The following is a 57,671-nucleotide window of genomic DNA, read 5'->3' as shown; positions in this document are numbered from 1 at the left end:
TGTCGGCGTCGAACACACCTTCTTCGACTGAGCCGTCGGCGAAGTGGGCACGGCAACGCAAGCCTTCGCAACTGCCCGCATCGCTCAGGGAAAACCGAATCCAGTGCTCGGTTGCCGGCTCGTCGGCCAGGTAGTTGCCTGCGGGTCCGTAGCCCATGCTCGCCAGTTCATGGCTCTCGAAGCTCTCATACATATCGGACTGGGAGGGAAGCATTACCGGCGCCGGGCTACACTTGCATACGCAGATGTCTCCTTCCAGCGCGGGCTCCAAGCCCATAATCGACCCGGGCCAGCGCGGACCTTTCGCGACAATGTGACCGACCGATTTGCACGCAGGACAAGCGACTTGTGCCCCGATGAAAGTGAGTTCGGTGCCGTAGTGGGTGGTCTGTGGTATGCCCTCTGTTACAGTCCCGCCGGCCGATGATTTATCGCCGATTTTTAGATAGTACGTCTCATTCTGCTAACGCCCTCGGTAGTTTTTTGTATTGAGGGGCGAATAGATAGCACAAGCGTCACGCGCCTCGCAAGGAGGTGGGCCGAATCGGTTCGAATGGGAAATAGACAGGGTGGTCTGCTGGCGGCGGCCGTGCGAATGCCGAAGTACAACCTGCGGGCCAGTAGCGGGCAGTGCTGCGTGGCAATACCGAGCATCTCATAAAATGTCTGGCGACCGTGCCTTGCGGTCCCACGCAATCTGTCTCAATAAGAAGGACGAGCACCACCTCGTGCTGGTCGGGGCCGCAATAGGCAGCGACTGTAGCGGAGCATCAAATGCCCCGCACCGGGGGCATGGGCCCGGCGTCTCGCCTGTAGACGAACACATAACCCGAGAACCTGGTTATTGCTAGATAAGGCTCTTCAGTCGGTGCGGAAGCATAATGTGAGAACTTCTGACCAAAGCCTCTCGAGTCCGGCATGGTTGGGAGTTCACCAATCATTCCGCGCAATGTTTCAAGCATGCTCCCGCATGTTCGGCGCATCCGCCAGCGACGCAGCCCGGTCCCGCAGCTCATTGAGAAACTTCTCCCCCGGGGGCGTTCAGTTATTTGATGAGCCATGCCTCGACAATTTTGTCGCGTAGCAGCGAAGAAATGACTCATGCCGCAGTGGCGTGCGGGCGTTGTCGCGTTCCAGCGAAGAACGTCCCGCTGAACCCCCGCATTTGTCGCGTGGCGTCACAGAAACCGTCAATTCTGTCGCGTAGCAGCGAAGAACGCCCATTCGAAGCAGCTTCATTCCACGCGGTGATGTCGCATTTAGGCCGTCCTGAGCATGCGGTGGGAACTCGGCTTTGCCCAACACGACGAAGAACTTTGTCGGAGCGTTCAATCGTTGCTGTGAGTGCTCCATTCAGACCGAACAACGCGAACCCTCGTGCCGTCCGTCGAGAATTCGAAGCGCGCCACCCGGCTGCATGCAGGTGTTCGTGGGTCCTTAAGCTTTTCCAAGGCGCGAACGAGGCTCGCTCTGAAATTTCGCATATGGGACGTGTAACCGGAGAGGAGATATAGCCGCTCGATGGGCAGCCACATAGGCCCAGCATGCCCCGCATAGAAGCTTGCGAGCCAGCCTCTCAGCCCGTCATATCGAACGGCTTCATTGTCGACGGCTGTCCATGCGCCGGGTCCGAAGAGTTCCGCTACCGATGTTGTCACCCGCAGAAGTAGCGCATCACTGCCTTTGAAATCCTCACCCAGTCCGCCGTCCTCGAATGTTACGGACAATAGCTTGGGTACTTCGATGTTCATGCGGTTATAACGCAGACGCATCTGAGCAAAGCTCAGGCGCAGAAGACTTGCTCGAACGGCCCTGTGCGCTTTCACGCTGTATTCATTTCCCATTCGACGCGCGAACTCGTAGAACGTCGTTCGTACGTGACGGAGACTATCTTCGGGGCAAAGGGGCGCCTTGCGGTAATAGTCGAGGCACGTCGCGTAGACGAGTCGGTCGAATTGGCAAAGCTCGTATCCGCTGAAAGTCAGCGTCATGTTCCGGAGCGAGGCAATTTCCTTTCCGGCCACAAGCAAGGTCGAGTCGCCCGACAGCACGCTTGCATTGTCAGTTTGGACGCTTCGGCCCGCGGAAAACAAGGCGGAACGGAGGAACGGATTCGGCAGAGCCTGTGCCATCGCCGACCAGCTCGGCAGGTACACATCTGAGCCCCTTCGGATGGCTTGCCGACGCCTTGAGTTTTGAACCTCGTCAGTGGTGGCATTCGAGGGAAGCTCGGCGACTGCCGGCGCCGTGTGCGCACTCTTTGCGCGACGTTCGAGATTGTCGGCAAAGCGGCCGATTTGCTCGGCGGCGTCGAGCACAGCCGTTTGTCGGTCTGGAGCGGCGGTGAGAGCCGCCTTTGCTGTGCGGCTCGCGAGGTCGCGAAGCTCTGTGGCTTTACGCTCGAGCCTAGCAGGCGCTTGCTGCTTAGCCATTGTGTCGCCCCTCGCGCCGTCGGGCAAATTCAGGCGTTGTCCGCAATACCGCAGCGCCAACGAGGCGGATATTCGAACAATGTGGAGCGTGATAGGTGCGGGTGGCCTCTGAGGCGGCCCGGATTGTGACGACAGTGCGAGTCGGTGTTGGTGGCTTGCTCATGAGGAACACATGCGCGTTGAAGATACATGTGTATATGCCGAAACGATGGCCGCGAAAGCGTGCGGAATGGACGGCGGCGGCATATCGAAAAATATCTGCCGACAGCAAGTGCAAATTTCAGCGCTGGTCGTGGGTTGGCTCAGCTTGTACTCCGCATCGGCTCCACTTGTACTGTGCATCGTGCGGCCTTGTACCGCGCATCGCATCGGCTTGTACCCCACATCGCCCTTGGGGCGAGGACGGCGAAAATCAGGCTGCGGGAGAGGGAATTGTTGGCGGTGAGCGGCGTCCCATAGTATTTGTAGACTTGGTAACCCGGATAGCCAGGCCAGTTGGCCCAACGCTGGCGAACACCTACGCGGGGTAATTTCGGTTCCCGTGTGCGCGCAGACGACACTACGCCGTCAGTCTCCTTCGGGCTCGAGAGGCGCCGGCAAATCGGCGATGGAAATCGCGCCGCGATTTTGTTCTTTGGAGAAATGTAGCCCGCAACCGCCCACCCTGGTCAGCATGCCGTCAGCGGCGGGGCTGTTTTAGCTAGCGTATTGCGGAGACGGGCACCGACTTCGTCGCCGACAACAGGCTAACCAGGGCGGGTTGCGTTCTTTCTCACGGGAGGAGCGCAATCTCTCATTCCAGGAAGACATCGAGTGAATGACATGCCATACGAATATCAAGATTTCGAGCGTGAGAGTCTGTACGAGGAAGTATGGTCAGAGGCCGTTAGCAAAGTGGCGAAGAAATACCGAATCTCTGACGTTGGCCTTCGAAAGATATGTATCAACCTCAACATACCCCTCCCGCCCGCGGGCCACTGGGCAAAAGTGTCGGCGGGCAAGGCTGTTAAAAGGCCCGCCTTGGCGCCGACCAAGGGGCCAACGAGCTATCGGCGCTCGGTGTACAAAGACCCGCAAGACGAAGAGCTTTCGATGCGCACTCAGGTCAGAATCGAAGAGGACGCCGTTCGCGCGCCAGAAGTGCCTGCAGTCGCGTTGCGCACCGCCATCGACGACTGCCTGCCGCTCGTAAAACGAATGGCGAAAAAGCTTGATGGCAAGCAGCGCGATTCGCGCGCTTGGCCGTATTGTGCCGGCGCCGGGGTGATGCGCATCTATGCATCGCCGCAGAACTCGTTGCGGGCCCTACTGGTATTGAATCAGCTGCTCGAGACGCTGGCGGCGACGGGCTACTCGATTTGCGCAAAAGATGACGGCGCCGCATACGTGTCCATACTCGAAGCCAAGCTGACGTTTCGCGTCAAGGAACGCAGCCGCCAAGAGAGTGTTCCGTTGACGCGGGAGCAACAGGCCGAAAACAAGCGAGCCGGATTCGACAAGCACCGTCCGGGGTCTGTTTTTCACCCGACGGGCGAACTCGAGATATCCGCGTTCAAGGTCGGGAGCAGTTACGCTACAGCGAACACTGCGGATACGCGGAGCTTTTCGGTCGAGAAAAAGATTCAGACATTCGTCAGCCGGCTCCGGAATCTGGTTATTCGCGATGCTGTGGGTGTCGAGATGGCGGCCGAACGTCGGGCCGTAATGGCGGCAGAGCAGGCTGAGCGCGAGAGGCTTCGCGAGATTCAACGAGTCGCGCTTGACCACTTGAAGCGAGTCGAGGAGTGGGCGTCGAAACTTGAGCGAGCGAACCGCCTGCGGGCACTGGCTACCGCGTTTGAATCGAAACAGCTCGCGGCGTCGGGCGGCGGCGTCGATGCTGCATGGATACGACGAGCCGCAGATTGGTTGGACCCCACCGTCGAGCGCCGCTGGGACGATGTGGACAATGGCCCTGCGCGATAGCCGCGTGGCGGACGAAGCGTCCGATATCGCAACAATGCTGTCAAAGCTCGACGGCCAGAATCGGGATTTCGTGCGCCGGTGGGTGGCGGAGATGTGCGAGAAGCTAGCGAAGTGGAAATGACCTCAACACGCCAGCCGAGCAGTTGAAATTGACGCTGGGCCGAAGGTGCCCAAGCATCTATCAGTCAGGCGTGATGCAGACCTTGCTAACTCGAAGTTAACTGTGATTGTCTACCCAGGCCCGACACCAATTGAGGCCGGCGAGCTGTGCCTCGTCCTCGCTCTCGAAGTTGCCCAGCACACCCGATGTTTCAACTAGCTTGTTATTTCGGGTAACAGTGCCGCTGGCGGCGTATTCGTCGCCTTGCCGGATAGCATGTCCCCAAAGCGAATAGCCTTTGTAGACTTCGGCGTCCATCAGCGAACTAACTCCGGCCTGGCACTTTTCGAGTCGACGCGCAGCACATTACCCTTGGGGGCCAGGAGCGGCGGTACGTCTTGCACGCGCGGGTCGGCGTTGATGCGTACAGTGCGGCCAGCATGCCCTCGCTTTCTCGGCGTCGTCACGCAGGTGGTCACGCGAGAGGGCTTCATCTTTGCCGACCGGTTTGCCGACAGTCGACGCGCCGCTGGCTTGTGATGAGCTATATGTCGCGCATGCACCGCGTGCCTAGCCTCGGGCGGATTCCACACCTCCCGGTAGTGTTCCGCAGCATGGGCGACGGAAGCTGCTGCCAGCAACGTCAAACACGTAAGACGCAACATCTCATCTCCTACATCTGGGGCGAACCCGGTCATTTCGCGGCAGAGGTTTTCCTAACCATCACAGACCGCGCTCTGGTTCTGCTCGCGCAAGGTCTGTCGACGCGCCAACGTTTGGCTCTATCGGGCTAACAAGCCGTTTCGTGTCGTGAAAAAATCTCGTCGATGGCCCTGCCGGCAAACGCGGAGCTCGGCTACGAGCTTGCGTCTTCGCCGGCATCCAGTGACCATCGTCTTCGTAAGCCCGGCCGCTCATGGCGCGCATAGGACAAATGATACTGTATATGCATACAGGTCACTACCCTTTGCTCGCGTTCCTGGTTTCTCCCGGTCCAAGGGTCTCAGTACCCCCGAGACGGCCCGCAGGCATAGCCGACAACTAGCGCCGCAGGTGTCGGGGAAGTCTCAATTCAGCTACGTGGTTGACCTTCGGCCGATTCCCTAAAATGGCCGAAAAAAGGCGTATATTCCAGGTGCACCGGGGACCCAAATAGCCCGATTTCATGCGATTTGCATTGGCAATTCGCCGCCGCACTCCCCGCAAGGAAGAGCAGGCAACAGAGCAATCGATATGACAGCTCGACTCGAACCACGTCTTCAACAACGACGGCGATTCGGCTGCGGGCGGTAAGAATAGTGGGGAACGGGGTAATGACACACGTGCAGGCAGAAGACGCTGAAGACTCGACGACCAATATAGACGTTAATCTACCGAGCGTTCAGGTTTTCGCGGACCTTACGATAGGATACGCGGCGATACAAAATAACGTTCCGGTCGTCCGTGAAATTCTGGTCATGAACGATGGGGACGCTGCACTTTTCAATGTCGAACTGGTCGTCAAATGTGTGCCGGCGTTCGCCGAGAGCGCACGTTTTCGTTTCGAAGCATTGGCGCCCGGTGAAAGCCGGCGCCTCGCCCCCGTCGACCTGCGTCCAGACCACCAGTATTTCAGTCGGCTCGATGAAAGTGAGCGAGCCGTCATTACCGCATCGTTGCGTGTTCAAGAAACGGAACTCGTAACCGCGACCCACGATATCGACGTACTTGCCTACGACCAATGGGCCGGCGTGCGGTCGTTGCCAGAACTGCTGGCGGCGTTTTGCATGCCCAACTCGCGGGTCGTAGACAAGCTTCTCGCGCGCGCATCCGGGCTTCTGCGCCAGACGTCGTCCGACCTGTCAATGGACGGGTACCAGTCCAAGAATCGCGAGAAAGTCTGGAAGCAGGTTTCGGCAATTTACAGCACCCTCGTTGCCGAGGGCATCCAGTACTCCAACCCGCCCGCATCGTTCGGAAACGACGGCCAGAAAATCCGGACGCCCGAACGCATTCTGGATGGCAAGCTCGCGACCTGTCTTGACCTTGCCATGCTGTTCGCGTCTTGCTTGGAACAAGCCGGACTGCATCCGGTAGTGCTGTTCAAAGAAGGGCACGCTTGGGTGGGGGTTTGGCTGATAGAGACCACCTTCCCGACGGCACTGGTGGACGATGTTCAGGCGATTCGTAAGCGCGTGAAATCTGGCGAATTCATGGTCTTCGAGACGACGGGCGTCGCGAGTGGGCAGAGGCCGTCTCTCCGCTGGGCCTGCACTCGCGGCGACGAACACCTAAACGACGAAGACCAGTTTGCCTATGCGGTAGATATTCGGCGCGCGCGGGAAGTCCAGGTTCGTCCCCTGCCATCCCGTTCATCGCAGGCCGACGAAGCAACTGTGCCTATTGCCAAGGCCGAAACACCCGTCATCGAAGACGTCCCGCAACTGCCACCGCTGGACCCGGTTGTCATTCCGCTGCGCGACGACTCGACACCCGAAACACCCGAGGGTCGCCTGGCGAAATGGAAGAGCAAGTTACTCGACCTGACGCTGCGAAACAAACTCCTTAATTTCAAGCCGACCAAGTCCACGCTGCGGGTCATTTGTCCCGAACCAGGCGCGCTGGAGGACCGACTGGCAGAGGGCAACGAATTCCGCGTTCGTGCTAAGCCGAAGTTGATGTCCGGTTCTGATAGCCGCGATGCAGACGTGTACGCTGGCCGCAATGGCACGGTGGCAATGGATGACCTGGCGACTGACGCTCTCGGTCGAAACGAAATCGTCACCGACATCGACGAGGAAGCGCTGGAAGGCCGGCTTCTTGAGATATTTCGTGCGGCCACCACGGGAATGGAGGAAGGCGGGGCGAATACCCTATTTCTAGCTTTCGGAATGCTGGAGTGGCAGGAAAGCAAGGACGCCGAATCCAGTCACCTTGCTCCAATCTTGCTCATCCCGGTCACACTGTCACGCCAGTCCGTGCGCAGTGGCTTCCGACTGGCCCGTCACGATGACGACGCGCTCGTAAATCCGACCATGCTGCAGAAGTTGCAACAGGATTTCAGCCTAAAGCTGCCTTCATTCGAAGTCTTGCCGACCGATGACCGTGGCATCGACGTCGACCGAATTTTGCAAACCTTCCGGCTGCAGGTAGGTGAACTGAAGGGCTGGGAGGTCAAGGAGCAGGTCCATCTGGGTATCTTCTCGTTCACGAAGTACCTTATGTGGAAGGACCTGCAAGACCGGCAAAAGCAGCTTCAAGAGAACAGCGTTGTCGCTCACCTGATAAACAATCCGGGGAAGGCATTCGCCGACAGCGCGACAGGCTTTGAGCCCAGTACCCTGGACGAAAAGTTTCGGCCCCAAGACCTGTTTACGCCGTTGCTGTCGGACTCTTCACAATTGCGTGCTGTCTGCGTCGCTGCCGAAGGCAAGAATCTTGTCGTTGAAGGGCCGCCCGGTACAGGTAAGAGCCAGACCATCTCGAACCTAATTGCCCATCTGTTGGCCACGGGAAAGACGGTGCTGTTCGTCTCGGAGAAGATGGCTGCACTGGAGGTCGTACATCGTCGACTTAGCAGCCTTGGCCTTGGGCCATTTTGCCTGGAGTTGCATTCGTCCAAGGCAAAGAAAGCGGACGTCCTGAAACAGCTAGGCATTGCGCTGGATTCCGCTGGTGCGCGAACTGTAAAGGACTGGGAGCGAGAGTCCGAAAGACTTCTGACGCTCCGGACGGACCTCAATGGGGTCGCGCGTGCGCTCCATCGTATTCATCCCAACGACCTGACCATTTACGATGCCATTGGAATCAGCCTGCAATACGCGGAGATGCGGCCTGCTGCGATGCCGTGGGCCGATGCGGATGTGCATGACCGAGCCCAGCTAGAAGCGCTGCGTGAGACGTGTCGCCAGATGGGCGCTCTGGCCGGCCAGTTGACTGGTTTGCAAAACCATCCCCTTGCAGTCGTTAACAAAACCGAATGGATGCCGTCTTGGCAGCAAGAGTTTCTCGATGCGGCTTCGGTGCTTGAGTCCCACATCAAGAATCTCGATGACGCCGCTTCGAACTTGCTGAGTCAATTGGGCATTCTGAAGATTGCTTTCTCTCTGGACGGGCTGGGCAAATTCGATATGTTGGCCGACGTGCTCTCCGCGGCACCCACGGTTCCCGTCGGGGTGGCCCGCGTGGCACATGACGAGTCTGCCCGCAACCGGCTCGCCGCCCTTCGTCAGCATGGTCTTGCGCGCAACCAAGCATGGGAGCCGCTGAGCAAACACTACGTAGACGACGTCGCCACCCTGAATGCGACCGAACTCAAGCTGCAGTGGGCTGCAGCAACGAGTACTTGGTGGCCGAAGAGTCTCTTTGCGCAGCGCGCGGTCACCGGTCGACTGCGCTTGTATCGGCAAGACCATCGTCGTCCGCAAAACGGGGATGTTCCTGGTGTCGTCGCCGCATTGACAGCCATCAATACGGAGGACAAGGTCATCGAGTCCATGTCTCATGATGCGGCGCAACTGCTGCATGAAGCGTTCGTTGCGTCGAAGACGGACTGGAGCGCCGTCGAGTCGGCCGAACGATGGGCGTCGTCATTTGCGGATGCAGTAACGGCAATCGCGGGAAACGACATCGAATTGGCCCAGACGCTCCGTTCAAAGCTCCAGTCATTTGTATCCGACAACCGGAGCATGCTGAAAGCAGGCATGCCTCTCGGCTCCAGTTTGATGTCGTACCGCGATTGCTATCGAGACGTCGTGGCTCAGCTCCGCAAGGTCATCGAACTTGGCCATTGTCAGGCTGACCTCGGGCTTGACCCGACCGCGGCGGGCGCGGTCCCCCGGCTGCTGAGCTTGCTTCAAGGCTGGCAATCAGCTTCCCGACAACTGCAGCCGTGGTGCCTGTGGCGCAAATCGCGTGCGCACGCAATCAGCAACGGGCTGCAGGGTATTGTGGATGCATTGGAGGCCGGCCAGGCACCGTTGTCCGGTGTGGCGACATTTTTTGAATACAGTTACCAGAGTTGGTGGCTGCGGAAAGCGATTGACCGCGAGGCGGTGCTCTGCAACTTCTCGAGTGCGGAGCATGACCGCAAGATTGCCGAATTCAAAGCGGCCGACGAGCGCTTCCAGAAGCTGACCCAGCAATACATTGCAGCCAAACTCGCGGGCCAGATTCCTGCGAGCGTCGAGCTCGTGCCGGGTGCCGATTCCGAACTAGGGAAGCTGAGGCGCGAATTGCAAAAACAGCGCAAGCACATGCCGATTCGGCAACTGGTGCAAAGCCTCCCGAGCCTGATGACTCGCCTGAAGCCGTGCCTGCTGATGTCACCTTTATCGGTTGCCCAGTATCTGGACGCGTCGCATGCGCAATTCGACGTCGTCATATTCGATGAGGCTTCGCAGATTCCCGTGTGGGACGCCGTCGGCGCTATTGCTCGCGGCAAACAGCTCGTCTGCGTCGGCGACCCGAAGCAGCTACCTCCGACCAGCTTCTTCTCTCGGTCCGATGACTCGGATGATGTGGCGGATAGCGATGATGTACAAGACCTGGAAAGCATCTTGGACGAGTGCCTCAGTATCGGCCTGCCCGAGTTACGGCTGAACTGGCACTACCGGAGCAAGCATGAAGGGCTGATTACCTTCAGCAATGTCACGTACTACGACAACGAACTGGTGACGTTCCCGTCGCCGGTGACCGATGACCAAAGTGTGCGCTTTGAGCGCGTACAGGGTGTGTACGACCGCGGCGGCTCGCGAACCAATCGGGCGGAAGCTGATGCCATCGTCAAGGCGATTGAGTGGCACTATCTGGATTCGGCGAAGCGACACCTGACGCTCGGCGTAGTGACCTTCAACCAAGCGCAGCAAAGTCTAATTGAGCGCATGCTGGACGAGCGCCGCAGGGCATCCCAGCAACTCGACCAGGCTATTGCGCAGGCTGCACAGGAGCCGCTGTTCATCAAGAACCTCGAGAACGTTCAGGGCGACGAGCGCGACATCATATTCTTCTCCGTCACCTATGGCCCCGACGCATCGGGCAAGGTCAGCCTCAACTTTGGGCCGCTGAACTTGGAAGGGGGGCATCGTCGCCTGAACGTCGCTGTATCGCGCGCCCAGGTCGGCGTCGTGATTTTTAGTACGCTGCTTCCGGAGCAGATTGACCTGTCGCGTGTTCGGGCCGCCGGCGTACGAGACCTGAAGAACTACATGGAATTCGCCATTCGCGGTCCACGTGCCTTGGTTGAGCAAAGCATGCCGACTGGGCGAGAGCCCGATAGCCCGTTCGAGCGGCAGGTGATTTCCGCCCTTCGTGAGAAAGGTTGGACGGTCCACCCGCAGGTCGGCGTGTCCGGATACCGGATTGATATTGGCGTGGTCGACCCGCGTGCGCCAGGCCGCTATCTGCTGGGCGTTGAGTGCGACGGCGCCATGTATCACTCCGGCGCGACGGCGCGCGACCGTGACCGGCTCCGCCAGCATGTCCTTGAAGGGTTGGGCTGGGAGCTGTACCGCATCTGGTCGACCGACTGGTGGCTGAATCCGGAAGGGCCGATGAGAAAACTCGTGGCCCGCCTGGAGGAGCTGGTTGCGTCGGTTCCGACCGAGGACGAACCGGTTGTTGAACTGTCGGAAGAGACGGCGCATGAGGCAGAGCCGCATACTTTGTATGCTCGAGCCGAATCGGTCGCCGAGGCGATTGCACCTATCACTCAGTTGCCCGAATACGAACTGACGAGCTTGGACAAAGGCAATCCGGACCTCTTCTATGAGCGCGGCTCGATGTCGACTTTGGCGAGCCAGCTACTCCAGGTCGTCGAAACAGAAGGTCCGGTCTCGCAGGCGGTGGCATTCAAGCGCGTTACGCGAGCATGGGGGCTGTCCCGCGTTGGAAACCGCATTGAGGCTCACCTAAGCGCATTGGTACCCAGGCAGGTAACTCGAACAACGGACAACGGTGTCGCCTTCTACTGGCCAGAGCACGCCAATCCGAGCACTTGGGATGGTGTTCGAGTGCCAGGCAGCGACGCGGAAACCCGTCGCGGTATAGACGAGATTAGCCTCGAAGAATTGGGCAATGCGGCCGTGTACATCCTATCGCAGCAAGGAACCACATCGCAAGATGGACTTGCTAAGGCGGTCTGCCGGCTGCTGGGTGTCGCCCGGACGACTGCCGAGGCTGGGGCGCGGATTTCGCGGGCGTTGACGCACGGACGAGTTCAGACGGCTGTGGTTATCGAGGACGGCTCAGTCCGTTTGAGGAACTGAATTACGAAGGAACAATGCGAGCGGTCGGGGCTGGTATTTGAGTCCAGCGACCTGAACAGATGCTTGAACGGCATAGCACGGGGTTCGTCCGACTGCGCGCTACGACGAAAATGACGAGTCAAATGAGAGCGGGGGTGGCAAATGGGGTGGGGGTTTAGGAAGAGGATAAAGATAGCACCGGGCATTCACCTCAACATCAGCAAGAGCGGCATCAGCACGTCAATTGGCGGAAAAGGGTTCACATACAACACGCGCGGCCATGTCACTGCAAGCATTCCGGGAACCGGAATGCGGTTCACCCATAACATACGGCGCGCAGCGAATCCGGTTCGGTCCATTGTCGCAGGTAGCAGCCAAATCGATTCCGCGAGCACTGAGCGGCTCTCGAAAAGAGAGCAGGCTGCGCGCGACTTCGTTGCCCAGGTGCAGGCACGTACCACCGATGCACTTTTGCGATACTTCCTTTCGCACGGGGTGTACGTCCGGCGCGACGAGTTGTCTGAGGCGGTAACGTTCGACGAGCATCAGGAATTCCTCGAAACCCTGGGCCGAGAGTTCGAAGCGACCACGAGGGCCATTAAGCTTGCAGTCGACATCGGTTCGATATCGCTAGCAGAGAAAGAGAAGGCAATGCTGGCCGTCTACGAAATCGAACGCAAGTGTTCAGCCAACCTCGGGGAGCGCGGCCAACTTGCCAACGAAGCGGTCTCCCTTGGAAGTACCATTGCTTCGTGGCCCAAGGCGCCGAATTTTGTTGCGCCGTTCCTCGCCAGCCTGCTGGGCTCGTTCTTCATATTCCTGAACAACGTTCCAATTGGCCTGGTCTTCTTCGTTACGGCATTCACTTACGGCTTCTTCCGTCTTACGTCATTCAACAAGAAAAAAGCGGCCGCAGTGGAAGCGCTCGGCGCAGCCAACGCACGCTTCGATTCGTTGCTGGAGGCGGAGATTTCGCCGCGTCCAACTCCCAATGAATCCGACAGCCTCGTACGAGAGAAAGCTGCCCTCTTCGCAGTTCTGACCATCGTCGTCGCACTGTTCGCCGGCTACCATCGGACACAAGACGACAATCGGCAGGCTGCGGTGTCGTCGGGCACCGATATCCCCGTCGCCTCAGCGGCCGGCGCAGCTCCCGATGACCAACTCGGCTCACGACACTCCGACTTCCGCTGGCTCGTTGGAAGGCATCCCGTTGACGTGGTTACAGACAAGCGCTTTCGTACCGCATTCAATCATATGTCGCGTGCGGACTGGAACAAGTTCGTGGACCGCCTCACGGTTAGCAATTCCGCTGGAATTTACGTTAAAGACGGTTACATCGTCGGCGAAGGCTGCAAGGCGCATGCGTGTGCGTCGGATAACGCCGCATTCGCAATCAGCGAGGCTACGGGAAAAGGCGACATTGTGTTCAGGGAGACGGTTGATGCCGCCGCCGGAAAATCCCGCGCTAAGTACGTTACGTCGAAGGACCTTCCGTTTAACGCGACACCGCTCGCAGATTGGTTGAAGGCAAATGAAGCACAGACTGCTCCAGTTGTTGCTGCGACCGCAGAGCCGGCGTCCGCTGCAACTCTGCACACCAGCTTTGATTGCAGTAAGGCGCGGTCCGACGCTGAGCACCTCATCTGCAGCGACCATGAACTTGCGGCGAATGATGTCGAACTGGCCTCACTCTACGCCAAGGCGAAAGCGGCCGCTCACGACGAGGTTGCCTTTCGGGAGCGCACCCGTGCGGAGTGGAACTACCGTGAGCAAACCTGCCACGACCGCGAGTGTCTCGTAAGATGGTACGCTGACCAGAAGACGGCGCTGCTGCAGATTGCGGAGACCGGCACCGTTGCGGATAACAAATAGAGAAATATGTCTCTTCGTGATTGTTCTGTCCGACAAGAATCTCAAAGTTCCATTGACCCAAATACGCACGGTGATTTCTAGAGACCCTTCGTCGTGTTGTACCACACCCGTGCGGCCGTTGAGCACTCTGTCGCCTCTAATGGAACCGAGTAGAGGCCTCCCTGCGGGCGATGTCATCCGAACCGTACACCCCGCCCAGAACGCAGTCCGTCGCAACGCATTCGAACGTGCTGTCCTGAAGGGTAATAACGAAATGTCGCCGCGCATGATGCGGTGACACCACCTTCCACTGGAAGGCGACGAACGACGAATTCACTATCTCGTGTACCGAGTACCACTTCAGACCCGCGGCCGCCAGTGGATGAGCACCTAAGCCCTCGTCGTTGGGTGGTCCCAGCCGATGGAAAGCCGCCCAAGGGAACAGCAGCAAGCAGAACGGTTCGTCGTCGTCTCCGAAGGGTCCGAATCGCTCGAAGTCGATTGGAGCGATTCGATATGCCAATGCAACCTGGCGTTCGTTGGCGACGATGAATGGGTCCGTTGCACCGGAGGCCGGCCTCGGATACGAGTCCAATAGGACGACCATGTCCGTCTGTGGTGTCTTGCGGAGTAGCATATCTGACGAGAAATTTCTGCTCGAGATTCTCACGCCCCAGCTTCGATTAGGAACTTCGTGCGGTCCTTTGCATTCGCCATCCAGGCGGGCGCCGGTCCGCGCCCCGACCAAGTTGCGCCACTCTCGGGGTCTCGATACTTCGCCGGCTGCGGGCCACGCCGATAGTTGCCGGGGCGTTTCGCCTTGCTCCCAGTCGCCACCGACGCCATCGCTGCATTGCCGTCAACAAGAAATCGGTCTCGATTCTTAGCGCTCGCAATCCACGACGGCGCACGACCGCGTCCCGACCACGTAGCGCCAGTTTTTGGGTCCATGTATTTCGCCGCAACTGTGGCTTTACCTGAAGCCGCCTTCTTACTACGTCTCGCGCCGCGCTTCTTGCCACCAAGGTACGCCTCGATGTCGGCAACCGAAATTCCGCTCTGCTTCATGAGCGCGACGATGCGGTCGAGCGTAGCCGAGGCCTTCTTCGCTCTCATCGCTTCAGCTTGTTCTTGCAGGCGGCGAATCTTTGTCTCGATTGCTTCCAGGGTGGGCATGGGTTCCTCTCAAGAAAACGATTTCGACGCACTATGCCACGGAGGCTCAGAGTCTGCCACATCACCCTGGCGCCAAACCGAAATTTTCTGGAGGACTATGCGACGGCGATGGCCATGCGAGAACGCATTGAGAACGAAGCTTGAAAACGCGCGTCTTTGTGCTCTTTGCTGCGAGCCCAAGCCGCTGCGACCAAGCCGGCAAGCAAGGCCGCTGTGATAGCATAGCCGGCGCTCCATGCAGTGAAAACGAACGACCAAAAGAGAGGGCCGAAATGAGCAACGTATATCAATACAATGGGCACAACGACCTGACACCCCCGAGCTTTTCTTGTTTATTGCAATGCAGGAAACGAGCGAGCAACTCGGGATTGACGACGTAGAATACCTAATCCTCATTTTTTGTGGATTCAATTTTCTGCCGACGCGTGGGAAGCCGGCGGGCGCGACGCCGGGTACGTCAGTCGCATCCGTGATGGCTCGCTCGCTGTTCAAGTACAAATTCAGAAAGCGAGTGTTGCCGACCTTCACCATCGAAAGCATGAAGGCATTCAGATGGGTCCTAACACATAAGCTGAGTGTATTCATTGGCAGAACATTGCCGGGTGTCGGCTGGGTTTTGATGGCGAGGGACGTTGCGACGATTGGGTACCAGACGGTGCTGAAGTACAACCGGATTGCTCGACCAGAAGACCGGGTGTTCTGATGCAATACACTCGCGACGACCTGGTGGCGTTTATCCGTGAAGAAGCTTGCATGTCTTCCAAGAAGTCCATCACCGACGACATGGATGTGGTGTATTCCCCGGGGCAACACGGAGATGACGCCGATGAATTCATGGAGAAGTACTTCGACACTTTCAAAGTGGACCGGGGCGACTATGACTTTCGTCGGTACTTCTTCATGGAGGGTGAAGGTTTCATCTCGCACTTCTTTCAAAAATTCATCCTTCGAAGGCCCCATTCTCTAAAGAGAGAAATGATGACGGTCGGAATGCTCTATCAAGCAGTCCTCCGCCGCAAATGGGATTGCGAAGCTCTGTCGGAGCAGAAGTACTACTAGCGATGGCCTCTCGTGGAAGGGGCACGACCGCTTTTGGCCAGGTTGTACTTGAGGCTACGACTGGGGCCGAAAAACGCGCTCGTATGGAAACCGCTCAGCGAATGTCGTTCGCCTGGCGACAGTGGCTCGTATGGCATTCCTCGAATGCCATACGGATTACTTCTTAGTTTCGCGTTGTCGGCTCAAAACGGGATGGTGGGCGGGACCTCCGAAGGGCACCCCGCCTTAACCCATTTCGCCACCCACCTGTCGGTTGGCGTGAGCGCCGAATTCTGAAGCAGTTGATTCAGAAAATGTTCCTTCTCGTCGTCCGCCAGTATCGAAAGCGCGTAGATGTATGCACGCCGGTCCCAAGACGCGCTGGATAACACTTTTGCCTTGCCGGCCTTCGCCCACGCGACGTTGCGCATGGTGACCGTGCCAAGCGCCTGAGAAGCAACTTGTCCACGATATACAAAGTCCCGCAGCACCTTGTCCTCCAAGAACACGGCTCGCTGGCTAAACAGCCATTCCATCCAGACCCGGACGCATTGCTTATCAAACATGCCCGATACACAGGTGTTCCGCAGTACGTCCACCAGGTCTCGGTCGTCCCATGGAGGCAACGCCGCCAAGTACAGTACGACGTCGTTTGCAGCCGGAGCAAAAAAGTCGATGTTCGACAACAAGAAGAGTGCAACGTCGGAGATGCGTCCAGCCTTGGCCCGGCGAATAATTGCCCGGATGACGGCTAAATCGACCGTGCCCGAGGCGTGCGCACGTGTCAACGCATCAAGCAGCCGCTCTCCTAGGCTGCGTTCGTCTTCATCATCGTCATCGTTCCCATACTGGTCGTGGTCTTCATCATCGTCGTCGGGATGGGCTTGTGCCGCATATTGATTTCCGACCTCGATGCTGCGGAGGAAGTCGAGTTTTTCAAGCTGATATTGGTTCTGAAGTTCCTCATGCATGAAATCGGCGGTGGTCTTTACGGCGGTCTTCTCTGCCACCACGTTCAGTCTATGGGCGTCGTGCAGATAAATAACGAGGCTCTCGATACATCGCTCCAGGGCTTCTTTCGAATCGGAAAATATGCGGATATCGTCCACATAGCGTACGTGTTCGAAGCGCTCGTTGGCGATATGCTGGTCGACGTCCATCATCACCGCTTCGGCGAGAACGACCGACGGCGAGGGGCCAACGGGGATGCCCTGCGATGCCTTATTGTTGAGCTTGGTGATGAATCTCTCGATTTCCGAGCCGACGCCCTTGTTGGCGGCTACGAGGTCAAGCGCGTTGCAGACGCGATGTAGATAAATCTGGTTGTAAAAGTCGCTGATATCCGTGGTGAGCACATACTTGTATTTCTGCGACAATCTTTCGCATTGATTCCGGTATCGTGCAAACCCTGAGCCTCCGGCAAAAAAGCTGGAACGGTCGACAAGAATTCTGTACGAGCACGCCACCTCCGGTCCCATCCGAGATTTCCCAATCTGCGCTGCGACCGAATGCACCAACGCGACATAAACGATTGCGTCCAATGGCTCGAGTTGATGAACAACCCGGAATCCCCCGCGTGCTTTGGGCCACGCCACAGCACGTGGTTGCCCAACAAAGCTCTGAGCAAGTGGCGTAGCCAATAGGTACTTCTTCACATCGTCCCACTGGTACCAAAGAGCCCTGTATTCAAGCGGCTTCGGATAGAAATCGGTGTCGTAGAACGACGTGATATGTCTTCGAGCGAAGTCAAGGGAAGCTTCGGTCAGGATTTTCATGGCGTTGGATGGAAAGCCATCTTCTCAATCGACGCGAGGTGGGTTTAGCGACGAGGTAGGGCTGCAGACAACTAGTAATTGTGAGCCCCGCGTCATCGCCACATAGAGATTTCTGGCATCCAGTTCGTGGGCGTCCATCACGACGGCAACTTCCGCCTCAAGACCTTTGAATAGCAGGGTGCTCCCAACCGACCGCTTTGGGAGCGTGCGTCCCGTGAAGCGACTTTCCTCACGAACGCGTACGAACGCATCGACCAGCGGAGTATTTGCTCCTTCGGCGGCACGAAATGCGGCAAGCGCGGCCCGGAGGATGGTTGGTCGATAGACCCGGACGGCATCTCCCTCGCGCATCGAGTGTAGGAGGTCAATGGCCGACGAGTAGGTCGCGTTGCCGAGGAAGGCCAAGGCTGCCTCCTCGATGACATTGGGCGGCTTCTTCGCTGTCTGACGTCTGAGCGTGTCGAGTCGGCGATTCAACTCGGCGATGCCACAGTTCGTCATGACCGATTGTGCTAGTCCGAACAGCTGCTGCAAAGCCGTTGACGGTGAGGTCAGGGAAAATACTCGCATGAAGTTCAGCAGGTCCGTCATGTCCACGGCCTCAGCCGTCACCGCTCCTGGTGTCTGGCTCGCGAGGTCCTGCTGCCCGGTCTTGTTCATGCTGTTGCACATGATGAGGACGCGCCCACTACCGCCTGGAGTATTCACCTGAGCGGCTGCTAGCTTCCCTGGGTGGGGATTGCCTGCATCGATGCGATGCCACCGCACGTTCGAAGGTAAGCTCGTGAGGTCAACCGGAACCCCGGTGCGAAGAGCCTCGCGCATGGCCAATAGCCACTGACCGAACGGCGCTGTGCCGGCATTGCGCCAGCGCCATGGAACGTCCAAACTACCGGCATCAGCAAAATGCTCCTGGACAGTCTTCCAGCCGATGAGCGGATTCCCTCCGAAGCCAAATATTGCTTGCATTGGGTCTCCGAGAACGCACGTCGGCAGGATAAGGGACGTCTGCCAAATCAGCGAATGTTGGGGCACCAAGCAATCCTGGTATTCGTCGACAATCAAATGCGCGTAGCTCGCCTTCAATGCCGCGTCCAAACCGCCTGACGTCAAAAGTCGGATGGCGGCAAGGCGGAGGGCTGGATAGTCTTGATTAGGGTTCTGAAGCTTCAGTACGTCAGGGGCCAGCTCGCTCGTTGCCGGAAACATTGCCACTAGTCTCATGGACCAGCCATCGATTGTTGCCAGGCGATACGCCTTTGCCGGCACGCGCAGCGCCGTAAATCGTGCTCGAAGCGCCGCGACCCCAGCGTTCGTATGGGTCAGCACTAGGACTGGTTTGTTGCCCGCGTGTGCTGCCAGGGTGTCTGCGATAAGCTGCGTTTTCCCGCAACCTGCCGGAGCGGTGACGCTTCCCCTCACAACGCTCAGGAGGTTGATTGCTGGGTTAACCATTTGCCCAGCCATGAAGGTCCTCGAATTTTTTCTGAAACGCGGGGTGTAGCGAGTACCAATCGGGGAATAGCATGTTCCTCGCCACGGTTTCCATCCACGATATAGACTTGAACCAGCCGGCTTTCCGAATACGGGAAGCTCTTCCCAGCAACGTGCGCGATTCGTGACTCAAGGAGTTCGTTGCGACCTCGAGCGAGACTTTGGCATATGCCGTCGAGTCGCCCGAAATGTTCGCGAGATGGCCTTCAATTCGCTGCTGTCCGTGCAATTCTATGGCGTAGGCGAGCATCTTCTGGGCACAAGTTGACGGCACACTTGCGAAAAGTTCATCTTCGAGGGCCAGTCCGTCGCTCCAAGTCATGAACTTGCCGCCTCGCTCCACAAACATTTTCTCTACTTCCGGAGTCGGCTTCTCGTCGTCATCCCGGAGAACGAGGACTTTGTATCCGAGATTCTGAAAGACTGTCGCGCGCGCATAAGCCTTGTCCGGTGTCCCGCCGCCGCTGTCCACGAATGCGACACCCTTGGACGCGAGGGTAGCCCAACCTTTTATGACGCAGTACTGGTCGAGACCGCGGAGCAAGCCAACCTCGCTGCCTCCTTCGCAAACGACGATGCGTGGAGCGAGAAAGGCTTCTGGGAAGCTGCGCAGCGTGCTCTGAACGTCGTCATCCGTTCCGGCTGCCTGGATGTTATGCTCGGTGGAGCCTCTCCTCATCACGAATAGCTGTGCGCCGCTCAGTTCTCGAAGCACAACCGGAGAGTGGCTCGTCATAAAAGTTTGAAGCGGCGGACTGGCTTCTTTGCAGCCGAGCGAAACAAGAAAGTGCCCGATTCGATGGGGCTCCAGACCATACTCGACTTCATCCGCAAGAACTGCTGTGGTGGTAGCCGCTGCTTTGCGCTGGAGCCCGGCAACGAGAAGGCGTGTGGACCCGACTCCGAGCGCTCGCAACGGAACGCCGCCGTGGTCGTGCAGAGCAATTGTGCCGCCATTGAACGAGACCGAATGGGCGTCGAGCATCGCATGGGGATTCTCGCCGACTGGAACACCTAGCTCGTTCGCGGTAGCGCGGACCGTCTCGAGCGCGGTACCTAGCAATTTGTCGGCTTCTACGCCGAACGTTTGCCGCGCATCCCGCCCCGCCTTCACCAGAGCGCTGGATGCGTCTGCGCGTTCATCGGAAATACGATGAAGTACGCTGCCGCGCTGCCAAGCGAGATTTTGTTCGGCGAGAGCGCCGATGCGTGTAGGCGAAAGTTTTTGGCGGTCCTTCCACGAAAGATTGCGCTCTATACCTTGCGCTTGCGCTCGGTCCGACTGCAGCGTCCAGACCGGTTCCAGGTCGCTTAGTACAGTAAGATTTAGAGATAGCACTGTCTCCAATCCGCGACGAGGCTCGTCTTCGATTGCGGTCGTGTTTGGGGCCATGCCGCGGTGGAAGAGTCCATACGCATCGAGGCTCAGCAACTCCTCATCGAGTGCGCCTAGCGTCAGCGTGATGCTGATAGGCTGCTCCACGTCCAGCTTGTGGAAGTCGGAGTCGGCAATCACGATGTTCCGCCGGGCGCCGAGGCAAAGGTCGATGGCGTCCAGCACTGTCGATTTCCCGGTATCGCCGGAGCCAATCAGGCAATTGATGCCGGGCGACGGTATCCAGTCGAGCGTCCGAATACCTCGGAAGTTCCGGATTTGTATTTTTCGGATTCTCGCCATGACTACCTGCAATAAGGTTATCGTTTTCCGAATTTCTCAGCGATTGGCCGAGCGTGAGAAAGCACGGCCGACTGCATTTGCATCAACGCCTCGGCAACCACGTGCGCGACAGCGGAACTCTCGCCGACTCCTATCGCGACCGTTCGCGGATTCGTGACTGAGCAGGAACCCCGCACCCATGAGTCATCGGCCTAGTCAATTCTTGATGCCGCGTCCCAGTTGCCAGCCGTTCATATCGGTGTGGTTATTCCAGTTCTTGCCAACGACCTTGAGCACTTCATCCAGAACGTCCGGGTGGTTATCGTTCATGTCCTCAAAGTCTCGGAACAGTGCCCACACACGGGGGCGCTCGCGCATGGGATGCACGACGAAGAGGATGCCTTTAACGTACTTGTACTCATCGTCGGACAGAATGCCGCACTTCACGAGTTCGCCTTCGATGCAGCCCTTGCCAGCGAACTCCGGTTCGCGCTGAATAAGCATCCCGGGTTTGCCGAATGCCATCATCCACAGAGCACCAGTGACGCAGGTCGGGAACTCCCGATTGTCGGGATAGCTCGGTCGCAGCAAACCCGTATCGCCGTCTGGCAACGGAAGCATACTGAGGTTCAGGACGAGAAACGTGCTTTCCGTCGCGAATTGACCAGGTTTGATGTTCTGCCGAGCTTTCTCGATGAGAACGTTTGTCACGTCCAGAATCGGCGTTTCGAAGCCGACTTTCCGGCCATAGGGGGTAATCTCGCCCTCGGCCATCGCTACGCGCTCACCGGCGCGGACTATTTGTTCCAGTTTAAGATTGACATCCATCGTATCTCGAACGTGCTCGTCAATGTTGTCCTCGCCTCCTGCAACCGATAGCGTCTTTACTTCGAAGAAGAGTTTGCCCCGCGCTGCAGCCGATTCGAAGTCCGGCGTCTTCACGCCGTTGACTTCGGGAATACGATTCAGGCTGACACCAGCCTCGTGACACAACACCGCGAAGTGCGCTTCGCCCAAGGCTTGCGCAAACTTGTTGGTGAGATGCCCGTCCACTTCCATGTGCTTCACAGACAGAAGGTCATCGAGCTGCGAAATATACTGTTCCAACATCGACTGGCCGACTGCTGCCTGCTCGACCTCGGACAACGCGGACCGCATCATGGTCAAGTAATAGTTCCCTGCCGTTGCCTGTGCACTAGCGAGCGCGGTATTCAGTTTGTCAGTAAGCATATTTTTGAAGTGTTAAGGGGTAGCTCTGCGTCCGTTTCCCTGATGCCGCGAAGTCGCCATCGCCCATTGCCTTCCGGAGATGGCTCCGTTCATGGAAGGCGTTTGGTCTTGAGGATTAGACAGGGTCATCGCGGTAGTTCAACTTTCGGGCGCCAATTTTTCGTCGGCGATACATCCGGTTTTGGTGGGCGTCATTCGTACCACTTTCCGGCGTAGAGAATCATGGCACACCGCTTCCAAGGGTTTGGTTCGCCTGTCGCTCCGCCACGCAGCGAACTGGAGTGCCCCCAAGCTGCGGCGGCGCCCAATACGCTATCAACGGTGCCGTTCTCCCAACCCAGAGCGCCCGGGCCATACGGACTCGACGGATTCCGTTTCTCAAGCTCCTGCTCCATTGCGAAATCGGAAGCGAGCGCATCAACGAACGCGATGAAAGACGCTTCGTCGTTGACTCTATCGAGCAGGGCATCCAAATCCGAGGTCGGTGTCATCAGCGGCTCTTGTCAAGCAGTTCACGGCTAAGCACTCGGTCCATCGTCACTCTCTCGAGCGGGCCCGTGTATTTCGGCAGTTTGCGAACAAACTTGCTTACGACAGCTGGCGCTTCCACATATGTCGGCGTTCGCACTGGCAGCGGATAGCCCTTTTCTGAGAGCGGCTCCAAGACGTCATCAAGCTCGCTCTGCGTGACGAGGCAATGGTCCTTCGTCCTCTGACCAAACAACGGCTTCGGAGCGAGTTCGTCGCGATAGACGAATACGATGTCGACCTCTGGAAGCAAGGTCGGTATGCCGTCGCCCCACACCACGGATGACTTTGCGTGTCCGCCAACGTTCAGCATCATGATTTTGGGCACAAAGAGCGACTCCCCATGCGCCGCCTGCATTTTGGGGACTGCGCGGTTCCATTGCCATGCCCCTTCGATAGCCGCTGCTGGCAGCGAAAGGAAGGTGTTGGACTTACCGTGCGACTCGATAATGCTTCGGTACGCGACTTCGTTTCCGCAGTTCCAGCCGCGAAGAAACGCTTCCGTCGAGTAAGGGCCGTTCGCCATTCCTTGGACCTGCGGGTCTTCAATCACCGGATTGAAGCGCTCGACAAACGCCGACACTTCCGGCTCGGCTTCTAGACCGAAGATGTGCGGGCGAAAATAGTTGAGGTTGAACGCGATACGCCGCTGTGGGCCTGTACACTGCTCAACTGATGCCTCGCCTTGGTCGACTGCGAAAGAGAAGTAGACGCCCGTGTCCGGATTTTCGTATGTGGCCCCGCCGTCGACCCTGTAGTGCCTACGCTGCCGAAAGTGAGCTTCGATGTCATCCTGCGCAATGTCGGCAGGCAAGGTAAAGAAGAGGTCGTAGCTCATCGAGATTTTGTCCTTGGTTGTTGGATTATGGCTGATGACTCGGCTGCCGCGTAGCCGCAGTGCTACGCTCGTCGCTCGCCCGATAGTCTAAAGCTTTGGCCTCAGCTGCCGTTAATCCGTAAAGCCCGTTCTAGCCGCCGACGGGCGCAATGAAAACAAGGGGCCGAGGGCACGATGGCAGCAATCAACGCATATATTCCGACCGTTACGCCGCTACTGTTTGAGACCGAAGAGGGAAAGCGCACCGCGAGCGCGTGCCTGGAATTCGGCGACTGGAATCACACAGAGAAAGCGCTGACGCCGATTCGAGTCGCGGACTTGCTGGCAATGCCTCACAATCCCGCGCTCGTGTGGGTGATGGACAGCCTAGCGGCCGCCGCGGAAGCCGAACGATTGGATGCGGACCGATACGTGGACCAGCTGTTCGCAAGCCGCAGCGATGCGCGAGCGTTTCGCCTCATCCTGCGTGACGCGGGCGCCGACTGTTGGGTAAGCGACCGACACCATCACGCGCTGCGCAAGCTCGGCTGCGCGACCATGGACGCGAACGCCTATCCAGCGATTGCGTCATTCTTTGACCCGGCGGTGTAACGACCCTAGGTCCATCAAACCCTGTCTGCCATATTCCCATGGAGTTCGTCGCATTCCTGCTGATAGTCGTTGCTATCAACTGGGTTGGGCTCGAGGTTAGAAAGCGCCGGAGAGCGAAACTCGAGGCGACACGAAGCATCTGGGCATCAGAGAAGCCAGTTCGCGAGCTCTATGCGAAAAAGGCGGCACTCGCTCTTCTCGCATTCTTTGCGGCTACGCTCTTCGTCGCTGCCGCGGCCCTGGTCTATATGCTTGTGGTCCACTGGACCGTACGTCCTGTTCTTGCAACGGCGGCAATTGCCCCGTTCGCTTCCGGTGCTGCGTTGGGCGCCGTGGTGGCGGGACGCAATCTGCATCGCATCGTGCAATTCGGCAGTGGCCTTCCATGGGGTCGGCCTGCACTGCATCTGGGCGACGATTGCCTGGCGTACTTCGACCTCGTTAGCGTGCGATGGGAGGACGTCGTTGACACCAGGGACCTCGAGGTCTCCATGGGCAGAGGCGGGCATCGTAATTTTGTCCTGCTTTTCGTGCGAGGGTCGACGGCCGACTATGCGAAGGGCAGCGCGTTGAACCGGTGTGAGGTCAAATCGGCTGCGAGCATGCTTAGGTTTGCCGTTCAAAACCAATGGCCGCCATTCCCGAGGGGTGACTTCATTGTTCTCGATGTCGATTACTTAAGCGGCGTATATGCGCCGCGTCTGAAGGTCTGGATAGACCGAATTCGACGGTCTACGACAACTGTGGGGTCTGGAAACTGCGACGGAGAGCGGCAGCAGACCGTCGAGCGCCATTCACCTGGCGGACTGTCTGTGACCCACTGGGCCGGTGGCAATGCGCCCCACAGCGGAAGGTATGTTGAATGAACGGCTTGATGGCTTCCATCGCTGCAATCGGGCTCGCGCTCTCGCTCGTCGTCCATGGCGCCTCGCTGTTCGGCGTCGACGTCATGAGTCTTGTCCCGTACGTGTGGGCCTTGCATGTCGGCGTGTTCATCGTGTTCGCCCCTGCCGTCATATTCGCGCGCAAGCGATTCGGAGCTAGGCCAGCGCTGGCCGACCTGCGCCAGGCGTTTCCCGGCTGGGTCCAGGTTCTTGCAGCTGTGTTTTTCGCATATGCGCTCATCAATTTCTATGCATCTTTCGTAAGCATGGACGGGGCGCCGGCCATCAAAGCTGGGCAGTACGTACTTGAGAACCACGGAAGAATCGTTCGAGCTTTGAGTTCCGCCGAGTACACTTCACTTCGGGCTCAGGTGATTCGTGGATTTTCTGGGCATTGGATGTTTTTCTACTTCGTTGGCTTCGCCTATTTCGCCTTCTGCGGGAATGGAGAGCCGCTCAATGGGAGTGTGCGTAACAAAGCGATGTGAACGAGTTCACGCGCAACCGTTGGCCGGATACTATGTATGCCAACGACCATCACGACGCCGTCCAAAGTCCGCCATGAGGTCACGTGTTAGCGCCGATGTAAAAATGACCCAATCGGCTAGCCAATATCGAATCGGAGTTGGCCCGCGTGCTTCCAACATACGACAGCATGGTGGAGACGGCCAGGGTTGTCGGTGTAATTGAGGGCATCGAACACCTTCTCGTGGCTCTTGCTCGCACGGGGCTCGACCTTGGGCAGCCTCAGTACGCCAATGCCATCCGCGACTGCATCGCGAGCCTTCAAGAATGAGCGGAGAATGACTTGGGTTCGACATCATCATTTTGCCGCCAAGCCATTGCCTACCTGAAGCCGACGATGCGGGACGAGGAACCGGCACTGGCACTTGCCAAGGCCGATTCCCCCGTTTTGCGAAGCATCAATGAAGACTTGCTGGTGACCTACGTCGTCGACGCTGGCGACCAATTCCGGTTTGTACAGCACAGGCATCTTGAGCAGGAAGGCGTGTCGACCGACGAACTGCATGGTATCGCGGTCTCAAACCTCGAGCGCCTCGCCGAAGAAAAGCTAACTGTGCGTGAGTACGGCCCTATCTACGTCGCACTGATAGGCGGAAATTTCGAAGCCAGCCTTCTGATGATTCATGCGATGTGGACCCATTGGTATGCTCACTTGGTGCATGATACTTTCATGGTGGCCGCGCCGGCGCGGGATGTTCTCGCGTTCTGTGACGCATCATCGGCGGACGGTGTCGCGGAGCTTCGCGAGGTCATCCGAAGAGTCGAAGGTGGCGACCATCGCTTGCCGCCGGACTTATATCGGCGGGTTGGACTTGAGTGGCAAGCAATCGCGTACCCGTGACCGCCAGGGCGACCTGAGAACGAGAGTAGACCGTGTGGAGTGAACGACCAGATTCGATGATTGCGCGTTGCTTCATGGCCGCCGTCACATGCATCATCGCGGCGGGCTGGACCTATGGAGCGGTGAACTCATATCTGACATCAAAAGCGTTCAAAAATGACTCGACCGTGGTCGAGGGGCATGTCCTGCGGCTGGAGCCAGGTTCGAACGGAAATCTAAGCCCTCTCGTCGGATACTCGTATGGCGGGCGCCAGTACGAGCGACTTATTCGAGACAAGGACGGCCGCTACAATCGGGGCGCATTGTTGAAGCTCGAACTGCAAGTCCGCTTGGTGAAATCATCGCCGGCAATCGCAATCGTCACGCGTTGGGAACAACCTCCGATGGTCTGGCCGGTGGCTCTGGGAGCCTTCATTCTATTGAATGTGGCTTTAGGTCTGACCGTGAGCATCTGGCGGCCGGGACCGTTTGCTTCGACGACCGTCAAGTGACGCTCACCGGCGCGACTATGCCCATAGAACTGCTGACACCTTACGGCCTTGTGCGAGTCTTCGACGAACCGACGTACAGCGTTGGGCCCCAAGACAACGTGCGCGAGTATCCGCGGTACGTATCCTTCGCCGAGAATCTGCCGACATCGGTTCATGGCGTCGAGCTAAATGGAAGCTACATCTTCGCGATTGGCGCCGCAGCGGCTGCTCGGCCGTGCATCAGCGTTCTGTTGCCGTTGCGTCGGACCGCATCTTCGTAGCGGCCGAGGACCACGTGGTGTGCTTTTCCCTCAATGATGTGTTGTCCTTTTCTGCAGTTGCGACGAGTTGCTCCGGTTTGTCGTCGAAAGTGACTTATGACATTGTGACGTCCCCATATTTTTTGGCCGATGATAGCTCGTTGACTACAGGTGAACGACATTGATGGAATTGCCCAAGGTGTCTCGAGCGAGCGCTTCCATATGAGGGTGGTGGGTCAGGAAAATCACTTGGGTCTGTTTGGCAAGAGCGGCCAACGCCCGCAGGCCCGCAGCCGACCGCGCATCGTCATAATTGATGAACAGGTCGTCTGCAATGAAGGGCAGCTTGGATGCCTGTTCCAAACGAATCTCCAAAGCGGCCAGGCGTAGTGCGAGGAAAAGCTGGTCGCGGGTGCCGTCGCTCATGCCCGAGATGCCGACATGCTTACCGTCAGGCCGGCGCCCCTCCAGCACCATGGGTTGCTTGTCGAAGTCCACGACCAAGCGCTCGAAGGAACCTTGAGTCAGTTCCGCGAATATGGCGCTGGCCTTGACTAGCATCGGCCCCTGCTTATCCTGACGATAGCGGTCGATGGACCAGCGCAGCAAGCGGGCGGCAGTGAAGACTTTCACGTAGCGCTCGGCTGCATCGGCCATCTTCGACAAGGCCTCTTGCCGCTGGCCCTCTGCCTGCGCCGCCGCATCTGAGCCGCCAATGGCAGTTAATGTGGACTCTGCGGTCGCCAGTTCAGCGGATAGCGTTCCCTGGCGCTCGACGACAGTCATGAGGTCGCCGGACAACGCGGCAATATCCGTGGCAATCTCCGGCAAGTTGGCCGCTGCAATCTCAGCCTCGATGTCTTGTCTCGATTGACCATCTGCGCCAGCCGTCAGTTCGCGCCTTAGTCGGGCGGCGTCCTCCAGCAATCGACGCTTTTCATCGGATTGGGCGATGCATTCGGCCAAGGCCTCGCGTGTGGATACGCCGGCCCGCGCCTTCAAAGGCTCAATAACGGCTTCTGCTTCTCGCTTGGCGGTCTCCAACTCTGCGACCTGTTGCTCCGCAGCTCTTAGCGCAGCAGTTAGTCGCTCTCCTTCTTTTCGAGCTTGACTGGCCAGTTGCGCCTTAATGACAAGTTGTTGCACCGCCTCCGCAGGCTCCTGGCCGTCCAGGGGCGCGGTAATGGCATCGCACAACGCTTCGACATCCTCGGCAAACAAGGAGAGGTCAGCCTTCATCGTATCGATGCGCTCCGCTTGAATCTGGCAAACCTTGCGTGCCTTTTCCTCGATTGCGCCAATCAATTCCAGTGCACCTTCGACAGTTCCGGTGTCGTAGGCAGCGTCCAGTCCCGCATTCGACAACGTTGAGGCCCAATCGGCAGCCCACGAGGTAGCTTCCTTTCTGGCCTCGGTCAAGTCATCTTGGAGCGCAACGTAGGCTTGGCGAGCCGTGACCAACTGGCCATTCAGCGCGTCTCGACGCCCCTTGACGCCATCCGCTTCAGAAATGAGATGTTCAGCTTGAATGCACAACGCGCTCAAGTCCCCATCGCTCACTTGAGCAACCCCGTTCTCCTCGAGCAGGGTGCGCAGCTCCTGAGTCGCGTCCCCCAGAGCATTCAATCCGGACTGAGCGTCTTTTTGGACTTCAAGAAGAGTGTGGCCACGCTCGATTGCGACGTCTTTCTTGCGAACCCAGTCTGAAGCATCTTCGAGCGGCAAGCCGTCGAGCCCCGCTGCCGTGGTTAGCTCACTCCATTCTGCGGAGAATGTGCCCAGCTGCCTTTTGGCCGCATCCAGTTGCTGCTCAAGGCGAGTTTGGGCATGTTGCTGTCTTTCGAGCTCGTCTTTGCGCGATTGAAGTTCCGTCACATCTTCAACGTTACTCAAATGCGTGTCCGCCAGCGTATCCGCCTCCCGCATTGCCGATTCGAACTGCTCGGCGTTCGTCTCAAAATCGTCTGTTCGTTGTTTGACGGGCGCCCATTTCTCATCGCGTAGAACCCGCGCTTGTGCCACCATCGCGTAGGTGGTCGGATGTCTCAGTTCGGCGAATTGATTGACCCGAAGCTCGGCCTCTCCGACAGCAGAAATCTGTTCCGACAGGTCCTTGGACAGCGATTTGACCTGCGCGTCGAGATTCTGCCGCTCGCGCAGCCGGTGTGCGAGAGCTTCGCCAGAGGGGAGCTGGAGCTTTGACAGGCCCTCGAAGTCCTTGCGCCAAACGCCTAGCGCTCGCAGGGCCGCTTCAAGCTGGGTTTCAGCTTTTTCGACCAGAACACGTTGCTTTTCTTGAGCCTGTGCGGGGTCGCCCAGGGATTGGGCCTTGCGCAAAGCCGCCCGTAGCCCGGCGGTTACCTTTACCTCAGACAACCCGCCGAACTGGGCTTCAAGCGACTGAATATCGGCCTTCTTTGCCCGCTCAGAGGAGTCCGCTGCCTTGAGGGCTTGTTCAATCCCGCTGGCTTTTCTCGCAAGGTCGCCGAGCTTACGACGAATCAACAATGACGGTAGCTTGAGCAGCAAGTCTTCTTCGGCTTCATATGCCCATTTCAATTGGAGGCATGCTCGGCGAACTTCCCCCTGAAGCGCCTGAATTTCGCTTTTTCGTCGTTCGATGTCCCTGGCGTATGGCTCGTACCGGACGCGTCGTGCCTCCAGTGCGGCAATGCGCTGTTCGGCGCTGAGCAGGGATTCATCCACGGAAATCGCCGACAGCGACTCCCTGGTGGCCGTCACCTCGCTCTGGCGAATCTTGAGCACCGCTTCCGCGCGAGCGATATCGCGTTCCGCCTGGCTCAGTGCCTGAGCTGCATCTTCCGGTAGGTCGATTGCTTCTTTCAGGAATTCCAGGGCAGCATCGTTTTGACCGAGTGCGTCAACAAGTGGCGTCAGTCGACGCACGCGCTCGAGCCGCGCTCGACGCATATCAAGTTCGCGCCAACTGGCTCGCGCTGCCTCCAGAGATTCTCGTAACGTCTCGACTGCATTGTTGGCGTCGGCCCAGACCTTCGTACGGACCGAGGCTTTCTTGAGAGCGCTATTCGCCAGTTCAAGTTGGTCAGCGGCGGCATAGTAGGCGCGCTCACCCGACTTTCGAGGCGCCCAAAGCTTGTCGGCTTCTGCGGCCAACTGGTCTCGCACTGTTCCCAAGCTCGCCACCCCAGCAGCGGATTGGAACAGGATTCGGCCAATATCACTCTCTGCGTTCAGGATGTCATTGCCGCCTTCAACCAGTCGCAAGTGGTCAAGCCCGAACATGCGGTCAAAGAAGTCTCGGTCAATTCCGCCCAAAAATGGTTCAAGGGCGGAGTCTGGCAGCACGCCGCCTGCTGGGGTTCTGAGCGTCTGGCGTTGGGCCTTGATTCGGACGAAGTCCAGTGACGTCTCGCCATTACTGACGGACGCTCCCAACTTGAGTTCGTTCAATGGATGCAGAAAACCATGCGAGGAGCGCACGGGAATGCCAAAGAGTAGGTCGAGAATCGCCGCTCTCAGGGTCGATTTGCCGGCCTCGTTCGGACCGACGATAAGATGAAAATCAGTTGCCGAGCCGGGGAACTCAAGAGACCATTCAGAGAACTTGCCGAACTTGAGCAGGTCGAGTCGTTGGAAGCGCATCGCAGTTATTCCGTCTTCTCAAGATGGGCCAGCAGACCGGCACGCGCCTCGTTGACGAGTGCGCTCAGATTCCCAGATTTGATTTCGGGAAAGTAAGCAATCGCCTGTTGCAGCTCAGGCGGTGCCTTGGTCACCAGGCCAAGCAGTTCCTCCTGAAGCGCTTTCAAGAAATCTTCGTCGTCCTCGGCGGTTGCCAGCAATTCACTGAGGTCAGACAGTGCATCATGTCGCGCCTTAATGGTCTCCCCGTCATCTTTCATGGCCGTCCGAACCCGCACTTTTTCAATCCACAACCGTTCAGGTGCAAGCGCTGCAGCGACCCCTAGCACTTCCTGGCGGAGTTGTGCCTCCTCCCCAAACAGGTCTCCGTGCGCCGCCGATTCGCCAATCAACGTCACCCTCATGGCATAGGTTAGGCTGCCACCGGCGCCATTCAGAAATTGGGTCAGCACGCTTTCGACAGTTCGGACAGCCGAGACCAGCGATTCGCATGCGGATACGTCCACCTCCAAGTCGTGCCATCGCAAAACGTCAACATACACGCGCTCAAGCGTTCGCCGACCTGCGCTATCCACACTCACCAGAACAGCACCCTTGGCCCCCGTTTCCCGAATGTGTCGGCCCTGGAGATTGCCAGGAAATACGATGGTCGAAGCTCCCTCCCAGACTCGATGCTCGTGCACGTGACCCAGGGCCCAATAGTCGTAGCCCGTGGCATGCAACTCGTCCAAACTGCAGGGAGCATAGGGGGCGTGCGCCGTTTTTCCTTCAAGTGCCGTATGCAGTACACCAATGTTGAACATGCCGGGTTCGGGCGCCGGATAGGTCGTGACGAGGTTCTCATACGTCGCCGCGTCTTTGAAGCTTCGGCCGTGCAATGCCACCTTGAGATGCTCGATGCGGAAGGTTGAGCACTTCCTGGTCCCAAATCCGTAGACGTTGTCCGGTAGCTGCAGTTGCTTGGTCATCTCGCTTTCGGCGTCGTGATTTCCGTAGAGGAGATACACCGGAATATTCGCTTTTTTCAGGCGTCCCATTTCCTTGGAAAAGTAGATGCCTGTGTTGTGGTCCTTCCACGGCCCGTCGTATAAGTCCCCTGCAATAATCATAAAGTCGACTTGTAGCTCAATGGCCTCACCGACCAGATTGGTAAACGCAGCGCGCGTTGCCCCTCGCAGCAGGTCTGCAGGGGCGTCCTGATAAGAGCTCAGTCCGATGAGGGGACTGTCGAGGTGTATGTCTGCCGCATGGATGAATCTCAAGATTTTCTCCGTTTAGGCTCTTTCGATAATCGGATTCAACTCATTTGGTGCAGGAAGCGCCGACAATTGAAGACGAATTGCAGTGGGTGAAAAAACTTCTAGCTTGATGGTCGAAAGCTCGGGCAGTGTCTGAAACCGTTGGCGCAGTTCAGGCCCACCGAAAATGCGCGGCGACTTATTGGCGTTGCAGGTACGGTTGATAAGTCCGAGGATAGGCTCCACTTCGTCACCGAAGTAGATTTCCACTTTCTCGCTGTCTTCCCCGAGATGGGCAGACGACTCGACTCCGCTGTTGAAGAATCCCTTGGTCTGGTAGGTCGTCCCTAATTTGAATTCGAACTCTGCTTGCGCAATTGTTGCCGCTTTCGAGGTTACAGATACGGCGTTATCTTGCAGTGGAGGTACGGCCTCCGGTCTCGCGTCATCATTGAGTGCGTCCTCGTTCGCCTCGGTACTTGCTGCGGCCGCTTCGTCGAGTATTCGCCTGTCCTTACCGTTCCATTCAGGCGCTAACGCTGCGACCAGGCTGTCTTCGAGGCCTGCGGCCAGATTCAAGTGATACGGACCGTAGTGCATCATCCCGTTATCAGGCAACACGTAAATATCGACGGCCGCGCCCTGTGTGAGCAAGTCACGAATATTGCGATTGTTCTTAAAATTCGTCCGCTTCTGACTGGTCCCCGGAGACAGGTAGTTGCCCATGCGCTCGCGCAGTGTCCGAACCGATTTTCCGATGTACTTGACCTCGCCATCCACCACAAAGGCATAGAGTACGTTCCTGACTATTTCCAGCTTTTTCAGGTCGACGTACAGCCGGTCGTCACGCAAGACCCAATGCCCCGCGCACTCAAAACCGATGGCCAGTAATCGATTCACTTTCGGGGTCCTTCGCTCTTGGTCTAATGACGCCGGTTAGTGCTGCTCTAGTCCCTCTTGTAAAGCGGGCCAATGAGTGCCTGTACAACGCGCACTGCTCAGTATCGTAACCAGGCTTCGAAGCGGCGAGAAGCTCGGCAGCCCCTGAAACTCATGCTGAGTATTCGACCGAAACGAGAGAACGTTCACGCAATTCAGCTACCACCAACGGTGACAGTTGCTGTATCAGGGACGCTGGTTGCTGCGAGAACCAGCCTCGAACTTGGTCCGCGCTTAGCGACGAATCCGTTATCAGCGATGCCATTGCCGCGGCTGTGATGCGTGACAAGCCGAACTCGACTAGCGAACGACCGGTGCGAGTCGACACGCCCAGTTCAAGAGCCAACGAAAAGTCGTAGACCTGACTGACCATCTCATCAAGCCCCTCTTGGGCAAGAGCGTACTTCAGAAGGTCGACGTAGGCCTTCGCCCACTGGACAAGTTTGAATCGAATCGTTTGCTCAATAAGCGTGAACATGTCCCGAATTGCGCCATCGATAGCTGCCTGAGTTAGCGGCCGCTTGTTCGTTTGCTGCGCAACCTTCTTCTTGTATTTCACAGCTTCGGCGACCAACTGCGTCAACGGCTCGCCTCGCATCCACTTCAACGCCGTAACAGTCACGTGCGCGACGAACCCGCGGTTTCCTTTAGCTTCGTCGCCTTTGAGGTTCACGCCTCCCAAATACTTATAAAGCCGTCGGATAATTGAGTTGTACACCGTGTACGCGTCGCCCGAAGGATTCGAAGGCATCACTTTCGCGAAGTCGCGCTGACACACAAGTTCCCGAATCCGCTGCAGAAGGCCTGCGAGGGCTACTGGGTCGAGCATCCAGCTAGTTGTCAAAACTGAAGCCGGAAGCTCAAGGCTCGTAAGCGCCTGGTCGGCCAGCTCCGTAAGGCTGTCTTTTTGCTCAGTTGTCAGCGAGAGGCTGCGGCGTCCCAGCAACCCATCCAATGTCTTCTGGGATGAACGAAACAGGATTAGACCTGCCGCAGCGGTAATCCGGTCCCCAGCCGCGCGGTCGCGCTCAAGGATGGGAGCTTTGTCCACGGCAGCCTGCAGTAATTCAACCACTGCATCAAAATCCGCCTCTACGGTCCGCTTGAAAGCCGCCTTCATTGCGAACGGCTTGCGCTCGGTCAGTGGCTTCGACTCCCAGTGCTCGTAGTTCACGAGGAACACGTTGCCGACTACTTCCTCACCAAGACGGCCCGCGCGCCCAGCGAAGTTCCAGAGCGCAGCTTCATCGAGCGCCGCGCCCTTACCGCGAGTCGGTGTATCAATGAAGACGTTCCGCGCGGGGAGATTCACCCCTTGAAACAGGGTCGTGGTGCAACAGAGATAGTCCAATTCGCCACGCTTGAACGCAGCCTCAATCCCCTCGCGCAAGAGGCTCGGCATGTTTCCATAGTGGAAAGCGACGCCTTGCCGAACAAAATTCGCAAGGGAGTATTGCTTGTGTATATGTTGTTCGATGAATTTCGCCAAATCCGATAACCCCTTCGAGGTTCCGGGGTGGCGGTTGAGCGCGAGCAATGCCGTCAAATCTTCCGCATTCTTCGCTCCGGTGGCATAGACCAAGGACCGGCCCGAGGCGCCCAGCTCAAGCGCGACCGCCGCGAGCTTTGTGTCGTCGCCTAACGCAAACCCGCGCTGGAACTGGTACGTACCAATTGGCTCAAGCTTTTTCGGCGTGACCAAGTCGAGATGCACCAAGTGCTCGTCCAGGTCCGAAAACCCGACGCTGATACGGTTCTGCACCACAGGCGACAGGGTGGTTTCCTTCACGTTGATGTCGGGCAGTCCGATGCTGTCGCCAATGAGCTGCAGGCCGGAGGCACCGGGCGCCAAAAACAGGAAGCGAGCAGCAGGATTTGACTCGCGCAACTTCTCAAGCGTGTCCTGCAAAATCATGCCACGACTGTCATCACCGAGAGACTGCGCCTCGTCGGAAATGACAAGGTCAATGAGACCAGCAACGGCCACCGTCGACAGAAGAAACTGCGCTCGTTCCTGCGTAAGCACGTAAATCTGTTTTGGCCGGCTCTCTGGGTCGGGTACCGGGATGGTCGTGATACGGATGGACTTGGAAATGCTCGACAGGCGCTTTTCCAGCTTGCCGTGTATCTCGGTCAGTAACGCCCGTGTTGGCGCAATATAGATTGCGGCAAACCGCTCGGCGGCCATCGCGCGCTCACACATATGCTCGAGCACGACAAACGACTTTCCGGCCGAGGTCGGTGCGGAGACAGCGGTTGCCGCGGACGAGTCCAAGCTTCGCCAGAGGTCGAGCTGATACTCCGTCAGCGGGACACGCACGCCAGCCATGTCGACCGTATTGAGCTCTCGGAGCAATCCGCGCCGCATGTGCGTTTCGAAGCCCAGGTCGACAGGATGCTCGCTTTCCAGCTTACGGAGACCGGGGAAATTGCCGAGGTCAGAAAGAATGCGGATGCTTGCTTCATGAACCATGTCCTCGCTCGAGGCCAAGCTGGCGAACACTGCAATCTGCTGAGCCAGCTCCTTACTCTCTTCGTCCGATGCTGATGCGAACACGCTCGCAGTATTGAGCAGACGCGTCAGGGCCTTTTCGGCAAGAACGGGCCCGTCTACGCGGACCTGTTGATTTGCCTGCAGGACCGTCGACCGGATGCCGACCGCTCGAAGTTCGGCAAGGTCGCTCCAGAAGCCCGGCTCCCGCCGGATGTCAATCGCAACTTCGGTGGCGAATGTGCTCATGTGTTCAACTCGGCAAAGATTCGCTTGAATTCATTTACATCAGGTATAGCAACCAAAAAGACGATGCATCCGCCAAGGTCGACGCCTTTCGCGTCGGCCTGATTTTTCAAGTTCTTGCTGAAAGTCTCGTGCTTGGCTGCATACAACTTCTCCAGATGTTGCTCATGAATCTCTGGCGGCTTTTTCAGGTCGCGAGACAGTTTGTCCTGGAAGGCGCTTTCGCTGAATACGAGACTGCCGACGTGGACGTCGCGACGCCGGAGATGGCTGCCATCACCGGTGTAGGAGTTGAAGAACGACTTGGCCGCCTCTCTCGCTTCTCCCTCTAAACAGTCCAGGTTAGACAAGTCGCTAACAAGGCGAAGTTCGTTCAGCATCCGTCCGTGGTCTGCCTGGTGCTCCGCAATTGAATCGACCATTTCCCGCGACGCATCGGTTGCGCTCGGGATGAGCTTTGACTCTAAGAGGTAGAAGAAAACTGACCCGTCGTCCGCTTGACTGCCATGCAATCCGTCAACCCCATGCACCGGCATTTCGGAAGACGTCTTGAGTGCCATCTTCGCACCGAGTTGCGCCGCGCCGAGGTATCTCACCGCGACAACGTACGCAATGAGTTCGCCAACTTCGCCGTAGCGTCCGGGGTGCTTCTCGTTGTACTTAACCAGGAGCCGTTTGGCCTCGCGGCGAAGCCGTGACATCGCTGACATATCCCCGCCCGTCGCCGAGTTGCCACTCTGGGCGAAGGCGTCTCTCCGTTTGCGAAGGGGTATGACGTAGTTGACGAGCTGGTCAACCAGTAGCTCCGCAAGCGCATCGACTTGCGGAATGTGCTCCTGCATCCGAAGGAAAAGAAGCCGTGGCTGTTCAAGCGGCGGCGTCGCCGTCACTTCCTTCAGGACGTTGTCGACGCCCTGAATCGGGTCCAGCAACGCGCCAAAGCCGTCATTAGCCTTCGTCATGTGCGTTGCCCCGGTTCGCTGCCGCGACCTTCAGTCGTTCTATTCAGCACTACTCTCTCCGCCAATTACCGTAGGGCGACGGCCCCGGTTCCCGATATGTACGTGTTATTTTAATGGTTTGTTATATAAAAGAATCAACAGCCGAACGGGCTATCCGTCGTCAGGACGCACACTATCAATTGCTGTCCCGGTTGGCTTCGTCCGTTGAGTTCCGAGGTTGAAGCGCCGCAGCAGTCATATATCCGCACGTGACAACGCCTATCGATTCGATTTAACCTCTCGCCGCACGGATATCGTTGCGTCTTCCAACAACCAACAGCCTCCACGATTCGAGCTTCTCGATGTCCTCACCAAGTTCATCAGGTTGCGGAATAGGTAGCCTGCCGACCCGGACGGCGGCATCGTGCTCGAACTTCGAGCTTTTGGTCATCCCTGCTTCTATCGCACGGTAGTCGTCGTCCGAGACGGTGACTTCTTTCAACTTCTGTGTCGAGACACCCTCGCCGAAGCGTTGAATCGCTCCATTGAAAAGGACCTCTTCCACGCATCGCTCCCAGGCAAGGCGCAAATCACCGTACGCACGCGCCGTGAGGGCGCGATGCCCGTCTTCGTCTCCAACGGCATATGCCTTGCGAATCTCCACAAGCATCTGCCGGAGCTTGCCAACGCGATTTTTTGTCCCAAGCACGTCGAAGGGAAGTCCCTCGGAATGCGCGCCGAACCCATCGCCGGTACGGCGAATGTAGTTTGCCTGGAGCGTGGCTTTGAGCTCATCGGCCTTCTGCTCAAGAATGCACAGGAAATAGATGTCGTGCGTGAACACGATGACCTGCCGCCTGAGTGATTCTTCGACCAAGCGCTCTGCGACTTCCCAACGGCGGCGATGGTCGAGTGACGAGACCGGGTCGTCGAAAACGATGCCACCGAGGCCGCCGCCGAGCTTGGTTTCTGCGAGGAACGACGCGATGGCGATAGCGCGCTGCTCGCCTTCACTGAGAATTGAAGCGGGCGTGGCGTTTCCCGGCAATTGGAGCGTGAGCTTGAATTGCGTTCGGCCGCCGGGCGATTCAGGCTTCATGACGACCTGCAGCTCATGACACTTCAACCTTTTGAGCTCATCGTTCAGCGCATCAGCCAATTCCTTACTTGCAAGGGTCCGGGACAGGTCGGTGGACTTTCGGGAAATCCCACGCGTGTCCGTGCCATCGATGCACTTTTGCAACTTCGCGCAATACTCGTATTTCGAAATTGCCTCGAGCACGGCATCCTTCACCTCGCGAAGCTTGTACCTTGCGTCGAGTTCCGCTCGCTCGACGACCAGCTTTGCGCGAGCGGCCTCGTCGGCCGATGCTTCGAGGGTCTTTGCCTGAGTTTCCAGCGCGTCGGCAACCTCTCCGAGTCGGACAGCTGCGTCGTTCTGCGCTGCGGACACGCTTTCCCACGGCAGGGTACCCCCGGAAGCAAGCAACGCTTCGGATTGCCGGGTCTTCAAATTGGCTTCCGATTGCTCGCAGAGCGGCAACAGTGGTGCGTCCAGCGTGCTCAGCTCTTCTTTCAACGCCGCATCAATGGGGAATTCGAGCTTCGCATTCTTTATCGCGTTGTACGCGTCTTTCGCCAGGTTCCGCGCGTCCTTCGCAGCTTGCTCAACCCTGTCCTTGATAAACGCGTCGAAGCGACCAAGCCTGCTTGCACCTTCTGCGCCCAGCTCGTTCTGGCAGAGAGGACACTTCGCATCTTCCGGAAGAGCAGAAATCTGGCGGCCAGCGTGGGAGATGGCTGCGAAGTCACGAGCCGCTTCGAACAGTGTCTTCCACTCTTCGCCACCGGTGCCAGGCAGCTGACCCGACTCACTTCGGAACGCTTCCGCAGCGGTGTCAGCGACTTTCTTCGCGGCATTCGATTTGCCGATAAGCTCCTGAAGATTTTGGAGCTTTTCGACGGAGACAGTTTCGAGCTTTGCCTCAATCTGCGTCTTCAGCCCCTTTACGCGGAGCGCCTTGTTGCGAATCTCTCGGGCTTTCGTCTTCGGGTCCGCTTCGGAAAGCGTCTTCGTCAAGACTTCTCGGCGTTCGACTTCGTCGTCCGACAGCTCGGCTAGCTTCTCTATCTCTTCACTGGTCGTCTTCTTGGAAATGCCGCTGAGTGCGCGGCCGACTGCAGTGGCCTGGTTGATTAGCGCAGAGTACGCCGCATCGCTCGGTGACGAGTCTGTCTTCTCTTTCGTCGCGCGGGTCTTCAGTTTCGTACAGAGACTCACCAGCCCTTCGAGAATATCGAGGCCGTATGGCACGTAGGCAAAATCACCCTGGTTGTCGATATAAGCACGCGCGCAGTGGGTGTCGAAGATTGAGATGTCGGCCAACGGTAGAGGCGGTTCTGCACGATGCTTCCACACGAAGTCGACCGTCGTGCCATCGACGATGGTCTCAAATACCGCCTGTGCAGTGCCGACATCCTTCGGGTCTAGGCGCGCGTTGGGCAGGATAGGCTCTCTGCGGTCCCGCGCGCGGCACGCATGCTTGAAGATTCTGGAGTAGCCAGATTTCCCGGCTCCATTTTCGCCGTAGATAACGGTCAGCCCGGTCGGGGAAATCGGGAGTCGACCGCCTTGAACCAATGCGTTGACGTGCTGCAATTCCTTGAGGGCAACAATCTGAACAAGTCGAGTGGGATTAGTCCGAGGGGCGACCTCAGCGCTCTCCAACTTCTTGGCCACTCGACCATTCTCGTCAGGGATACCTACTTCAGCCTTGGCAAGCGCATAAATATCCTCGATGTCCTCCGGAGACAGCTCGCGATTTACGTATAGTCGGGCGATAGCGTCTTGCTGCCAGGCCGAAAGAGTCTTCGACCACTGGTAGATTTCTTGGATGATTGTCACTGGTCAAGCCCCCTCGGAATTTATCGCGGCCGAAGCAGTTACTCGTGTCGATGCTTTGCTTGAAATGTGCGCAGAGATTTTGATGTTATACGTGCGCAGACGAAGATGTATACCGGAAAATCAGTCTCCTTTTGAAAAATGTTTCTACAAACGTTTTCGGCAAGACGACGAAGCGCCAGAAAGCTATGCACGTGAGTTTTGAGCTCTTCGAGAAGTATGAATCGGCAATCCGGGGCTACCAAGCGACCCTCAATCTCCGTCTCTACGCATGCATCGAAACGGCGACCTAGTGGTGTATTACGCGACGTTCGAGTGGGTAAACCTTCGGCGAAGGTCGTGCTCGTAGACATTACTTCTTGGAAGGCGCAGACCGACATCGCATTGACCGAGGCGCAACAAGCGCTGGTTGTGAGCCTTCCGGTGCCCGAGGTGCTTCGGCGCGCCAAGCTCGCAGCTGCGTTCGCTGAGACGGCGCGTCTACGCCTCATATCGCTCCTCGACCACATCGGGCTGCACCAATGGCTGGGCCTGCGCTCAAGCGAAGACCTGTTCGGCGAGGCGAGTGACTTGCTCTAGGCGGCGCACCTGTTTCAATTCCCGTCTTCAACAAATGCGGGAATTTCCGGGGAGGGAGACATCCCGAGAGAGACCCGATGCAGCGCCAGCAGATGCGAGACCACTTCGGCAAGATGGCCAAAGCCATGCCAGATGCAGTCTTCATACCGGTGGGCGCGGCCACGTCGAGAGACTAACCAACGAAAGATTTTTGAACAAGGAACGTGTGTCCCATGGCCTCCCGCATCCGCGCCAAGAGGCCAGCGAGCACACGGCATGTTTTCTAGGCGAGAGCGAGCGCGCTAACCTGTCCGACTACACAAACGCCGACAAGATTGACACGGAGCGTGACTACCATCAGAAGGCGGTGGCGGCGCTGAGTTGAGCGCGCGCGGCTGCCAGGCGGGGAAGTGGTGCGGCGGGAGCGTACCGATGAGCGGGCGCGAAGCTGGCTGGGGCGGGGATGCGGGTGGAGAGTGGCGGAAAAAGGCGGGAGGAGCGAGGAAACCGGGGGCGGAGCCACGTGAGCCAACGGACGTGGAGGTTTCCCCGCGTTTGAGGCATTTCCGGGGTACTGCGCTTTAGTTCTATTAGTTTCCCTTAAGCCCCGTCCCGCCTGGGTTTACGGGCGGTCCGAAGGCATTAAGGAAAACTTTTGCAGCGAGCTTTAAGTAAAACTATTAGAACTTGCCACACAACCGGCCCTATAGACCTGGGCCCCAATACACCGTCACCGAATTCGCCACATTCCGCGGTATATCGACATCGATTCGCAAAATATGGCCATCGCCTCCTTCTATGGCTCAGCCCCGAGCATTACCTCGGGTTTGTGTCTCCGGGTGGTGAGGCTGAGCCCAGCCCTCCCTACGGCATCTACGCCCGGGAAAACCTTCTACTCAGCCTCTCCGCCCAAGTTGTCACCGGTATGGAGCCGCCTCGCCCGCCAGCCTCTACGCACCCTTTGGGACGCTAGCTTCGCCATCCCATTGCCGATATCTCAGACGCTATCCCCCTAGTCTCGGCTATCCCCTGCGCGCTAGTGGTGGTTTTAGCCCCCGTCCACGCAAGCGGCCACTCACCGAAGCCCGTCAGTCGGACGGGGTGGCCCTGTCGTCGGGCGGCTCGTGCTCGGCCGACGTGTGGCACAACCGTATAGCGTCTTTCGTGTGCATGAGCATGCTCGACAGCCGTCAATGCAATTGAAGCACTGCAAGTAAAGGGCGTCTTCGACGTAGGAGGCCCCGTCGTTGGCGCAGACGCCGCTCCGGCCTCGTTCCCATGCACCGCGCCACGTTGCTGTCATCGAGGACGATGTCCGAATCGTGAAGGCTTTCCTGAACTTCGTCGCCATCGACGGATGAATGCGTAAATCGTCCGCCGGCGCTCACCGGCAGGTCATCGTCACAAAACATAGCAGCATCAATGGCTTAGCGGCATCCTCAAGCACTTATCCACGGGTTTGTCGACAGTTTCTGGGGACAAGATGCGGTCGCGGTTCTGGTGGGACACGGGGCGCCTCGCCAATCCCCCCCGGTCAACGAATCTTGAACCTGACCGTCAAATTTACTAATTTGAAAGTTCGGCGCAACGCCGACCTGAGCATCACAGCCCGTACGCTATGGCCCTTTGGCCCATAGCATCGTTCCCTATTTATGAGAGGGTACGAAGTGAGAGGGCCATGCGACAGGCGGAGCAACTCCGATGGCTGAACCCGTGCGGTTTTTGCAACGACGCTCGTGTCGCGAGCGCTCGGTCACTACACAATCCGAACGGACTTGATACCCATCGCCGCCAGGCAAGCGAGCAGGAACGCGGCCGAGAACTTCTTTCGGTTGACCTTCCGGTTTATCTGGTCCGCCGACTCGTCAATTCCGAACTTCTCCAGGCGTCTAGCAAGCTGCTTGTAGCTCACGCGCTTCCGGTACATCTTCTCGACTATCAGTTCCCTTGCGGTCTCTTCCCACGAGCCATAGGGCTCCGCTTTCGACGCTGTTCTTTGGAGCGGCATGTCGTTCATCGCTGCATATTTGCCCTGAATTGGCATGTGATTTTTGACGAAGCACGAATTCTCGCACAGAACTATCGGTCGTATTCGACCGGTCGGATACCCGCAGCGCTACACGTCCTTTGTAGGCAATTTCTTTGAGGACGTAATGCTTAGCAAAGGACAACTGACCGACCTGTTCGACCATCTGGGAACGCCGCCAGCGGGCCGCAAGTTGGTCCAGGAAGCTCGAATCCATGCACCGGTTCGGGACGTAGCCTCCAACGGAGGCAACGTCATCACCTACGTGGCGAGCCGAAAGATGGCGCGCGAAATCGCGACGGAGAGCTACGGCATCGAGTTCGCCGCCGCTATCGGGTTCGAATACGACGAACATGTACTGGAGTTTTATCCGCAGCCGTGCAAGTTGCCGCTCACCCTGGTCGACGACGCCACCGGCGAAATCCGGGCGATTCATCACACCCCAGACTTCCTCTTGATTGGCCAGGATGGCATCGCGCTTGAGGAATGGAAGTCCGAGGCGAAGCTGACCCGGCTGGCAGAGAAATACCCCTATCGTTATCAACGCGACGAGGATGGGAACTGGTACTCGCGGCAAATCGAGGAGCAACTCGCCGAACGCGGCATCCGTTATCGGATTCGCAGCGATGCCGCCATTCCCCGGCGCCGCATCGAAAACCTGCAGCACCTCGCCGACTACTACCTCCCGGCGGCTGAACCGTGCCCTGCTGATGTTCTCGCTCGTCTCGATGCCGCACTGAAGGAACATGGCGCCCTGCATTTCTACGCCTTGCTCGAGCCGCCGTACGCACTGAGCGCCGACCAGTTGAACAAGGCCATCGCCGACCAGCTCGTTGTAACGGACCTTGACCGCGAGTCCCTACGCAACCCCCGACGCTTCCGAATCTATCGGGACAAAACGCTTCGCGAGTTCCTTTATGCGGAGTCGCATCGCGCAACGCCGCCCGGCTACGAACGCTTCGCGCTTCATGTCGCCGTCGGCACCCGGTTCGAATTCGAAGGTCAGGAACTGACCATCACGCTGGTCGGCGAAAAAAGCTTGGTCTGCAACAGACAGGACCATACGACCATGGAGCTTCAGCGTGACTGGCTCCTTGCGGCTCATGACGAAAATCGCATCCGGGTCCTCGAGGCGGCACCGCCTGCCGACCTCGGTCTGAGCCGATATACCGAAGAAGAGTACGCGGAAGCACTTCGGCGCCAGACGCTGCTCCAGTCGGAGTCGGCAGCGGTTTCCTCACGCACATTGCGTCGCTGGAGCAACCGTCAAGCCATCGCGCGGGCCAATGGAGACCATGAGATTCTCGCCCTTGTGCCGCACATCAGCGCACGTGGAAATCACACTGCCCGTCTGAGTGACGAACAGATTGACCTGATGGACCGCGTCATTGACGAGCACTGGCGGAACAGCAAGGCCATTAACTACAAGACCTGTCATCGGCACCTGGTGGTGATGTGCGCGCAGGAAAACGTGCTCGCGCCGTCATACCCGACTTTGATTAAGCACATCAAATCACAGGTAACCAACCGCGACGTACGGACCCGTGAAGGGAAACGCATCGCATACCAGAAGGACGCGTTCGTCGACGTCCTCCACTACCACACGCCGATACATGGCAGCCGCCCCTTTCAGTACGTGCACATCGACCATACAGAACTGGACATCGAACTCATCTCCAGTCGCACGGGCAAGAATCTCGGCAGGCCCTGGTTGTCCCTCGCCGTGGACGCATATCCGCGCCGCATTGTCGGCATGTTCCTGACGTATGACCCGCCGTCGTACCACTCAGTCATGATGGCGGTTCGCGACATGGTGCGCCGCTTTCATCGGCTACCCGAAATTGTCGTCGTCGATAACGGCAGCGACTTCCGGTCTGATGCATTTAAATCCTTTCTCAAGGCAATGGGTTGCCACCTGCGTTTTCGCCCATCCGGCAACCCGCGTCACGGTGCGGTACTCGAGCGCATGTTCGGCCGTCTGAACGTCAATTACATACACGGTCTCGCGGGCAATACGAAGGCCACAAAGCACGTCCGGATGGTCTCCGGTTCGCATCTGCCCAAGAACCTCGCCGAGTGGACGCTCGAGCCGCTCTATTACGGAGTCGAATACTGGGCCACGGAATTCTACGACCAGGAGCCGCATCCCGTTCTGGGCGAGTCCCCCCGCGAAGCATTTCTGCGCGGCTTGCGCGAAAGCGGCTCGCGCGAGCATCTGCATATCCAATTCAACCGCGACTTCCTGATTGCGACATGCCCGCCGGTTGACCGGGAAGGCCTGCGACAAATTCATCCACAGCGCGGCGTAAAGGTGAACGAGCGGCTCTACCACCACCCCGCATTCCGGTCATATCAGGTTTCCGGCCAACGACTTCCCGTCAGGTATGACCCGTGGGATGCATCGTCCGTCTATGTACGCGTCAAAGACCAATGGGTTCAGGCCGTCTGCCCAAGTTTGAGTGGTCTCGGGCAGCTAACCGAAAACGAGCGGAAAGCGCTGACGCAAGAATACGACCGACGCTTCCGCACATCCGTCAACGATGAACAGGAAGCGCAGCGGCTGAAGGAGTTCATGCGCACCTTCACGCCAGAGGGCGCGATGGCCGTTGCCTTCGAACGCCAGGCGGAAAACAAGTCGCTTTACAACAGTTTGCAGTTCGCGAGCATCGCCCCCTTCGCTCCTCTACATCGATTTAGCCTCATCGAGGAAACATCCAGTGCTGCCGAATCGCCGGCAGAGACAAGGTCATCAACGACATCAACAAACAATCCGGTCCAATCGCCGCCCGAGGCAGCGGCGTGGGACGACATTCCTGACCTTGACACGTTTTGAGGTGATTCATGCAACAAAAACATTCCGCCCCGCTCTCGCCAATTCCGAATTCGGCGAGCACTCTGCTCGGCAAGCGCATCAAACACCCTCGCATTGCGGATGTCATGTCCGAACTGGAGACCCTGATTTACCCGGGCAGCCAGGACAGCACGCTTCTCGTTTGCGGTCCAACTGGAGCCGGCAAAACCACGCTGGCCAGGTACATGGTCGAAGCGGCGGTTGAGCGGGCCGCCGTTGAAATGGAAGAGAATGCCGGAACCATTCCGGCCATCTTCGTCGAAGCCCCATCCTCTGGCGAGAACGAATTCTCGTGGCGACTGTTCTATCGCCAGATTCTCGCTGAGCTCGGCGACGACCTCGACGCACCAAAGTCGGCCTATGGCATCGACCCGCAGTCGGGACGCATGGTCCGCCCGCGCGGCGCCGGTGGCAACAGTCTCGGGGCGTTGAGGACGGCCGTCGAACGCGCACTGCGAGAGCGGAGAGTCCAATTTCTCGTCATCGACGAAGCCGCACACATCATTCACCAGACGCGGAACAGTTCCAGGCTGGAGATTCATCTCGATACACTGAAGTCGCTGGTGAACAAATGCGGCACACAGATGGTACTGGTCGGGTCCTACGACCTGTACCCGCTCATGTCGTTGTCCGGACAACTCGCGCGGCGCCATCATGTACTGCACTTCGAACGCTATCGGCAGGACCGCCCCGAAGACGTTCGTGCGTTCGTCGCCTGCATCCAGGCATTCGAAAAGATGCTGCCCGCGCTGTGGGGCGGCGAGTTGACGCGTTACGCGGAGGCACTCCATGAAAACACGCTCGGTTGCATTGGCACGTTAAGCAGCGTGCTTGTCCGAGCAGCCAGGCTGGCCAAAGCCGACGGTCGCTGGTCCACCGAGGCACTCCGGCGAGCGTTGCTCACGGAGGCGCAGCGAGACCGGATTCTCACCGAAATCCTCGAGGGCGAGGAGGCCATCAATCCCGGCCTTACCCGCATCATGCCCACACAGCGCCGTCAGGCATCGGCTGGCGGAAGGAGTGCAGCATGAGCTATTCGATTTCGAATCCACGTTCGACGCTGCATGCCCTCACGCCCATCGGCGTCGGCACGCCCGAGGTTGAGAGCCTGCTCAGCTACTTCTGCCGGCTGGCCGTATCGCATAGCGTGTCCGTCGCAGCGCTTTGTCGGCAAGTCGCTGGGACCGTTGGCTGGGAGCTTTCCGAGAAACACGAATGGCACGCGGGAAACATTGGCGGCATCGGAGACGCGGCGAGCAACTGGTCGGCCGCGCTCTCTGCCCTGACGAGCGTCGAGCGACTGGACAGGCTCACGCTGTTGCCATGGCGTGACGTCATCGCCCAGACGAGCCTCGCGGCGACGCGAGCACGCTGGTGTCCAGCGTGCTTCGCCGAAGACAAGGAAAGCGGCAAAACACCGTATTTCCGCCTCGCATGGGACGTGGGTGCAGTAACCGTATGCGCCAGACACAAGGCCGAATTGGTGCATATCTGTCCGGATTGCGGCCGCCCCGACGCGCGACACAAGTCCGCCTACGTCGTGCCTGGCTGGTGCGCACACTGCGGCGCCTTCCTCGGAGACGGCGAGCCGCCTCCCACTGCCACGCCAGAAGAGCTTTGGAAGGCCACCCAGGTCGGTGCAATGCTGAAGGCGCAAGCGTCCCTTGAGACGCCCCCAAGCCGGCAGGCAATGCTGGACGCAATACAAACGCTCGTTACCCGGCTGGACAACGGCAAGGGGGCGCTTTTCGCCCGGCGAGTAGGTCTGAGCAAGACAACGGTTCACTATTGGCTGAAGCAGGCTGGTGCACCCGCATTGCCGGCGCATCTGCGCATCGCATCACAGACAGGATTGGCACTGTCGCAGTTGCTCACGGGTGATTTAATCGGCTGGGCACCATGTTCGGCGGAAATCCATCAGCTGGCACTGCTGTTTCCGGACGAGACAAAACGTGCGGCGGCTCGCGCAATCGACTGGGAGAACGTACGGGATGAGCTGCGGGCATTCGGCAAACTACCGTCAATCATCAGCGTGTCCGAGGCCGCATGCAGGCTCGACGTCGACGCCCGACTGCTTTATCAACACGCGAACAAGGAGGCGCGCGTTTTGGCCGAGCGCTGGACGCAATACATGCAGCGCCGGAAAGAACGAAGCGTGGACAATGCTCGCACCGTCATCGAGGCCGCGTGCAGGGATATCCTCGCCGACGGCAAGGCAATCAACCTACGGGAGCTAAATGCTCGCGTACCGAAGGAGGTACTGGGCAGCATCCGAGGCGTCATCGACGTCCTACAGGAGGTTAAGGAGACGCTCGGCGTGAGCTAGGCGACCCGTCCCCCATCGACCAACGAAAACGCCGGCCTACGCGCCGGCTTTTTTACGTCTACGCCCAGCTTCACGCGGCAAAACCCATCACCCTAGCACCGTTACCCGATAAAGCAAAACGCGTCCCATCGGGAAATGAAGCATAACGTGTCCAAGTGGCCACTTTATGCTTAACGGCACAAGCGGGCTTTTGTGCGTGCAGAAAGAAAACTGGTGGGCCCGGTGGGTTTCGAACCCACGACCAATCGATTATGAGTCGACTGCTCTAACCCCTGAGCTACAGGCCCTAAATAAAACGTCACTGCAAAAAAAGACCCGGTGTGTTGTCACGCCGGGCCTGGCGTTACCTGATTACAGCAGCCTCGATCAGTTGCCTTCGAGGAACGACTTGAGCTTGTCGGAACGGCTCGGGTGACGCAGCTTGCGCAGCGCCTTCGCCTCGATCTGGCGAATCCGCTCACGCGTCACGTCGAACTGCTTGCCGACTTCCTCGAGCGTGTGATCGGTGCTCATCTCGATACCGAAGCGCATGCGCAGCACCTTCGCCTCACGCGGCGTCAGCGAATCGAGCACGTCCTTCACGACATCGCGCATGCTCGCATGCAATGCGGCGTCGGCCGGTGCAACGGTGTTCGAGTCTTCGATGAAGTCGCCCAGATGCGAATCGTCGTCGTCACCGATCGGCGTTTCCATCGAGATCGGCTCCTTCGCGATCTTCATGATCTTGCGGATCTTGTCTTCCGGCATCTCCATCTTCTCGGCCAGCGTTGCCGGATCAGGCTCGAGGCCCGTTTCCTGCAGAATCTGGCGAGAGATGCGGTTCATCTTGTTGATCGTCTCGATCATGTGAACCGGAATACGGATCGTGCGCGCCTGGTCCGCGATCGAACGCGTGATGGCCTGGCGAATCCACCACGTCGCGTACGTCGAGAACTTGTAGCCGCGGCGGTATTCGAACTTGTCCACGGCCTTCATCAGGCCGATGTTGCCTTCCTGAATCAAATCGAGGAATTGCAGACCACGGTTCGTGTACTTCTTCGCGATCGAGATCACGAGACGCAGGTTCGCCTCCGTCATCTCGCGCTTGGCTTGCCGCGCCTTCAGTTCGCCAGCCGCCATCTGGCGGTTCGTTTCCTTCAGGTCCTTCAGCGGCAGCACGACGCGCGCTTGCAGGTCGAGCAAACGCTGTTGCTGTTCGCGAATCGCCGGGATGTTGCGCGACAGGATCGCGCTGTACGAATGACTTTCGGCGACGATCTTGTCGGCCCAGTCCAGCTCCGTTTCGCTGCCGGGGAAACGCGTGATGAATTCGGCACGCGACATGCCGCACTTGTCGACGACGATGTGCAGGATCTGACGCTCGACCTGACGCACTTCGTCCACTTGAGCACGCAACGTGTCGCACAGACGCTCGACCGTACGCGCCGTGAAGCGAATCGACATCAGCTCGTTCTGGATCGTCTCTTGCGCCTTCAGGTACGCCTTCGACTTGTAGCCCTCCTTCTCGAACGCGCGACGCATCTTGTCGAACCATTCGCTGATGAGTGCGAACTTTTCGAGCGCTGTGCGCTTGAGCGCCTCGAGCTGGGCCGCATTGGCCGTCGCTTGAGCCGTGCCGTCGTCTTCTTCCTCTTCTTCCTCGCCTTCTTCTTCGGCTTCCTCGGACTCGTTTTCGATCTCTTCGGCCTCTTGCGCCGAAAAGCCGTCAGTGTCTTCCGCGTTCGGATCGATCAGGCCGTCGACGAGCTCGTCGATGCGAATTTCCTCGTTCGCCACGCGCTCAGCCATCGCGAGGATGTCGGCAATCGTCGTCGGGCAAGCCGAGATCGCCATCACCATGTGCTTGAGGCCGTCCTCGATCCGCTTGGCGATTTCGATTTCGCCTTCGCGCGTGAGCAGCTCGACCGTCCCCATTTCGCGCATGTACATCCGCACGGGGTCGGTCGTCCGGCCGAATTCGGAATCGACCGTCGACAGCGCGACTTCGGCCTCTTCCTCGACTTCGTCATCCGACGAAACGGCAGGGGCGTTGTCGTTCAGCAGCAGCGTCTCGGCATCGGGCGCCTGCTCGTAGACGGCCACGCCCATGTCGTTGAACGTGCTGATGATGCCTTCGAGCGCTTCGGTCTCGGTGAAGTTGTCAGGCAGGTGATCGTTGATTTCGGCGTAGGTGAGGAACCCCCGCTCCTTGCCGAGCTTGATCAGCGCGCGCAGCTTCGAGCGCCGCTCTTCGAGTTCCTCGGCGGTGCCCGGCTGAGTCGACGCGAACGCGTCCTTCAGGAGCGCCTTTTCCTTTGCGCGGCGGTCGCGCGCCTTGGCCTTTTCGCCTTTGCCCGGAGCCGCTTCGCTCTGGGTTGCGTCGTCATCGACGGATACTTCGTTCAGCTTTTTCGTCATGGAGTTCGCCATACCGGCAATAGTCTCGACTCGCGGCTGCTGGACTTCAGCCGGTTGCACCGTGGATACTTGGATGTCGCGTTCTGCCGAATCGTCCGGCGTGGCAGCCGCGCCCCTTACGCTCTTCGAGCCGCCGCGTTTCGCGGTGGCCCTCGTCTCCGGTCTGGCGGACGCTTTCGCCGCCTTCGTCATATCGGCCGCTGCCGCCGAAGCCCGTGCAGCCTTCTCACTTGCCGATTTCTTGCCGGCGGGAGCAGCAGATTTGGCGACGGCGACTTTTCGCGTGGGCTCCAGAGAGCCTTTGACCGAGCTCAGGGGCTTGCTCTTCCCCGTCTCCGTCACTTTTTCGCCTGTAGTCTTAGCCATCGCGTATCGCCTCTGCTTTAGCGCCCCGCTGGGAAACAAACGCTGAGAACCTTTTATTATAGCACGCGTCGTATGCTCGAACGCTGCTCAAAGCCCGAGCCGGCGCTTCATTTCCGCCCGCTCCCGGCTCAACTCCGTGAATTCGGCGATCTCTTCCGATGTCAGCCTCGACTGCCGCGACAAGCGCTCGAGCCGCTCACTGCAGCCGTCATAGCGCATCTTCAAGACCGCCGCCTGGAGTTCTTCACCCGCGATACGCTCATGTTCGCGGTGCTGTTCTATAGCGGCCGCGTCTTCCGGGTCCTGAAGCAGCAGATCACGCACGTTTTCATCATAGTCCAGAATTTCGCGGAAAATTTCTTCGAAAGTCGCTGCATTGGCCCCATTCCGAAGCAGATCCGACAACAAACGAAACTCGGCGCCATCGCCCGACGCGCGTGCATGCGTGGTCACCTCGGCAAAGAGTTCTCCGTGCGCCTGGGCCAGCAGCGTCTCTTCATCCTGCTCGCCAAGTACCGCAACGATGCGCGGATACATCACCAGATTTCGCAATGCCCGCTGCTCGATGCCGGTCACGCGGCGCCGGTCCTTGCGCGCCGGCGCCTGACGGGCCGGGGCCGCGATGCGGGCGTCGACCTCGCACAACGCCGCCACTTCCTCGAACGGCACGTCGAGCCGATCGGCGAACATATGCATGATCTGGGCGCGCAACGCGTTAGCGGGCAAGGCCTGCAACAGCGGCTTCGCATCGAACAACGCGCGTGCGCGGCCTTCCGGCGTATCAAGCTCCTTGCCCGCGAGCACCTCGTTCAACATGAACTGCGACAAGGGCATGGCCCGTTCGATCTGCTCGGAAAACGCGTCCTTGCCGAATTCGCGGACGTAACTATCGGGGTCGTGTTCCTGCGGCAAAAAGAGAAACCGGATCGTGCGGTTGTCGGCCGCATGCGGCAGGCACGCATCGAGTGCGCGACGCGCAGCCCTGCGACCCGCGCTATCGCCATCGAAGCTGAAGATCACGGTGTCGGTCTGGCGCAGCAGCTTTTGCACGTGAATCGGCGTGCACGCCGTGCCAAGCGTCGCGACCGCATTGGGAAAACCCAGCTGCGCCAACGCGACGACATCCATATAACCTTCGACCACCAACACCGACCGTGCCTCACGAATGGCAAGCCGCGCTTCGAAGAGACCGTATAGTTCGCTGCCCTTGTTAAATAAGGGCGTTTCGGGCGAATTCAAATACTTGGGCTCACCGCCGTCGAACACGCGGCCACCGAAACCGATCACCTGCCCCTTGACGTTGCGGATCGGAAACATGACGCGATCGCGAAAGCGGTCGTAGCGGCGTGGCTGACCTTGCGCGTCGAGCTTTTCGCTCACGATCACGAGCCCGGCTTCCACGAGCGCATCGCTGCGGTAATCGGGGAAGGCTTCTTCCAGGTTCTGCCATCCGTCGGGCGCAAACCCCAGGCCAAAGCGGGCCGCGACCTCGCCCGTCAGCCCCCGCTTCTTCAAATACTGAATTGCCTGAGGCGCGCCGCGCAAGGCCTTGCGATAGTAGTCGCAGGCCGTTTGCATCAAGTCCGAGAGGCCGGATGCCGCCTTGTAATCGGCCGACGAGAAGCGCTCGTCGCCGCCGTATCCACCACCATGCCCACCGCCGCCCCCACGCGACGGCGACGGCTCGTGCGGCACCGTCATGCCCACCGATTGGGACAGCTCGTTCACGGCCTCGGGAAACGACAGGCCAGCGTGCTCCATCAGAAAGCCAATCGCTGTGCCGTGCGCGCCGCACCCGAAGCAGTGATAAAACTGCTTAGTTGGACTAACGGTAAAGGAAGGGCTCTTCTCGTTGTGAAACGGGCACAACCCCATGAAGTTCGCACCGCCCTTCTTCAACTGCACGTACTTGCCCACCACGTCGACGATATCGACGCGGTTCAGCAGATCTTGCAGGAACGCGTGTGGAATCACGGTGCGTAATCCGGCGCTCAGCTCAAGCAGCTTCTCATCGCGCGAGAACTGTCTCGCGCGATGTGCTGCACGGCTCGAGCCTGCCGCCCGTTATTTGGCGAGCGCAGCCTTCACGAGCCCCGACACGGCTGTCATGTCGGCACGGCCCGCGAGCTTACCCTTGAGCACGCCCATCACCTTGCCCATGTCCTGCGGACCGGCGGCGCCCGTCTCTGCCACCGCCGCTTGCACTTCGGCGGCAATCTCGGCGTCCGACAGCTGCGCCGGCATGTAGGCTGCGAGCACGGTGAGCTCGGCGCTTTCCTTCGCCACGAGATCGGCTCGGCCCGCGGCCTCGAACTGGCTGATCGAGTCCTTGCGCTGCTTGATCATCTTGTCGATGACGGCGGTGACCGCAGCATCGTCGAGCGTTACCTGCTCGTCGACTTCGCGCTGCTTGATCGCTGCGAGCAGCAAACGGATCGTCGCAAGGCGCTCGGTTTCGCGCGCCCGCATCGCCGCTTTCATATCGTCACTGATCTGATCCTTCAGACTCATCTCTCACCCGAATACGTTAGGAAAATTGAAACCGCAACGTGCGCACATATCGAGCGCAAAAACCCGCTTGGGATAGATCCTCAAGCGGGTTGAGCTCGGCTCTCGTGCATAGCCTGTTGCGCAGTTGCATGACCGAGCGAACGGAACGACCGGGCAATTCCCCACTCGTCACCGGGCAGGGCTGCAAGCGGCGCCTCGCATCGAACATACTGCCGTTCGGCTCACGGCAGCACGCGTAAATCAGTACAGCTTCTTCGGCAGCATCTGGCTGCGGATGCGCTTGAAGTGGCGCTTCACCGCGGCAGATTTCTTGCGCTTGCGCTCCGCCGTAGGCTTTTCGTAAAACTCGCGCGCGCGAAGTTCGGTCAACAGACCGTTCTTCTCGATCGTGCGCTTGAAGCGGCGCATCGCAACTTCGAAGGGCTCGTTTTCTTTTACGCGGATGATTGTCATTTTTCCAAATGGAAATTTTCCAAAGGTTCGGGAGTATAGCAGACCTTCCACACAAGTACACGGAACTTGTCAAGCGTTATGTGTGTATTCGACGGCCGCCTGTCCTGCCGCGACGCCGGACGCCCATGCCCACTGGAAGTTGTAGCCGCCGAGCCAGCCCGTCACGTCGACGGCTTCGCCGATGAAGTAGAGCCCGGGCACACGCTCGCTCATCATCGTCGAGGACGACAGCTCGCGCGTATCAACACCGCCGCGCGTCACCTCGGCCTTACGGTAACCCTCCGTGCCGCTCGGCACGAGCGACCAGCGTGCAAACGACTCGCCGATGCGGCGCAACGCCTTGTCCGGCAAATCGGCCGCACGCGCCTCGGCCGACACGCCATGCGCCTCGAGCCAGGCGTCGGCGAGGCGTGCCGGCATCCACTCGGCGAGGAGGTTCCCGATCTGACGCTTCTGCGTGGCCTTCGCCTGCAGCAAGTCGGCCACCGCGTCGCGCTCGGGCAGCAGATTCACATGAATCGGCTCGCCAGGCTGCCAGTAGCTCGATATCTGCAGGATGCCGGGCCCGGAGAGACCACGGTGCGTAAAGAGCAGATCTTCGAGAAAAGCACCATTGCCATGTTTCTTGCCGCCGCCCGCCTTGCTGCCTGCTTCGACCTCGACTTCGAGTGAAATACCCGACAGGGCAGAAAACGGCTCCCATTGTTCCGATGAAAACGTCAGCGGCACCAGTGCCGGCCGCATATCGATGAGCTTGTGGCCGAACTGCTTCGCCACCCGGTAAGCGAAATCGGTCGCGCCGATCTTGGGGATCGAGAGACCGCCCGTCGCGACAATCAACGCGCGCGCATTGATCTGCCCGGCGCTCGTGTCGAGGGCGAAGCTGTCCGCGTCGCCATGCCGAATCTCGGCGACCGACACGGGTCGACGCCACGTAATGGCACCCGCGTCGCACTCGGCCTTCAAGACTTCGATCACCGACTCGCTCGAGTGGTCACAAAAGAGCTGTCCACGGTGCTTCTCATGCCATGTGACACGGTGGGATTTGAGCAGCGCGAGAAAATCGCGTGGCGTGTAGCGCGCGAGCGCCGAACGGCAAAAGTGCGGATTCGCGGACAGGTAGTTCGCGGGCCCCGCATGCAGATTCGTGAAGTTGCAGCGGCCACCGCCCGAAATGCGGATTTTCTCGGCGAGCCGCGGCGCGTGATCGATGAGGACGACACGCCGTCCGCGTTGACCGGCCACGGCCGCGCACATCATGCCGGCGGCACCGGCACCGATCACCGCAATATCGAAAGATTCCATGCCGCGCATTCTACCTGCGCAAGTGTCTCAAAGACCGCACTGGTATACTTTCATGCTTTTCATCGCCCCACCGGCGCTACGCGGCCAAGGCCTGCGAATCGCCCGCATCCCACCATGCTCGTTCTCGGCATCGAAAGCTCCTGCGACGAAACCGGCCTCGCACTGTACGACACCCAGCGCGGCCTGCTTGCGCACGCCCTGCATTCGCAGATCGCCATGCATCGCGAGTACGGCGGCGTCGTACCGGAGCTGGCCTCGCGCGACCATATCCGCCGCGCGCTGCCACTGCTCGAAGACGTGCTCGCACGCTCGAGCGCCGAGCCTTCGGACATCGATGCCATCGCCTTCACGCAAGGCCCCGGCCTCGCGGGCGCGCTGCTGGTCGGCGCGAGCATCGCCAATGCGCTCGCCATGGCGTGGGACAAGCCCACGATCGGCATTCACCACCTTGAAGGGCATTTGCTCTCACCACTGCTAGTCGACGCTCCGCCGCCCTTCCCGTTCGTCGCGTTGCTCGTGTCAGGCGGACATACGCAGCTCATGCGCGTCACCGACGTCGGCATCTACGAGACGCTCGGGGAAACGCTCGACGATGCGGCCGGCGAAGCTTTCGACAAGACCGCGAAGCTGCTCGGCCTCGGCTATCCGGGTGGCCCCGAGGTATCACGCCTTGCACAGTTCGGCACACCCGGTGCGGTGACGTTGCCGCGCCCGATGCTGCACTCGGGCGACCTCGACTTCAGCTTCAGCGGCCTCAAAACGGCCGTACTGACGCAGACAAAAACGCTCGGCGAGAATGTCTGCGAACAAGCCAAAGCCGACCTGGCACGCGGTTTCGTCGACGCGGCTGTCGAGGTGCTGGTCGCGAAATCGTTAGGGGCGCTGAAGAAGACGCGCCTGAAGCGGCTCGTCGTAGCAGGCGGGGTCGGGGCGAATCTGCAGTTGCGCGAAGCGCTGTCGGCCGCCGCAAAGAAGCGCGGCTTCGACGTGCACTATCCGGATCTCGCACTATGCACCGACAACGGCGCGATGATCGCCCTTGCCGGCGCACTGAGGCTGCAACGCTGGCCCGAGCAGGCCAGCAAGGATTACGCGTTTACGGTCAAGCCGCGCTGGGACTTGTCGTCACTCGCGCGATAGCGCGGCAGCGCGGCAACAAAATCGGCGCACGCAAAAAGCGCGCGCCGAAGCGCGATCAGGCCTGCGTCGCGGCGGCTTTGCGCTTGTCGTGCTCGATCACGGCGTAGGCGCTGTGATTGTGGATCGACTCGAAGTTCTCTGCCTCGAGCACATACGCGACGACACGCTCGTCGCCGTTGAGGCGTTGGGCCACGTCACGCACGAGGTCTTCGACGAACTTCGGATTTTCGTAAGCGCGCTCGGTCACGAACTTCTCGTCGGGCCGCTTGAGCAAACCCCACAGCTCGCACGAGGCCTCTTCCTCAGCCATCCGAATCAATTCCTCGACCGGCAGGTCACCTGCCAGCTCGGCCTCGATCGTCACGTGCGAGCGCTGGTTGTGCGCGCCGTATTGCGAAATCTTCTTCGAGCACGGGCACAGGCTCGTAACCGGCACGAGCACGCGCAGGAACGTGCGCGTGACGCCGTCGCGCGTCTCGCCCGTCAACGTGACTTCGTAATCGAGCAGGCTCGATACGCCCGAGACCGGCGCGGTCTTGTTGACGAAATACGGGAACGACACTTCGATACGGCCCGCCTCGGCCTCGAGCTTGATCAGCATCGAGGCGAGCAACGTGCGCAACGCCGACGTCTCTAGCGGCGCGTCATTGTCTTCGAGCAGCGCGACGAAGCGCGACATGTGGGTGCCCTTGACCTCGGCGGGCAGGTGAACATCGAGGTTCCACGTGCCGACGGTCGGCTGAACGCTACCGTCCGAGGTACGAACGCTCATCGGATACCGCACGCCTTTGACGCCGACCCGCTGGATCGGAATCTGGCGCGTATCGGCCGTGCTTTGCACGTCGGGCATCACGAAGGCAGGGTTCATCTGGTTCATCGTTGTTCTGTCCTCAAGGCGCAGCGCTACGCGCTGTCCCGCTGTGTCGTGCCAATAACGAAACATGGGCCGAAAGGCCCATGCATGCATATGAAGAATGCGGCGGCCGCCATCAGGCGGCCCACGTCCGTCACGCGTTATGCGACGCGCTGTGCCAGCTTGGCGGCCGGCTCCAGGAAACGCTTGCGAATCGACTGCTCGATACCCGCGCCGTCCAGACCGCATTCGGCCAACAGCTTGGCATGATCGCCGTGATCGACGAAGCTGTCGGGGAGACCCAATTGTAGTACGGGTAGAACAACCCCATTGGCAAGCAGGGATTCCACACAGGCCGAACCCGCGCCACCCATGATGCAGCCTTCTTCGATGGTCACGAGCGCATCGTGCGTCTGCGCCAGTTCGAGCAGCAGCTCGGTATCGATCGGCTTGACGAAGCGCATGTTCGCGACCGTCGCGTCGAGCCCCTCGGCCGCAGCCAGCGACGGCGCAACCATCGTGCCGAACGCGAGAATCGCGATGCGGCTACCCTTCGGCGCCGTCGACTGACGGCGAACCTCGCCGCGGCCGACCGGCAGCGCGGTCATCTGCTTGACGGTAGCCACGCCCGTGCCGGCACCGCGCGGATAGCGCACGGCCGTCGGGTTCGGCTGCTGCAATGCCGTGTACAGCATCTGACGGCATTCGTTTTCGTCGGCAGGCGCCATCACCGTCATGTTCGGGATGCAGCGCAGGAACGCGAGATCGTAAGCACCCGCGTGCGTCGCACCGTCAGCACCGACCAGGCCCGCGCGATCGATCGCGAACACGACCGGCAGGTTCTGCAGCGCGACGTCGTGGATCAGCTGGTCGTACCCGCGTTGCAGGAACGTCGAGTAGATCGCGACGACCGGCTTCATGCCCTCGGCCGCGATGCCGCCCGCGAACGTCACCGCATGCTGCTCGGCGATGCCCACGTCGTAGTAGCGATCCGGGAAGCGCTTTTCGAATTCGACGAGGCCCGAACCTTCACGCATTGCCGGCGTGATGCCGACCACGCGCGAGTCGAGTTCGGCCGCGTCGCACAGCCACTCGCCGAATACCTGCGTGTACGTCTTCTTGCTCGGCGTCGTCGACGGCTTGATGCCCTCGGCCGGATTGAACTTGCCGGGACCGTGGTACAGGACCGGGTCCGCTTCGGCAAGCTTGTACCCCTGGCCCTTCTTCGTCACGACGTGCAGGAACTGCGGCCCGCGCAGCTCGCGGATGTTCTGCAACGTCGGGATCAACGAATCGAGGTCATGACCGTCGATGGGGCCGATGTAGTTGAAGCCGAATTCCTCGAACAGCGTGGCCGGTACGACCATGCCCTTCGCGTGCTCTTCCAGCTTGCGCGCAAGCTCGAGCATCGGCGGCGCCACGCGCAGCACGCGCTCGACACCGGCACGCGCGGCCGCGTAGAAGCGGCCCGACATCAGACGGGCGAGGTGGCGATTCAGCGCGCCGACCGGCGGAGAAATCGACATGTCGTTGTCGTTCAGGATCACGAGCAACGGCAGATCGTCACAGACGCCCGCATTGTTCATCGCTTCGAAGGCCATGCCGGCCGTCATCGCGCCGTCG

At 59.0% G+C, this 57,671-nt stretch carries 39 protein-coding genes, 1 tRNA gene and 2 pseudogenes (2 of these 42 running past the window's edge); 16 read left to right on the top strand and 26 right to left on the bottom strand.

Going from position 1 to position 57,671, the window contains the following annotated elements; translation table 11 throughout:
• The 3 genes and pseudogenes from D7S89_RS27870 to trfA form a co-directional block, all read right to left on the bottom strand.
• Positions 1-214, bottom strand: the 5' portion of a protein-coding gene (locus D7S89_RS27870; RefSeq protein WP_245982922.1) for a hypothetical protein. The gene continues 122 nt to the left of window position 1, outside the view; the window shows 214 of its 336 coding nt (coding positions 1-214); the start codon lies at positions 212-214; the stop codon falls past the left edge of the window.
• Positions 215-241: 27 nt separating this feature from the next.
• Positions 242-439: pseudogene (locus D7S89_RS28160) on the bottom strand (PAAR domain-containing protein); the annotation flags it as partial.
• Positions 440-1,328: 889 nt separating this feature from the next.
• Complete coding sequence (gene trfA / locus D7S89_RS14815) at positions 1,329-2,432, bottom strand: plasmid replication initiator TrfA (RefSeq protein WP_121278455.1); 1,104 nt, start codon at positions 2,430-2,432, stop codon at positions 1,329-1,331.
• Positions 2,433-3,254: 822 nt separating this feature from the next.
• Between trfA and D7S89_RS14810 the strand changes: the two genes are divergently transcribed.
• Positions 3,255-4,397 (top strand): hypothetical protein, encoded by a 1,143-nt coding sequence (locus D7S89_RS14810; protein WP_121278454.1) that lies wholly within the window; start codon positions 3,255-3,257, stop codon positions 4,395-4,397.
• 217 nt (positions 4,398-4,614) lie between these two features.
• Here the strand turns inward: D7S89_RS14810 and D7S89_RS14800 are convergent, their stop codons facing one another.
• Positions 4,615-4,815 carry a hypothetical protein gene (locus D7S89_RS14800; RefSeq protein WP_121278453.1) on the bottom strand — a complete coding sequence of 67 codons (201 nt, stop codon included), beginning with the start codon at positions 4,813-4,815 and terminating at the stop codon, positions 4,615-4,617.
• A 995-nt stretch (positions 4,816-5,810) separates the two neighbouring features.
• Here D7S89_RS14800 and D7S89_RS14795 point away from each other — a divergent pair.
• Together D7S89_RS14795 and D7S89_RS14790 are read left to right on the top strand one after the other, a co-directional pair.
• Positions 5,811-11,741 (top strand): DUF3320 domain-containing protein, encoded by a 5,931-nt coding sequence (locus D7S89_RS14795; protein WP_121278452.1) that lies wholly within the window; start codon positions 5,811-5,813, stop codon positions 11,739-11,741.
• A gap of 141 nt (positions 11,742-11,882) precedes the next feature.
• Positions 11,883-13,595: a DUF4236 domain-containing protein gene (locus tag D7S89_RS14790; protein ID WP_121278451.1), complete on the top strand. Its 1,713-nt coding sequence runs from the start codon at positions 11,883-11,885 to the stop codon at positions 13,593-13,595.
• Positions 13,596-14,240: 645 nt separating this feature from the next.
• On the opposite strand, the gene D7S89_RS28155 is transcribed toward D7S89_RS14790, so the two are convergent.
• Positions 14,241-14,750, bottom strand: a complete 510-nt coding sequence (locus D7S89_RS28155; protein ID WP_121278449.1) for an H-NS family nucleoid-associated regulatory protein — start codon at positions 14,748-14,750, stop codon at positions 14,241-14,243.
• Positions 14,751-15,022: 272 nt separating this feature from the next.
• Between D7S89_RS28155 and D7S89_RS14775 the strand changes: the two are divergent.
• Together D7S89_RS14775 and D7S89_RS14770 are read left to right on the top strand one after the other, a co-directional pair.
• A pseudogene (locus tag D7S89_RS14775) lies at positions 15,023-15,453 on the top strand (STM2901 family protein).
• Positions 15,453-15,809, top strand: a complete 357-nt coding sequence (locus tag D7S89_RS14770) for a DUF1493 family protein (RefSeq protein WP_121278448.1) — start codon at positions 15,453-15,455, stop codon at positions 15,807-15,809. The pseudogene D7S89_RS14775 and the gene D7S89_RS14770 overlap by 1 nt, the downstream one beginning before the upstream one ends.
• Positions 15,810-15,991: 182 nt before the next feature.
• On the opposite strand, the gene D7S89_RS14765 is transcribed toward D7S89_RS14770, so the two are convergent.
• From D7S89_RS14765 to D7S89_RS14740, 6 genes are all read right to left on the bottom strand, one after another.
• Positions 15,992-17,563: an RNA-directed DNA polymerase gene (locus D7S89_RS14765; protein ID WP_121278447.1), complete on the bottom strand. Its 1,572-nt coding sequence runs from the start codon at positions 17,561-17,563 to the stop codon at positions 15,992-15,994.
• Positions 17,564-17,587: 24 nt separating this feature from the next.
• Positions 17,588-19,030 carry a UvrD-helicase domain-containing protein gene (locus D7S89_RS14760; protein ID WP_245982918.1) on the bottom strand — a complete coding sequence of 481 codons (1,443 nt, stop codon included), beginning with the start codon at positions 19,028-19,030 and terminating at the stop codon, positions 17,588-17,590.
• The gene (locus D7S89_RS14755) at positions 19,011-20,735 is read right to left on the bottom strand and encodes an ATP-dependent nuclease (protein ID WP_121278445.1); all 1,725 of its coding nucleotides are present in this window, start codon (positions 20,733-20,735) and stop codon (positions 19,011-19,013) included. The genes D7S89_RS14760 and D7S89_RS14755 overlap by 20 nt, the downstream gene beginning before the upstream one ends.
• A 195-nt stretch (positions 20,736-20,930) precedes the next feature.
• Positions 20,931-21,944, bottom strand: coding sequence for a hypothetical protein (locus tag D7S89_RS14750; protein ID WP_220702154.1), 1,014 nt, complete (start codon positions 21,942-21,944; stop codon positions 20,931-20,933).
• 191 nt (positions 21,945-22,135) lie between these two features.
• The gene (locus D7S89_RS14745; protein ID WP_121278444.1) at positions 22,136-22,435 is read right to left on the bottom strand and encodes a DUF7660 family protein; all 300 of its coding nucleotides are present in this window, start codon (positions 22,433-22,435) and stop codon (positions 22,136-22,138) included.
• Complete coding sequence (locus tag D7S89_RS14740) at positions 22,435-23,310, bottom strand: hypothetical protein (protein WP_121278443.1); 876 nt, start codon at positions 23,308-23,310, stop codon at positions 22,435-22,437. Before D7S89_RS14740 ends, D7S89_RS14745 begins: the two co-directional genes overlap by 1 nt.
• Positions 23,311-23,484: 174 nt before the next feature.
• Here D7S89_RS14740 and D7S89_RS14735 point away from each other — a divergent pair, with 174 nt between their 5' ends.
• The 5 genes from D7S89_RS14735 (at position 23,485) to D7S89_RS14715 (ending at position 26,642) form a co-directional block, all read left to right on the top strand.
• Positions 23,485-23,901, top strand: coding sequence for a hypothetical protein (locus tag D7S89_RS14735; RefSeq protein WP_121278442.1), 417 nt, complete (start codon positions 23,485-23,487; stop codon positions 23,899-23,901).
• A 38-nt stretch (positions 23,902-23,939) separates the two neighbouring features.
• On the top strand, positions 23,940-24,767 hold the full coding sequence (locus tag D7S89_RS14730; protein ID WP_121278441.1) for a hypothetical protein: 828 nt from the start codon (positions 23,940-23,942) through the stop codon (positions 24,765-24,767).
• The gene (locus D7S89_RS14725) at positions 24,764-25,273 is read left to right on the top strand and encodes a hypothetical protein (RefSeq protein ID WP_121278440.1); all 510 of its coding nucleotides are present in this window, start codon (positions 24,764-24,766) and stop codon (positions 25,271-25,273) included. Before D7S89_RS14730 ends, D7S89_RS14725 begins: the two co-directional genes overlap by 4 nt.
• A 320-nt stretch (positions 25,274-25,593) precedes the next feature.
• On the top strand, positions 25,594-26,151 hold the full coding sequence (locus tag D7S89_RS14720) for a DUF1444 family protein (RefSeq protein WP_147426657.1): 558 nt from the start codon (positions 25,594-25,596) through the stop codon (positions 26,149-26,151).
• Positions 26,152-26,225: 74 nt separating this feature from the next.
• Entirely contained in the window at positions 26,226-26,642 is a 417-nt protein-coding gene (locus D7S89_RS14715; protein WP_121278438.1) for a hypothetical protein, read from the top strand.
• 404 nt (positions 26,643-27,046) lie between these two features.
• Here D7S89_RS14715 and D7S89_RS14705 read toward each other — a convergent pair whose 3' ends face one another.
• The 6 genes from D7S89_RS14705 to D7S89_RS14680 form a co-directional block, all read right to left on the bottom strand.
• Positions 27,047-30,505, bottom strand: a complete 3,459-nt coding sequence (locus tag D7S89_RS14705; RefSeq protein WP_121278436.1) for a YhaN family protein — start codon at positions 30,503-30,505, stop codon at positions 27,047-27,049.
• A 5-nt stretch (positions 30,506-30,510) separates the two neighbouring features.
• A complete protein-coding gene (locus D7S89_RS14700; protein ID WP_121278435.1) occupies positions 30,511-31,767 on the bottom strand; it encodes a metallophosphoesterase family protein in 1,257 nt (418 codons plus the stop codon).
• Positions 31,768-31,779: 12 nt separating this feature from the next.
• Positions 31,780-32,643 carry a GIY-YIG nuclease family protein gene (locus D7S89_RS27460; RefSeq protein WP_183085200.1) on the bottom strand — a complete coding sequence of 288 codons (864 nt, stop codon included), beginning with the start codon at positions 32,641-32,643 and terminating at the stop codon, positions 31,780-31,782.
• 151 nt (positions 32,644-32,794) lie between these two features.
• A complete protein-coding gene (locus tag D7S89_RS14690) occupies positions 32,795-35,422 on the bottom strand; it encodes a DEAD/DEAH box helicase (protein ID WP_121278434.1) in 2,628 nt (875 codons plus the stop codon).
• Complete coding sequence (locus tag D7S89_RS14685; protein ID WP_121278433.1) at positions 35,419-36,381, bottom strand: HamA C-terminal domain-containing protein; 963 nt, start codon at positions 36,379-36,381, stop codon at positions 35,419-35,421. The genes D7S89_RS14690 and D7S89_RS14685 overlap by 4 nt, the downstream gene beginning before the upstream one ends.
• A gap of 271 nt (positions 36,382-36,652) precedes the next feature.
• Entirely contained in the window at positions 36,653-39,265 is a 2,613-nt protein-coding gene (locus D7S89_RS14680; RefSeq protein ID WP_121278432.1) for an AAA family ATPase, read from the bottom strand.
• 312 nt (positions 39,266-39,577) lie between these two features.
• Here D7S89_RS14680 and D7S89_RS14675 point away from each other — a divergent pair, with 312 nt between their 5' ends.
• Complete coding sequence (locus D7S89_RS14675) at positions 39,578-39,841, top strand: hypothetical protein (protein WP_121278431.1); 264 nt, start codon at positions 39,578-39,580, stop codon at positions 39,839-39,841.
• A gap of 1,735 nt (positions 39,842-41,576) precedes the next feature.
• On the opposite strand, the gene D7S89_RS14670 is transcribed toward D7S89_RS14675, so the two are convergent.
• The gene (locus D7S89_RS14670; RefSeq protein ID WP_245982916.1) at positions 41,577-41,864 is read right to left on the bottom strand and encodes a DUF6471 domain-containing protein; all 288 of its coding nucleotides are present in this window, start codon (positions 41,862-41,864) and stop codon (positions 41,577-41,579) included.
• 109 nt (positions 41,865-41,973) lie between these two features.
• Here D7S89_RS14670 and D7S89_RS14665 point away from each other — a divergent pair, with 109 nt between their 5' ends.
• The 3 genes from D7S89_RS14665 to D7S89_RS14655 are packed head-to-tail and all read left to right on the top strand — an operon-like array spanning position 41,974 to position 47,023.
• Positions 41,974-44,679, top strand: coding sequence for a DDE-type integrase/transposase/recombinase (locus tag D7S89_RS14665; RefSeq protein ID WP_121278430.1), 2,706 nt, complete (start codon positions 41,974-41,976; stop codon positions 44,677-44,679).
• Positions 44,680-44,687: 8 nt separating this feature from the next.
• Positions 44,688-45,728, top strand: a complete 1,041-nt coding sequence (locus tag D7S89_RS14660) for an ATP-binding protein (RefSeq protein WP_121278429.1) — start codon at positions 44,688-44,690, stop codon at positions 45,726-45,728.
• On the top strand, positions 45,725-47,023 hold the full coding sequence (locus D7S89_RS14655) for a TniQ family protein (RefSeq protein ID WP_121278428.1): 1,299 nt from the start codon (positions 45,725-45,727) through the stop codon (positions 47,021-47,023). Before D7S89_RS14660 ends, D7S89_RS14655 begins: the two co-directional genes overlap by 4 nt.
• Positions 47,024-47,234: 211 nt before the next feature.
• Here D7S89_RS14655 and D7S89_RS14650 read toward each other — a convergent pair.
• Positions 47,235-47,310 (bottom strand) — tRNA-Ile (locus tag D7S89_RS14650).
• A gap of 79 nt (positions 47,311-47,389) precedes the next feature.
• Positions 47,390-49,612, bottom strand: coding sequence for an RNA polymerase sigma factor RpoD (gene rpoD, locus D7S89_RS14645; protein WP_245982938.1), 2,223 nt, complete (start codon positions 49,610-49,612; stop codon positions 47,390-47,392).
• Here rpoD and D7S89_RS27845 point away from each other — a divergent pair.
• Complete coding sequence (locus D7S89_RS27845) at positions 49,494-49,832, top strand: hypothetical protein (protein WP_245982942.1); 339 nt, start codon at positions 49,494-49,496, stop codon at positions 49,830-49,832. The two genes, rpoD and D7S89_RS27845, sit on opposite strands and share 119 nt — an antisense overlap.
• 41 nt (positions 49,833-49,873) lie before the next feature.
• Here D7S89_RS27845 and dnaG read toward each other — a convergent pair whose 3' ends face one another.
• The 4 genes from dnaG to D7S89_RS14625 form a co-directional block, all read right to left on the bottom strand.
• Positions 49,874-51,760: a DNA primase gene (gene dnaG / locus D7S89_RS14640; protein WP_121278427.1), complete on the bottom strand. Its 1,887-nt coding sequence runs from the start codon at positions 51,758-51,760 to the stop codon at positions 49,874-49,876.
• A gap of 90 nt (positions 51,761-51,850) precedes the next feature.
• Complete coding sequence (locus D7S89_RS14635) at positions 51,851-52,297, bottom strand: GatB/YqeY domain-containing protein (protein ID WP_121278426.1); 447 nt, start codon at positions 52,295-52,297, stop codon at positions 51,851-51,853.
• Positions 52,298-52,537: 240 nt separating this feature from the next.
• Positions 52,538-52,750: a 30S ribosomal protein S21 gene (gene rpsU, locus D7S89_RS14630; protein WP_121278425.1), complete on the bottom strand. Its 213-nt coding sequence runs from the start codon at positions 52,748-52,750 to the stop codon at positions 52,538-52,540.
• Positions 52,751-52,819: 69 nt separating this feature from the next.
• Complete coding sequence (locus D7S89_RS14625; RefSeq protein ID WP_121278600.1) at positions 52,820-54,055, bottom strand: BaiN/RdsA family NAD(P)/FAD-dependent oxidoreductase; 1,236 nt, start codon at positions 54,053-54,055, stop codon at positions 52,820-52,822.
• Positions 54,056-54,169: 114 nt separating this feature from the next.
• On the opposite strand from D7S89_RS14625, the gene tsaD reads away from it, so the two are divergent.
• On the top strand, positions 54,170-55,195 hold the full coding sequence (tsaD, locus tag D7S89_RS14620) for a tRNA (adenosine(37)-N6)-threonylcarbamoyltransferase complex transferase subunit TsaD (RefSeq protein ID WP_121278424.1): 1,026 nt from the start codon (positions 54,170-54,172) through the stop codon (positions 55,193-55,195).
• 55 nt (positions 55,196-55,250) lie between these two features.
• Here tsaD and folE2 read toward each other — a convergent pair whose 3' ends face one another.
• Together folE2 and dxs are read right to left on the bottom strand one after the other, a co-directional pair.
• A complete protein-coding gene (gene folE2, locus D7S89_RS14615) occupies positions 55,251-56,072 on the bottom strand; it encodes a GTP cyclohydrolase FolE2 (protein WP_121278599.1) in 822 nt (273 codons plus the stop codon).
• A 137-nt stretch (positions 56,073-56,209) separates the two neighbouring features.
• Positions 56,210-57,671, bottom strand: partial view of a 1-deoxy-D-xylulose-5-phosphate synthase gene (dxs, locus tag D7S89_RS14610; protein ID WP_121278423.1) — the 3' portion only. 434 nt of this gene lie beyond the right edge of the window; only the last 1,462 of its 1,896 coding nucleotides appear in the window; the start codon falls outside the window, past its right edge — the gene reads right to left on this strand; it ends in the stop codon at positions 56,210-56,212.

It is taken from the genome of Trinickia fusca (genome assembly GCF_003628145.1).
Classification (GTDB): domain Bacteria; phylum Pseudomonadota; class Gammaproteobacteria; order Burkholderiales; family Burkholderiaceae; genus Trinickia; species Trinickia fusca.
The sequence above is the reverse complement of the archived record's forward strand: the minus strand, read 5'-3'. Positions and strand labels throughout refer to the sequence as shown.

Coding starts and splice junctions, on each gene's coding strand:
- folE2 (WP_121278599.1), bottom strand. CDS start 56,072: ATGAACCAGATGAACCCTGCCTTCGTGATGCCCGACGTGCAAAGCACG.
- D7S89_RS14795 (WP_121278452.1), top strand. CDS start 5,811: ATGACACACGTGCAGGCAGAAGACGCTGAAGACTCGACGACCAATATA.
- D7S89_RS14730 (WP_121278441.1), top strand. CDS start 23,940: ATGGAGTTCGTCGCATTCCTGCTGATAGTCGTTGCTATCAACTGGGTT.
- D7S89_RS14685 (WP_121278433.1), bottom strand. CDS start 36,381: ATGACGAAGGCTAATGACGGCTTTGGCGCGTTGCTGGACCCGATTCAG.
- D7S89_RS28155 (WP_121278449.1), bottom strand. CDS start 14,750: ATGCCCACCCTGGAAGCAATCGAGACAAAGATTCGCCGCCTGCAAGAA.
- D7S89_RS27845 (WP_245982942.1), top strand. CDS start 49,494: ATGTCGCGTTCTGCCGAATCGTCCGGCGTGGCAGCCGCGCCCCTTACG.
- D7S89_RS14750 (WP_220702154.1), bottom strand. CDS start 21,944: ATGCTTACTGACAAACTGAATACCGCGCTCGCTAGTGCACAGGCAACG.
- D7S89_RS14745 (WP_121278444.1), bottom strand. CDS start 22,435: ATGACACCGACCTCGGATTTGGATGCCCTGCTCGATAGAGTCAACGAC.
- D7S89_RS14635 (WP_121278426.1), bottom strand. CDS start 52,297: ATGAGTCTGAAGGATCAGATCAGTGACGATATGAAAGCGGCGATGCGG.
- D7S89_RS14810 (WP_121278454.1), top strand. CDS start 3,255: ATGCCATACGAATATCAAGATTTCGAGCGTGAGAGTCTGTACGAGGAA.
- tsaD (WP_121278424.1), top strand. CDS start 54,170: ATGCTCGTTCTCGGCATCGAAAGCTCCTGCGACGAAACCGGCCTCGCA.
- D7S89_RS14660 (WP_121278429.1), top strand. CDS start 44,688: ATGCAACAAAAACATTCCGCCCCGCTCTCGCCAATTCCGAATTCGGCG.
- D7S89_RS14765 (WP_121278447.1), bottom strand. CDS start 17,563: ATGAAAATCCTGACCGAAGCTTCCCTTGACTTCGCTCGAAGACATATC.
- D7S89_RS14670 (WP_245982916.1), bottom strand. CDS start 41,864: ATGCCAATTCAGGGCAAATATGCAGCGATGAACGACATGCCGCTCCAA.
- D7S89_RS14770 (WP_121278448.1), top strand. CDS start 15,453: ATGCAATACACTCGCGACGACCTGGTGGCGTTTATCCGTGAAGAAGCT.
- D7S89_RS14790 (WP_121278451.1), top strand. CDS start 11,883: ATGGGGTGGGGGTTTAGGAAGAGGATAAAGATAGCACCGGGCATTCAC.
- D7S89_RS14715 (WP_121278438.1), top strand. CDS start 26,226: ATGGCCGCCGTCACATGCATCATCGCGGCGGGCTGGACCTATGGAGCG.
- D7S89_RS14625 (WP_121278600.1), bottom strand. CDS start 54,055: ATGGAATCTTTCGATATTGCGGTGATCGGTGCCGGTGCCGCCGGCATG.
- trfA (WP_121278455.1), bottom strand. CDS start 2,432: ATGGCTAAGCAGCAAGCGCCTGCTAGGCTCGAGCGTAAAGCCACAGAG.
- D7S89_RS14725 (WP_121278440.1), top strand. CDS start 24,764: ATGAACGGCTTGATGGCTTCCATCGCTGCAATCGGGCTCGCGCTCTCG.
- D7S89_RS14655 (WP_121278428.1), top strand. CDS start 45,725: ATGAGCTATTCGATTTCGAATCCACGTTCGACGCTGCATGCCCTCACG.
- D7S89_RS14665 (WP_121278430.1), top strand. CDS start 41,974: ATGCTTAGCAAAGGACAACTGACCGACCTGTTCGACCATCTGGGAACG.
- D7S89_RS14800 (WP_121278453.1), bottom strand. CDS start 4,815: ATGGACGCCGAAGTCTACAAAGGCTATTCGCTTTGGGGACATGCTATC.
- D7S89_RS14690 (WP_121278434.1), bottom strand. CDS start 35,422: ATGAGCACATTCGCCACCGAAGTTGCGATTGACATCCGGCGGGAGCCG.
- rpoD (WP_245982938.1), bottom strand. CDS start 49,612: ATGACGAAGGCGGCGAAAGCGTCCGCCAGACCGGAGACGAGGGCCACC.
- rpsU (WP_121278425.1), bottom strand. CDS start 52,750: ATGACAATCATCCGCGTAAAAGAAAACGAGCCCTTCGAAGTTGCGATG.
- D7S89_RS14755 (WP_121278445.1), bottom strand. CDS start 20,735: ATGGCGAGAATCCGAAAAATACAAATCCGGAACTTCCGAGGTATTCGG.
- D7S89_RS14735 (WP_121278442.1), top strand. CDS start 23,485: ATGGCAGCAATCAACGCATATATTCCGACCGTTACGCCGCTACTGTTT.
- D7S89_RS14760 (WP_245982918.1), bottom strand. CDS start 19,030: ATGGCTGGGCAAATGGTTAACCCAGCAATCAACCTCCTGAGCGTTGTG.
- D7S89_RS14705 (WP_121278436.1), bottom strand. CDS start 30,505: ATGCGCTTCCAACGACTCGACCTGCTCAAGTTCGGCAAGTTCTCTGAA.
- D7S89_RS14740 (WP_121278443.1), bottom strand. CDS start 23,310: ATGAGCTACGACCTCTTCTTTACCTTGCCTGCCGACATTGCGCAGGAT.